Origin of the sequence: Acinetobacter sp. UC24323 (genome assembly GCF_024151445.1) — a bacterium.
Taxonomy (GTDB): Bacteria; Pseudomonadota; Gammaproteobacteria; order Pseudomonadales; family Moraxellaceae; genus Acinetobacter; species Acinetobacter baumannii.
In genome coordinates this window covers 57672-115342 of sequence record NZ_JAHIBY010000001.1, presented here as the reverse complement: position 1 = coordinate 115342, position 57671 = coordinate 57672, and the positions used below count along the sequence as shown (strand labels likewise).

Below are 57671 nucleotides of genomic sequence, written 5' to 3'. Positions count from 1 at the left end.
ACTTACTAAACATTAAGTAGTTACCAAGTAAGATGAGTAAAATTCCAAATACAGCATTTAAAGTCCACTCATATCCTTCAAAGAAAGTAGAAACTGTTAGAGCAACTAAAGGAAAGAGCAACGTGCTATAGGCTGCTTTGGCTGCGCCAATTCGTCCGACCAGAGAAAAATAAGCAGAGAACCCAATAACCGTGCCAAATACAGCTAAGTATAGTACCGAGCTTAAAAATGGGAAATTCATTGGCGGCATTAAATCTTGTCCTGTAAATAATGCCAGAATTAACATCACCAATGCACCATAAGTCATTGCATAACAGTTTGTTGAAAAGATATTTAGGCCACGTTTTTGGTGTCTAACACTAATCATGTTCCCTAACGAAAAACCGTAAGTGCCTATTGCACATAGCCCAATACCCATTAATAGCTGCGCATTAAACTGACTATTAATCAGGTCATGCCAAAACAGTAAAATAATACCACTTAGGCCCAAAAGTGCAGCTGGTGCAAAGTTTGGGGAAGGTTTCTGCTTAAAAAAGATAAGCGCATTAATGGCATTAAAGAAAACAGCCATGGAAAAAATGACAGACTCTAAACCGCTATTTACATATTTAACCGCAGTATAAAAACAAATAAAGTTTAGACCAAAAACGCAAAGGCCTTGCAGCATACAAAACAAGTGATCTTTTAAAGCAATTCTCTGTAATTTTTTTGAAAATAGTAAAACCACCCAAAGTAATAAGGCTGAAATGGCAAAACGCCATAAAATTGCGACAACGGGTGTTGCATAGTGGCTTTGAACGGCAATTCCAATCCATGTTGTTCCCCAAATCAACACCACCGCAACATAGAGTAAAATATTCATAACTTCATCCTCGATTACCAAGCTTAAGTATCTAGGAATGCTTCATTTTTCACGTATATATTCTTGTGTTGTACATGCAAGATCTTGCGTTTTTTATAGATCTAAACTAGCTGAACTTTGCTGAATATGGTTAACTTAAGCTCAATCATATTTGTTTTAATTTTGCATGGCTTATCAAACTTTAGAACAGCTGCAGCAGTCTAAAGCCAAGCTTCACGAAACTGTGGTGCTTGATGAAAATATGCAACTTGCATTTTGGTCTAATCAGCAAGATCGTGTAAGTGTCTGTAGCGATCACCACACTTTAAGTCTTTATATTCAAGATGGTTATGAAAGCTATCAAAAAACACCCGCGGGCTGGAAAAATGGCGGTGGACCAGGACGTTTTTGCCTATTGCCCGAGCATCAGGAGTCGACTTGGGACATACGTGGTGGGCTTAAATTTGTCCACTTGTACTACACTGACCAACATTTGCGTGATGTTGCTGAAAAAATATGGGACAAAGAGCCGAATCAAATTGAACTAAATGAAGTTGTCTTTAATGACGATGAACGGATTCGGGCGTTATATCAATTCTTCTTGTTAGATTGCGATTGGCAAGATTCTTCAAATCATTTGCAAATGAGTACAACGGCAAGTTTATTGTTGAATCACTTAATTCGAAAATATAGCAGTGTTCAATGGCAACAGCCTACTATCAAGGGCGGACTGGCACCCCATAAACTCAAATATATTCAGGAATGGATTGAAGATCATCTAGATCAGGCACTCACTTTGTCTGATTTGGCAAATGTTGTGAATTTAAGCGAATACCATTTTGCTCATATGTTTAAACAGTCCATGAATATGGCGCCTCACCAATATGTCATGCAAAGACGCTTAACCAAGGCCAAGGGGCTAATTCAGTCATCTCAGCTTTCTTTGCAAGATATTGCCTTAGTATGTGGGTTTAGTTCAGCAAGCCATTTAAGTCATCGCTTTAAACAATTTTATGGCATGAGTCCTTCGCAGTTACGTTAAGTGTCTAATGTAATTGGTTTCTCCTGAGCTGCATCAAATGCAGCTCTTGCCGCATCAATATCCGCAATATGCCGCTGAGCCCATTGGCCTAAAGCAATTACAGGCTCTGTAAGTGAATGGCCCAGTGGAGTTAATTCATATTCAACATGAGGTGGAACTACAGGATAAACCGTACGTTTAACCAACCCATCTCGTTCTAAACCACGCAAACATAAGGTAAGCATACGCTGCGATATTCCATTAATACGTCTCTTTATTTCAGAAAAGCGATGAGGATGTGATGCAAGTGTCATTACAATGAGTATACTCCATTTCTCTCCAACTCTAGCCAACACTTGACTGACTCTTTGGCAATCTGAACTCTGGATATCATGAGGTATGGTTACAGTCATATTACTTGGTTCCCTAAATGTGCCTTCTTGTACATAAGAATAATAGTAGTAACATAATTAGCTCAAGTAACAATTTTATACTGTAGGTATAAGCGATGAAACTACTTCAAATTGACACAAGTATTTTAGGTGAGCAATCTGTTAGCCGCCAACTCACCTCATCTGTTATTCGTCAGCTCAGCACAGCTTATCCAGATGCAGAAATTATTCATCACGATTTTGCTGTAGAGCCAATTCCTCATTTGTCTGATGCTGAATTTTTAGCATGGCAAGGTGTTGAACCTAATAATGAAACAGCGCAACAACGTGTTGCACGAAACACCCAATATTTGGATGAGTTCTTATCGTCAGATATCGTTGTAATTGGCGCACCTATGTATAACTTTAGCTTCCCATCACAGTTAAAAGCGTGGCTTGACCGTCTATCTGTTGCTGGTAAAACATTCCGTTACACGGAAAACGGTCCTCAAGGTTTAGTAGAGGGGAAACGTGTCATTATTGCTTCTTCGCGTGGTGGTGTGTATTCAGAAGGTTCACCAGCCGAAGCTTTAGACTATCAAGAAACTTATATCAAAGCGTTTTTCAATTTTATTGGGGTGACTGATATCACTTTTGTGCGCGCCGAAGGAATCGCTTTCGGACCAGAAGCACGTCAAGCTGCCTTAGATAATGCAGCAGCGCAAATTGCCCAGTTAGCGGGTTAAAAATATAAATAGCCGAACAGTAAAGGAACTGTTCGGCCTTATTGAGATTATGATTTTAAGAAATTAATTCAATCAGTAAATAACTAAAAGAAAGTGACTGCGAGCCCAACCAGTGCCGAAGCAAAAATGACATACAGCACGTTAATGCTAAATCGGAATAAAGCAATAAATGCAGCTACAGTAATGAGGGCCGCGACAATATCAAAATGGCCTGAAAAACCCTGTGGCCATAATACGTGATAACTAAAAAATAGTGCTAAATTTAAAATGACACCGACCACAGCCGCGGTAATTGCAGTGAGGGGGGCAGTAAATTTAATTTCGTTATGTGTAGATTCAATAATCGGTGCACCCGCAAAAATAAAGACAAATGAAAATAGAAAGGTAAACCAAGTCACAATGACTGCACCGAGTGCTCCAGCAAAAAATAAATGCTCAGAGCCAAGTAATGAATGATTAACGCCTCCTAAAAAACCAACAAAGGCAACGACCATAATTAGTGGACCAGGTGTAGTTTCACCAAGTGCCAATCCATCAATCATTTGTGTAGGTGAAAGCCATCCAAAATGATTGACAGCCCCTTGATAGACATAAGGTAAAACCGCGTAAGCGCCCCCAAACGTAAGCAGCGCAGCTTTAGTGAAAAACCAAGCCATTTGGGTATAGGAATGATGCCATCCAAAATATGCGCCTAAAGCTAAAATTGGCAATAGCCATAAAGCGATTGCCACAAAAATAAGTCTGGCTAACCGTGACCAATGGAATTTAGCGTGCTCTGGTGTCGGAGTATCATCATCAATATATGCCGGACCATAATCTTTTTGACTAGCTTTATGCCCACCCGCGGAGGAAAATAGTTCTGGGTACTTTTTACTCGCTAAATAGCCAGCAATACCTGCTGATAAAACGATAAGCGGGAAAGGAAGCTTTAAGACAAAAATGGCAAAAAACGCTGCAATTGCGACGACCCATAAAAACTTATTTTTAAGCGAACGACTGCCTATGCGGTAAGTTGCATGAAAGACAATTGCAGTGACGGCAGGCTTTATCCCGTAAAAGATACCTGCAATAACAGGCACATCTCCAAATTTTATATAAACCCAAGATAGTCCAATTAAAATAAATAAAGAGGGCAATACAAATAGAATACCTGCAACTAATCCTCCCGCAGTTCTATGCATAAGCCAACCAATGTAGGTTGCTAACTGCTGCGCTTCAGGTCCGGGTAACAACATGCAGTAGTTCAGTGCATGTAAAAATCTTTTTTCTGATATCCAGCGCTTTTGTTCAACCAGTTCCTGATGCATCACAGCGATTTGTCCAGCTGGCCCCCCAAAGCTAATAAAACCAAGCTTGAGCCAAAATAAGAAGGCTTGCCAGAAGGTGACTTGTTCCACTGAATCATCAGGGGTATTTAATTGTTTTTGTTGCATATTATCCCCTAAAAAATAATATTAATTTTTACGTTTATGGCATAACGGAGTATGTTTTATAGCATAACAAACACAAATGTATTTTTTATGATAACCATTCAACTTTTATAGATAACTATTTATTAATTTATTGATATTAAATGAAATTATTTTTTTAACTAAAGTTATCGCTTTAAATTATTTCCAAAGCTGAAACATTTTAAACATTATTTGCTCAAGTTGTTATAACAGGTTGTGAGCCGTGAGCCAGCTACCCCAAGATCCCAAAAATCACAAGCCTCTTTACGATCAATTAAGGGAACTCATCCTTAACAAAATTGTAAATGGTGAATATGCCGTACTGAGCCAAATTCCATCTGAAAACGAGTTTGCTGAACAATTTGGTGTAAGTCGAATTACAGTTCGCCAAGCGCTCAACCAATTACAGTTGGAAGGCTATATTTTTAAGGTGCCAGGTAAAGGGACCTTTGTAAGCAAGCCAAAAACGTTCCAGAACATCTCAAGTTTGCAAGGTTTTGCAGAAGCAATGTCATCTGCTGGTCACGAAATTTTAAACCGTGTCATCTCCGCCGAGCTTAAGCAGATCCCGATGCACGTTGTGCCCAAATTAAAGTTACCTGTTAAAGCCAATGTGTATGAAATTCAACGTGTCCGTTTACTCAACCGTCAGCCAGTGTCGTATGAGTTGACTTATTTGCCTGAACATATTGGTTTGAAGCTTAAAGAGAAAGCGATTGATTTACGTACAACCGATATTTTCAAGGCATTAGAACAAGAGTGCGATATTCCTTTGGGACATGCGGATTTAAGCATTGATGCCACGGTAGCGGATGAAGAATTAGCAGCTTTGTTGCAAGTCGAAATCGGAACTCCTGTATTACGCGTTGAACGTTTGACTCATGACGCAAATGGTCAACCGATTGACTATGAATATCTCTATTTCTCGGGCGATACCTTCCAGTACCGTTTACGTATTCATCGTTAATCACTCAAATAAAAATAAGGAATATTCAATGGAAAATAAATATCTTGAGTTCGATATTGTGGTGATTGGTGGTGGAACTGCAGGGCCAATGGCTGCGATTAAAGCCAAGCAAGAAAACCCGAATTTAAAAGTCTTGCTCATTGAAAAAGCGAATGTAAAACGTAGTGGGGCGATTTCAATGGGAATGGATGGGCTAAATAATGCTGTCATTCCGGGCTACGCAACACCTGAGCAGTACACTAAAGAAATTACGATTGCCAACGATGGGGTAGTTAACCAAACCACTGTATATGCATATGCGAAGCATAGTTTCACAACCATTCAACAGCTCGATCAATGGGGCATTAAGTTCGAAAAAGATGAGACGGGTGAATTTGCAGTAAAAAAAGTACATCACATGGGGGCATATGTTTTACCTATGCCTGAAGGTCATGACGTTAAAAAAGTTTTATACCGTCAATTAAAGCGTGCTCAAGTCAAAATTAATAATCGGATTGTCACCACAAAGCTTTTAAAAAATGAAGAAGGTGCAATCAATGGTGTACTCGGTTTTGACTGTCGTAGTGGTGACTTTTATGTCATTAAAACGAAAGCTGCCATTTTATGTTGTGGTGCCGCAGGGCGTTTAGGTTTGCCAGCTTCAGGCTACTTAATGGGTACTTATGAAAACCCAACCAATGCAGGCGATGGCTATGCAATGGCATACCATGCAGGTGCTGAACTTGCTAACTTAGAATGCTTCCAGATTAATCCATTGATTAAAGACTATAACGGTCCGGCTTGTGCCTATGTGACCGGACCTTTAGGAGGTTATACGGCCAATAGTAAAGGTGAACGTTTCATTGAATGTGACTACTGGAGTGGTCAAATGATGTGGGAGTTTTACCAAGAACTGGAAAGTGGTAATGGTCCTGTTTATTTAAAAGTAGATCATCTGGCCGAAGAAACGATTCAAACCATCGAAGAGATCTTGCATACCAATGAGCGCCCAAGCCGTGGACGTTTTCATGAGGGACGAGGAACCAATTACCGTCAAGATATGGTGGAAATGCATATTTCAGAAATTGGTTTCTGTAGCGGGCACAGCGCTTCTGGCGTATGGGTCAATGAAAAAGCTGAGACTTCGGTTAAGGGATTATACAGTGCTGGCGATATGGCGGCTGTACCTCATAACTATATGCTTGGTGCATTTACCTATGGTTGGTTTGCGGGTGTAAATGCCGCGCAATACGTGAATGCCGTTGAAGATAGTGAATTAAACCAAAGCGAAATAGAAGCAGAAAAAGCTCGAATATTTGCGCCACTAGATTGCTCAGAAGGTTTACCTCCAGAACAAGTGGAATATAAGCTGCGCCGTTTTGTAAATGACTATTTGCAACCGCCTAAAACTCGCCAAAAAATGGAAATTGGGCTCAAGCGTTTTGAAGAAATTAAACAGGATATTAAGCGAATTTCTGCCAGAAACCCACATGAGCTGATGCGTGTCGCTGAAGTTTCTTTTATTCGAGATTGTGCGGAAATGGCAGCTAGAGCTTCATTGTTTAGAGAAGAAAGCCGCTGGGGACTGTACCATTATAGAGCAGATTTCCCTCAAAAGAATAACTCGGATTGGTTCTGTCACGCGCATTTGAAAAAAGATGAACACGGCAACATGGTCAGTTTCAAAAAGCCAATCGAGCCTTATGTGGTTCCGATTAATCAAGATGAAGCTGTGTCGTATGACCGTTTACGTATTCAAAAAGATGTTGCTCTAGCAGACTAAATAAATCAGGAATTCAAATCATGGCTTTTATTTTTAAAGAAGTACAGCACCGTACTGTCGCACCCGTCATTATCGATGAAGATAAATGTATTGCTGATAAAGGATGCACTGTCTGTGTAGATGTTTGTCCAATGGACTTATTGGCAATCGATCCAACAACTCAAAAAGCTTTCATGCAGTTTGATGAATGTTGGTACTGCATGCCTTGTGAAAAGGACTGCCCAACAGATGCAGTCAAAGTAAATATCCCATACCTACTCAAATAATTAATTTGGAATACTCAACATGAGACAAAATAAATTGATCAATAAAAAACTATTACTCAGTAGCTTAATTGGTGCCATTGTACTTGGCACTTTGGGGTGCGGCAGTAAAACAGAAACTGTTCGTGTAGCGATTGGTACACAAGACACGACCATTAACTGTGCAACAGGTGGGTTGCTGATTCGTGAATTGAATTTATTACCAAAATATTTGCCTAAAGATGGTAAATACAAGAATGTTAAATATGACATTCAATGGAAAAACTTTACCTCTGGTGCACCACTTACCAGTGAGATGGTAGCTGGGCGTCTAGATTTGGGAGCAATGGCTGACTTTCCTGCAGTTAATAATTTAGCGGCATTTAAAAAAGCTGGGAAAGAAAGCATATTTTTAGCACCTTTGTCAGGCAGTATTAATGGTAGCGGCAATGCGATTGTTGTTCCAATTGACTCAAAAGTAACATCGCTCAAAGAACTAAAAGGACAAACCATTTCTGTACCTTTTGCCTCAACTGCTCATGGACTGTTGCTACGAGCGATTCAAGCTGAAGGCTGGCAACTTGATAAAGATATTAAAGTGATTGCTCAGGCGCCAGAGGTGGCAGGGCCTGCGTTAAAAAGTCATAAGATTGCTGCGCATGCTGACTTCGTACCATTTGGAGAGTTATTTGCTTACCAAGGTTTTGCTAAAAAAATCTATGATGGTTCACAAGCAAAATCACCAACATTTCATGGTTCACTTGCCAGCAAGGATTATGCACAGCAGCATCCAGAAGTTATAAAAGCTTATTTACAAGCAACTATTGAAGCAAATCGCCTGATTCGGGAACAACCAGAAAAATATAGTGAACTTATTGCTGAAAAAACAGGTATTCCTGCCGAAGTTGTTTATCTATTTCATGGCCCTTTAGGTCTGCAAACTCGTGACTTAACGTGGAAACCTGAATATCGAAAAGCGACTCAAATTGCGATAGATACCTTAAAAGTTTTAGGCAAAAACGACGGTACGCTTGATGTAAATAAATTTATTGATGACCAATATATTAAGGATGCATTTCAGGCATCTGGACTTAATTACAGCCAGCAACTTGCTGACTATGCAAAATCACCTTTGGTTGCCAATGACGCTTTAACGGACCAACCCATCAAAACATTTGATCGGGTGACTCAAATTTGGGTAAAGGGTGAAGAAAAAGTGCGTAGCTATGAAACGCCTGAGCATGCTTTTTCTGATTTAAAGAAAATACAAGCCGATGGAAAAACGGTGCGTGTGGTTTATAGCCAAGATCATCAGTCCGACATTAAGTTACTTGCCAATTTGGCATGGTATGCCACAGACAAAGCAGGACAAATTCAAGCCTTTTTATTAAAAGATGATGCTGAAAAATGGGCTAAACAACAGGGCGGAAAAGTATATGACTTTGAAGCTATTCAGCTTGTAACACAGAGCTGATGTGTTGTCTTACCTAATGATCAGGAGGTGACAAATGAGTAGTTTAGCCCAGACAAAACCTAAAAACCAAAGTACATTTTTGATTAAATTTTTCCAACAATTGACATTATATCGGGCGCATTTAAAAAGCTATGTCATTGCTTTCACATCTATAGCTTTTTGGATAGTCATTTGGCAAGGCCTAGCTCAGTTTAAAATAAATTTAGGTATTGTGAACTTTAGCAATGTCCCGACACCTTTAGATGTCATTCATGCGCTATGGGCTTTTTTTCAACTCAGCGCTGCATTTGAACATGTTGAATCTAGTGTGTTTCGTGTAGTGATTGGTTTTGTGCTTGCAGCTCTAATTGGTGTAGGTATTGGTTTGTTGGCAGGACGTTACCAAAAACTGGCTGCCTTTCTAATGCCACCATTAGAAGTATTACGTCCAATACCAGCAGTTGCATGGATTCCTTTAGCAATTCTGATTTTTCCATCCTCAGAAGCTTCCATGATTTTTATTACCTTTATTGGGGCTTTATTTCCAATTTTATTAAACACCGTACATGGCGTTGGTGCAGTTGACCCAAGGCTCGTTGCGTCAGCGAAAAGTCTGGGTGCTTCTGATCTTGCCATTATTCATGAAGTCATTATTCCGGGTGCATTACCGAACATTATTACGGGTTTATCTATTGGAATGGGCACTTGTTGGTTCTGTTTAGTGACTGCGGAAATGATTTCTGGACAACACGGAATTGGATATTTCACATGGGAGTCTTTCACCTTGCAAAACTATAGCAATATCGTGGTTGGCATGGTGCTAATAGGAGCGTTAGGTATGTTTAGCAGTACATTGGTGCGTGTGATTGGAAACCGATTTACTCCATGGTATCAACTAAGGAAGTCTTAAAATGTCAATTACACAAGGCCATGTACGTATTCAAAATCTATCTCTACATTTAGGGCAAGCTAAAAATCGTTTTCAGGCATTAGATCGGGTTAATTTCGAAATACAACCGGGCGAGTTTATATGTCTACTTGGCCCGTCGGGTTGCGGTAAATCAACATTATTAGGTGCTTTGGCAGGGCATTTACCGATTAGTTCTGGGTCTTTAACGGTCGATGATGAATCGATATTTGAACCGCATCCAGATAGAGGTTTGGTGTTTCAGCAACATACCTTATTCCCGTGGAAAAGCGTGCTCGAAAATATTGCCTTTGGTTTAAAAATGAAAGGCATCGCCAAGCAAAAGCGTATTGAACAAGCTCAGAAAATGATTGATCTGGTCGGACTTAAAGGTTTTGAACATAAATTTCCAACTGAACTTTCTGGTGGCATGCAGCAACGAGTTGAAATTGCGAGAGTACTGATTAATCAACCTCGCATTTTATTAATGGATGAGCCTTTTGGTGCGTTAGATGCTCAAACTCGTTTAAAAATGCAAATGCTATTACTCGAAATTTGGCAAGAAATTCAAACGTCGGTTTTATTTATTACCCACGATATTGATGAGGCACTTTTTTTAGCCGATCGAGTGTTGATTATGAGCCATCGACCAGGGCGAATTATTGAAGAAATTCCACTTAAGTTTGAACGTCCACGGGATGTTGAGCTTGTAACGAGTAGTGAATTTACAGCCATTAAAAAACATTGCATCCAGACTTTAAAAGAAGCCACTCAACAAGAAGAGTTAAGCCGTTTAAATCCATTAGGGCTTGGAAAGAAATCACAAATTAAGGAATACGAATGAGTTTTTATTATCAAGCTTTAGATGATATCGATGAATATAATCAGGAATTTCTTGCGCAGCTCAATCATGCAGATGAAAAGATCCGCTTTGTCGCTTTAATGAATATTGGTGATGAAGAAAATCCGGATTTACTTCCGTGGTTGCATGCAGCACTACAACACGACTCTTCAGCTTTAGTTCGTGAAGAAGCGGCAAAAAACTTAGAAAGCTGGGAAGACCCAACCAGTTTGCAAGTATTGGCGCAAGCCTTATTTGATGTTGATCTGAATGTGAGACAAGCTGCCAGCCAGAGTTTAAGTGAAGTCAAAAATGCGGCATCAGCCCAGATACTGGCACTGTATTTAAAGCATACGGATACTTTTGCTCTTAGTGCAATTCTGCGTGCTTTAAAACCTTTACGACCACAGCAATTATTTGAAGAGATATCCGCTTTAGTACATCATGAAGATGTACTTGTGCGCCGTGAGGCAGTCAGTGCATTAAGTTGGTTACAACAAGACCAAGCGATTACGATATTGGCAAAAATTGCCGAAACAGATGTAGATGATGAAGTTCGCCGTATTGCAACAGGTGGTTTGGCTTATAGTCAGAGTATATCCGCAGAGGTCATCCAAGCACTTCAACACTCTTTAACTTCGGAAAGTTGGCAACTAAGAGTGGAAGCTGCTCTTACGATTGGAAAATTACGTATTGTTCAGCTCGAAGCTCCTTTAATTCATGCTGTATCAGATTTGTATTGGCAAGTACGTATTGCAGCAGTACGGAGCTTGGGACTACTTAAATCACATCTGGCAGTTGCTCATTTGACTGATAACTTTAAGCATGAAATTAGTAACTTGCGTAAAGAAGTCGCTTTAGCACTCGGTGAAATTGGTACAGCAGAAGCTCAGAAGCTATTGGAACAACATCAAAATGATCCAGATCCTGAAGTACGAAAAGCGATTCGTATTGGATTAAATCAAATTGGTGAGGTGAAGTATGCAAACCAGACCTGATATCCGTGTCGACACTATAAATAAGCAGGTTCACTTTATATGGACCGATGGCTCAAGCGTATGTCTGAGTCATCAAAGTTTAAGGGAAATTTGCCCATGTGGCTTTTGTCGAGCGAAGCGGATTAAACAAATTAAAATAGAGTATCAAAATGTTGATGTGACAGCTATGTTTGATCAAGGTTATGGTGCCCAAATTTGCTTTAGTGATGGGCATGACAAAGGGATTTTTCCGTGGGCTTTTTTAAAAGAATTTGCTAAGAGCTAAAAGATGCCTTCTGCTTGGGACAGAAGGCATCTTATTTAATTAATGATCATGTTCTAAATAATCTGGTTTTTTAGGAAGCGCAAGGCTACATAAGAAACAGATAACCAGCATGACAATCACATATATAAAGAAGGTATTTTCAATTCCGGCAGCTTTAAACTGTAAGGCAACCGAAGGCGCAGAACCACCAAACAGCGCATTACCTACTGCATAAGAGAAACCTACACCTAAAGCTCGCACATGAGGTGGGAACATTTCAGCTTTTACCAAACCACTAATAGAAGTATAGAAGCTGAGTAACATCATCATAAAGATGAGTAGCAATGTAATGATGATCGGAGAATCTATATAGGCACGCATCCCGATTACCATGACGGGATAAATAAAAATGGCGGACAATAAGCTAAATGCCAACATTGAAGAGCGTCGCCCAATACGGTCCGAAATTGCACCAAATACAGGTTGAGCACACATATAAACAAATAGGGCGAAGGTCATGATATAACCAACTGTTTTTCCGTCCATCCCTAAGTTGGTTAAATAGGTTTTTGAATAAACGGTCTCTACATAAAACGTTAATGAACCAGCAGAAGTGTATCCAACCACTAATAAAAAGGTTTTCCAGTGCTTTTTAAAGAGTTCTCTTAAGCTACCAGACTCTTTTCGTTCGCTGTCTTGATGAGAAAGTGTTTCTTCTAAACGACTACGTGCAAGCAAAGATAAGATTGCTGCGATACCACCAATAACAAATGGAATACGCCAACCGCCATCATGTAATTGTTGTTCACTTAAGAACGTCAACAAAATAACGCCCAGTAAGCTTGCAAGCAATTGACCACCAGAGAGGGTGACATATTGGAAAGATGAGTAAAAACCACGCTGACCTTTTAAGCCTAATTCACTCATATAAGTGGCAACGGCGCCATATTCACCACCCACTGATAAGCCTTGAAGTAAACGAACAAGGAGTAACAGAAAAGGGGCAAATAAACCGACTTGATCATAAGTAGGCAAAGCTGCAAATAAAAAGGAGCTTAAAGCCATCAAACAGATTGATATGATCATCGACTTCTTTCGGCCATGTCGATCTGCAATACGACCAAATAGCCAGCTTCCAATCGGACGCATAAAGAAGCTTGCGGCAAACACCCCCCAAACATAAATAGACTTGGTTGTGCTATCCATATCTGGCGCGGTTAAAGCTTGAGTAAAGTAAGCAGCAAATACTGCATAAATATAAAAATCAAACCATTCGACTAAATTACCAGAGGCTGCGCCTACAATCCCACGTATCCTGCTACGTTTTTCTTCCTGAGTATATGTCATATTACTTCCATCACTTTGTAGACAAAAACTAGGAACTTTTTAGGTGGGCTAAACAGAAAATAGAATGAACTTTATAAAAATCACTCGACCCTGAGCACGTCCTTAGAATTCCTAACCATTCATTTTTTCTAATTTTAAAATTCGATTCTAGTGAGATTACGTCCTTTTGTTCGATTTAAAGAATTTTTTACCAATGATCGAACACTTCCTTTTATTTAACTGCATAATTAATTGTTTTTAAAATCAGTAAGCTAATTTAATACCAGTATTTTTCTATTCTGTTTCTCCTTTTAAGTGCCATTTTGAGCTTAAGTGTATTTTGAATATTTGATAATACTTAAAAAGTTATAGTATCAATTCCCAAGAAAATAAAGGAAATTCATAGAATGATAAGTTGAAAAAGTCGAACTAAATTCACTTAATCGAAAAAATACAGAATATGTTGTTTCTCAATATATGTAGCTGTATTCTTGCGTGGCTAAAAATCGGCTCAGCACTTATTTCTAGCACTTCAAATTATGCACGGTATGGCAGGTAGTTATTCAATGGAAAGACGTTCGTTAAATCTTCACTTTATGACATGCTCTAAAACAGCATTGGCTTCATCTATTGCACTCATAACATCTGTCGTCTATGCAAATGAAGCGGAGGTTTCGCAGCTCCCAACCATTACTGTGAACGCTACACAAAATAGTGATGCACTATACACATCAAAAAAAGTGAGTTTATCTGGTTTTCAAACTGGTGATGTAAAGAAAGTACCTGCATCTATTACCACCATTACATCTGAACGTATAGCAGATCAACACGCAAAAACACTGACCGATGTGATTAAAAATGATTCATCCTTAGGCGATGGTTATGCCGCTATTGGTTACTATCCAAACTTTGTAGCACGTGGTTTCGCACTCGATTTAGGCTCAAGCTATCTCATTAATGGTCATACCATACGTGGTGAGCAAAATGTAGCTTTAGAAAATAAAGAGCAAGTTGAAATCTTAAAAGGTATTTCTGCGATTCAAAGTGGAATGTCGACACCCGGTGGCGTGGTTAACTATGTCACCAAAAGACCTGCCGATGTTAAAAATATTACAGTCGATGCAAATTCAGAAGGTGGCTATACACTGGCAACAGATGTTGGCGGCTTTGTTAATGATAGTTTTGGTTATCGAATCAATTTAGCCCATGAAAGCATCCATCCAAATGTTGATCACGCAAATGGTAAGCGTGAGTTTGGTTCAGTAGCTTTAGACTGGAAAATTAATGAGCGTTCTAAATTATTGTTTGATATTGAAGCTCAGCATCAAAGTCAACGTTCAGTACCCGGTTATCAACTGCTTGATGGGCAAGAAGTACCAACAAATGTAGATCAAGACCGTTTATTGGGTTACCAGTCTTGGAGTAAACCTGTTGTAAATAACAGTCTAAATGCGAGTTTGAAATATCAATATGCATTTAACGATCAATGGAATGGTAGCTTAAGTGCGTCTCAAAGCCGTGTTGTGATTGATGATTACAGCGCTTTTCCATGGGCTTGTTATAGCGATGGAGTTTGCCAAAATAATACTTTTGATAAAGATGGTAATTACGGTATTTACGATTTCCGTAGTCCAGATGATACACGTATTACCAACCAGTTTTCTGCTGGGTTAAATGGTCAATTCAGCACTGGCATCATTCAGCATCAAATCGCTTTTGAAATACAACATACTTATAAAACATTGAAGCGCTACAACTCTAACTCAATGGAGCTTGACCCCATCGGTTTAGGTAATATCTATGAAGAAACAAAGGATTATGAACCAGCTCAGATTGAATTAAGAAATTACTATAAAGCCTTAGAAAGTGATCAGACTGCACTTACTGTATCTGACCGAGTTCAATTTAATGATCAATGGTCAACTCTACTCGGCGGAAAACTGATTCACCTTGATGAGCAAGCTTATAATTCAGGTGGGCAGCAAAGCCGAGACACAGATTTAAATAAGTTTTTACCGCAATTAGCGCTCATGTATAGCTCAACTGCTACGACTAATCTTTATGCTTCATATGCCAAAGGTTTATCGGATGGTGGCGAAGCTCCGTGGTATGCAGAAGCGAATGCTTATCAAGTCCTATCACCTAGAAATTCTGAACAATATGAACTTGGTGTCAAACAACAAATACGCAATTTCTTATTAACAGCAGCTATTTTTGATTTAAAGCAAGATAATCAATATACGACTGCAAACTCTGAAGGGAAGTTAGAGTTTGTGGAACAAGGCGAACAACATAATCAAGGTATTGAATTAGGTTTAACAGGTGCCTTAACCGATACACTTGACGTAAGCTCTGGCATTACCTATACCAAATCTCGTCTTGTTGATATTGATACTGACAGCTATAAAGGTCATCAAACTCAAAATGTGCCGAAAGTACGTGCCACAGCCCAGTTATCTTATAAAGTACCGTCAGTTGAAGGTTTAAGATTATTGAGTGGTATACAATACAGTAGCAGTAAATATGCAAATAAAGAGGGAACTGCAAAAGTAGGCGGATATAGTGTCTTTAATATTGGTGCTGCCTATAAAACAAATTTTGCTGGGCATGACACAACTTTTAGATTCAATATTGATAACTTATTTAATAAGAAATATTGGCGTGATGTAGGGGCATTTATGGGAGATGACTATCTGTTCTTAGGTAATCCTCGTACAGTTCAGTTCTCTACAACTTTTAGTTTTTAAAATATAAAACAAATAAAAAAGGAGCTTTATAAGCTCCTTTTTTATTTCAGGAATTAAGCCGACATTTTTGGTTTAACCATATTATTAATCGACAAGATATCATCAAGCACTTGTGCTGATAATAAACCTTCATTTTGAACTAAAGCCAATACGCTTTGCCCAGTTTCGTTTGCTGTTTTAGCAATACGAGTTGTAGTTTCATAACCTAGGTATGGGTTAAGTGCAGTCACAATACCAATTGAATTTTCAACCAAAGCTTTACAGTGTTCAGGGTTCGCCGTAATTGTATCAATACATTTGGTTTGGAACATTGCCATTGCTTTACCAAGCAAGTCCATCGATTCAAACAGTTTGAATGCAATAAGTGGTTCCATTGCATTTAACTGTAATTGACCAGCTTCAGCAGCTAAAGTTACAGCCAAATCATTTGCAATAATCTGGAAGCAAGCAAGGTTCATTGCTTCAGGAATAACTGGGTTTACTTTACCTGGCATGATCGAGCTACCAGGTTGACGTGCTTCTAAATTAATTTCATTAATGCCAGTACGTGGACCACTTGAAAGTAAACGCAAGTCATTGGCAATTTTTGAAAGTTTAGTTGCAGTACGTTTTAATAAACCAGATAAAAGAACAAAGTCACCCATATCAGAAGTGGCTTCAATCAAATCTGGAGCTGACTTAATTTTCTTACCAGAGATTTTTCCAAGTGCTTGAATCGCGAGTTCACGGTAACTATATTCAGTGGTAATTCCCGTACCAATCGCTGTACCGCCAAGATTCATATAAGCTAAAACATTTGGAATAAGCGTATTAATTTGCTCAAGGTCTTTTTGTAGAGTTACCGCAAAAGCACCAAACTCTTGACCTAATGTCATAGGCACAGCGTCTTGTAACTGAGTACGACCCATTTTTAAAATGTGTGCAAACTCTTGAGATTTATTCAAGAAGCTAAGAATCAAATTGTTAAATGGAAGATTTAACTCATCTAGGCTAAGTAATAAACCTAAACGAATTGCAGTAGGGTATACGTCATTTGTTGACTGCGACATATTAATGTCGTTATTTGGATGCAAGTATTGATATTGACCTTTAGAATGGCCCATATATTCTAAAGCAACGTTTGCCAATACTTCATTTGCATTCATATTGGTTGAAGTGCCAGCACCGCCTTGCATCATGTCGATTGGGAACTGGTCATGGAAATTACCACGAATAAGCTGATTACAGCTGTATTCAATCGCTTCAAATTTAGTTTGATCTAAGTTTTTAAGATTATAGTTTGCTTCAGCACAAGCTAGTTTAACCATAGCTAATGCTTTAATTAAATTAGGGAAATTTCCAACTTTGCTATTTGTTAAGTTGAAATTTTCTAAAGCACGTAATGTTTGAACTCCGTAATAATGGTCATTGTTGATTTCTCGATGACCAATAAGATCCTTCTCAATACGGGTAGTAATATCAGCGTTCATCATTAAACTTCGAATTAGTTAAGATGATTCATCTTAGAATTCGAAATGCTTCACTTCTAATGCATTTATTAAAGCAATTATGCATTTTTTGCATAACAAAAAAGAGGGTAGTCGAGAAATAATCGTTGGTATATGAGCGTATATAGAATAAATACTTGTTCTAAAGTTTAATATATTCAAATATTTATTTAATTTTATAGGTTGGTCAAAGGTGTGAAAATGTAAGTAAATCAAAATTTATACAGAAAACTAAGCAATCATTTCCGTGTATTAAAATCAAAAAAATATTTGATTTTTCATGTGAAAGTTAATTTATATAAGCAAATAATGAGTTTTGTTTAGTAAATTTTAATAAAATTGTGATGCATTTCACATAAAAATACTTATAATACAGAAAATTTTGATTTATTAAGTTTATGTTAAAAGTAACTGCTGCTTTATTAATATTGGGAAGTTTTGCTTGTTATCTCCTTTGGGGTAATGAAGAAAAAGCTGAAACTAAAAGTTCGCACATGCTTAAAGAAGCTGAGCAATCAATTAAGAATGCTGAGTTATCTATTCAAAAAGCTAAACAAAATATCCCTACTGCATCGTATCAATAATTTAGGCATTCAAGATTATTGTCTGTTAAATAATCTTTTGACTGAAATTTTATAAGGTGTAAGCACGCTGTAAAGAGACAAATGCATGAGAATGAAGTTTATTGCATATGACCCTAATTCTGGTGAGAAACTCAGCTTGAAAGAGCATATTCATCACATGGATAAATACACAACTTATGTTTTTTTTAGTGATGAAAAAGACAATATGGTTTTTAATCCACAGAAAAAACAGATATTTGAAATCAGTCAATATACTTCTAATATGATGGTTGAAATTTCAAGAAAGTTATACTACTTGATTGGTGAATATTAGGTCATTTTGATCAACCCGTCTGCGAAAATCGTCACCGCTTTTAAAGGGGACTCAATACGTTTGCGTACACTCAAATAGATACTTTAGTATAATAGTCGGGATTATCTTTTTATCTTATACTCTTTTCAAATATTGTATTTAAATACAATCAATTATTATGACTGCTTAAATCCTGAAATGAGGTAAGGTAATCATTTTCTTATCAATTATTACCTTACCAACCCATTGAGTGAGTAAAAAAAATTATTTTTCATATTTTTTGGGTTAGGCAAAGTAAAAAGGGTATGAAAATAGATTTTTTAACTACCTTTTATAGTGGAAAAGTATCTTAATTAAGATTCTGAAAAATTTAATCAATAACATAAGGATTGGTTATTGAAACAGTTTACAGTCCGCATTCTTCCCCAAGGTGCGGACTTTTTTTATCAATAAAATGTACAAATATAAGTTCGTGCTTATTTCTAAAAGTTATCTTTTCAAGATCTCTTATTTATTTTTATGATGGCTTTTTATTGTTTGATTTAAATAATTTTTTTAGCTGAATCGTACTTATGTTCATCTCTTGTCTCGTGAAAACAAAACCTATTATTTTCTTATCTTCTTTTCTATGTCAGAATTATTAAATACTTAATTTTATAGATTGGCTTTGTCCTTTCACTTCTCGCATTTTTGCAGGTACTCCCTATGTTTTATCATTCTTTCTCATCACTAAATTTATTTATGCTACTTCCCAAAAATATCAATTAATAAAATTACAAATCTAAAAGGGAATAGATAAGATGAATTTAGAAGTCCGTTGGGTAGAGGATCTCCTCACATTAGAACGTGAACGTTCAATCTCAAAAGCAGCAGAGAAAAGATTTATTAGCCAGTCTGCATTTACTCGAAGAATTCAACAAATTGAAGAAATGATTGGTGCTGAAGTCATTATTAGGAACAACAAAAACAACATCGAATTTACAGACATTGGTCGAATTTTATTAGTGATGTCTAAAAATATTGAAAAACAGGTAGAGGAGACCGCAAAACTAATTAAAAATATTAAAAATGAAACTGAATCGACCATTCGTTTCTGCGTTGTTCATTCTTTAGCCTCTGGATTTTTAACTACTTTTTTAAAGAAATTTCCTACACTTATTCGTGATTTAAAAATTGAAATTGTCGCAACGAATAGTGGAGAAGGCCTGTCTTTGTTAAAAGAAGGTGCTTGTGACTTTATGATTTGCTATGCAGATAAAAGCAATATTAGAAAAGTTGGGGATGATATTTTAAGTGGTATCAAAATTGCTGAAACGGTTATTGTACCGGTTTCTGCAACTGAACCTGACCACAGTCCTAAACATACAATACAAAGTAATTTTGCTCTGCTAGCGTATAGTAAACACGCGTACTTAAGAAAATTGGTAGATCAACTGATTGAAGGTAAGCTTGTATATAAAACGTTATATGAAACAGATAATGCCACCAATTTAAAAGAGCTGGTTTTACAAGGTTTAGGAGTTGCTTGGATTCCAAAAATTAATGTTGAAGAAGACCTTGCAGCCGGAAAATTAGTCATTTTAGACCAACAAGAATATTGCCTTGCTCAAGATATTTATATCTTCAAAAATAATTTGAGTGATAATAAGTCGGTACAGAAAATATGGAATGGTTTTAAAGGCCAGCAAGACCTATAACGTCTACTCATTTGAAATGATGAAGTACACGATATTTATATATAAATTAAGCAAATAAGTAGATTATGCTTTGGTCTTTACGATGAAAGGCAGTATAAAGCATTGCCCCTTGTCTAAATTCTTTGATAATTTAGAGTAAATTTCAATAAGTCAAAAGTAGAGTATAGGAGTATTTATCTCTTTCATACCTACTTTGAACTTATTTCAATGGATTATTGAGTCCAAGCGGAGACAATTTTGTTTGATCTAGACAGTAGATTATTAAATATTTTTTATCATATTTATCGGTTCAAAAGTGTTTCAATGGCTGCAGATGCCATTGGTTTGACACAGCCGAGCGTTAGTAATGGTCTAAACAAAATCCGCCAACATTTTAATGATCCTTTGTTTATTCGAGTCGGTAATGAAATGATTCCGACTGAACTGGCAAAGCAAATTTTTCCGCTCATTAGTGAAGTTATTGATAAGGTTGAAAGCATTAATAATTTTAATGTGAACTTTGATCCGTTGACCTCAGATCAGTTGTTTACGATTGCGATGACTGATGTATCTCATTTGGTTTTGTTGCCGCAATTAACCAATTATTTAAAAGAAAAAGCCCCTTTGATTCGTTTAAATATTAGGCCTATTACACCAGAAACTAGCTATCAAATGGCAAACGGCGAAATTGATCTAGCCATAGGTTTTTTACCGCAGTTAGAAGAAGGTTTTTATCAGCAGAAGTTTTTTCGGCAACACTATGTCGTAATTAGCTCAAAAAGCCATCCACGTTTAGACCCAAATAATTTCACTTTAGAGGATTATATGCGTGAATCTCACATCGATATTGATGCGGGTATTGGGCATTATCACATTAAAAATGAGCTGCAAAATAAAGGACTGGATCGAAATATTTTAATTCGCTTACCAAGTTATTTAGGGGTGGGATTGGTCGTTCAGGAAACAGATGCGATTGCCACTGTGCCATATTATTTAAGTCAGGTTTTATTGGTTAGAGAGAACTTACAGATTTTACCGGCACCGCTTGATTTTCCAACTTATGATGTTAAGCAACATTGGCATATGTCTTGTCACCACAAGAGTAGCCATAAATGGTTCCGTCAAACCTGTTATGAGCTATTTAAAACTGCTTAAGAGTTTTAATTATAAAAAAGAAGATGTAAGAAAATCCTTACGTCTTCTTTTAATTTTAAATTAAATTTCAATCGCAACGGCTGTTGCTTCACCACCACCAATACAAAGGGCAGCGACACCTTTCTTTTTACCTAAGCGTTTTAATGCATAAATAAGAGAAAGGATAATTCTTGAACCTGTAGCACCAATTGGATGGCCTAATGCACATGCACCACCATGGACGTTTACTTTTGCTTCATCAATTCCTAGCTCATGAATTGGTGCCATTGCCACCATTGCAAAAGCTTCATTAATTTCCCAAGCATCTACTTCATCAACAGACCAACCAGCACGCTCAAGTACTTTTTGAATTGCACTAATTGGAGCAATTGTGAATTCGCTTGGATGCTGAGAGTGAGTTGAAGTTGCCACAATTTTTGCTAAAGTATTTAAGCCATGGCTTTGAGCATATTCTTCAGTGGTAAGTACTAATGCAGCTGCGCCATCAGAAATAGAGCTTGAGTTAGCGGCTGTAATTGTGCCGTCCTTGCTAAAAGCAGGGCGTAAAGTCGGAATTTTCTCAAGATTTGCTTTTAATGGTTGCTCATCTTGATCAATAACTTCGACACCTTTACGGGTTTTTACTTCAACAGGAACAATCTCTTCTTTGAAATAACCTTCCGTAATCGCAGTTTGCGCTTTTTTAAGTGAAGAAATTGCAAAGTCATCCATTTGCTCACGGGTAAAGCCTTTGGTATTTGCCATGTCTTGAGCAAAAGAACCCATTAAACGACCTGTTTCTGCATCTTCGAGGCCATCTAAAAACATATGGTCCTTAATTTCGCCGTGTCCCATACGATAACCACCGCGAGCTTTAGGCAAAATATAAGGTGCATTCGTCATAGATTCCATGCCGCCAGCCACAATAATATTGGCACTGCCTGCTTTTAAGGTATCTGATGCCATTAACACCGCTTTCATTGCAGAGCCGCAAAGTTTATTAATGGTCACAGCTCCGACATGATCAGGCACGCCAGCTTTGCGCATGGCTTGACGAGCAGGGCCTTGACCAATACCTGCACTGAGTACGCAACCGAAAATCACTTCATCTACTTGTTCAGGTTTAACACCCGCACGTTGGATCGATTCACGGATGACAGCAGCGCCAAGTTCTGGAGCAGTTAGAGAAGATAAACTACCCTGAAAACCACCCATTGCAGTACGGCTACCTGAAACTATAACAATTGAACTCATCTTAATATCTCTTATTGGTGTATTTGCTAAATTTGCCTTTAGCCTAAACTAAAGGCGCCACTAAATTAAAAAGTTGGAGGGGTATAGCTGAGCGTTCTACCAAAGAACCACAGCAAGAATAAAACTAAAGGAAAATGCACAACGAGCTGAGTCACTGTAAAACCAATCACATCTTTTGCTTTTAGTTTTAAAATGCCTAACATTGGAAGCATAAAGAATGGATTGATTAAGTTTGGTAAAGCTTCGGCTGCATTATAAATTTGTACAGACCAGCCCAAATGAACCTTTAAATCATTTGCTGCTTGCATTACATATGGGGCTTCAATAATCCATTTTCCACCACCTGAAGGTACAAAAAATCCAAGTACCGCAGAGTAAATTCCCATCACAATTGCAAAGGTTTCTTTTGAAGCGATTGAAACGAAAAACTCGGCAATATAATGTGACAGCGATAAGTCTTGGCTATTTAAAGCTTGGGTCATAATAAAGGCGATACTTCCGTACAGTGGAAATTGAATTAAGATGCCCGATACTGCCGGAACTGCTTTTGCAACAGCATTTAAAAAGTTCCGTGGTGTGCCATGTAAAGCTAACCCAAGCATTAAAAACACGAAGTTGTAGGTGTTGAGACTTGAAATGGCAATGATGGGATTGCTTTTTGAAAATTCAAAAAACATCCAGATTAAGCCTAAAACCACCACAATAATCGTTAAGATAGGCGAATTTTCTAACCAGTCACCTGGACGAGTAGATTTTGCTTCATTTGTTTTTTCTTCTTCAAATTGCACATCAAAACTATCAATGGTTTTAACGCTATTGCCTTTTGGGGCAGACCAATATGCAATAGCGATTGAAACAATCACTAAAATAATGGTCATTGCAATTGATTGCCAAAGGAAAATCGTTTCGGTAAATGGAATAACACCAGTCAGATTATAAATTGACTCAGGTAAACTGGTTTTATTTGCCTGAAGCTGTGCTGCTGATGAACTAATTCCAAGAGCCCAAGTTGCTCCCATACCAATGATTGCGGCTGCCGCAGCAGCACGATAATCCATATTCAGCTCTTTACGTTTTGCTAATGCGATCACTAAAAGTGCAGTAAGAATCGTACTTATTGCCCAATTGACTAGTGAAATTAATAAACTAACGGTTGCCACCAAAACAATAGCACCACGTCCAGAACTTGGAATACGCGCCATTTTTTGGATCAGGAATTTTACGGGCTTAGATACAGAAACAACATAACCTACAATAATGAGCATAGTCATTTGTAGGGTAAAGGGAATAAGACTCCAGAAGCCATTACCAAATGAGGTCGCTACATCATGGATTGGAGCACCAATACCTAAAGCGGCAACAGAAACAATAATGACGCCAAGCAGAGCAAAAATATATGAATCAGGAAACCATTTTTCAGACCAGTCACTAATCCGAAGAGCAAATCTTTCAAAAATTCCTTGCCGTTTTTCCATAGCTGAAAAAATCCTTCTCATTCTTATTTATAGACAGCACATCCGGTGCTTGATAGGGCTAAGACTCAAGCTCACTTACTAACTTGAGTCTTGTACAGCTAACTAAGCCTTAGAATTTACGCGACTAAGGTTTTATAAAACTCAACACCTGTAGCAGCTTGAATTTGTTCGAGCGTTACGTCTTTAGCCAGTTCAATGAGCTCTACACCTTGTGGCGTAATATCCATTACGCCTAAGTCTGTAATTACGCGATGAACAACACCTTTACCTGTTAAAGGCAAACTACAGTTTTTCACGATTTTTGGTGTACCGTCTTTTGCGCAGTGTTCCATAAGAACAACAACTTTTTGAACACCAACAACCAAGTCCATTGCACCGCCCATACCTTTGACTTTTTTACCCGGAATCATCCAGTTCGCTAAGTCTCCTTTTTCAGAAACTTCCATTGCGCCTAAAATTGCAATGTTGACATGGCCACCACGAATCATGGCAAAAGATTCTGAGCTTGAGAAAAAGGCTGCACCAGGGCGAGCAGTAACCGTTTGTTTGCCGGCATTAATTAAATCGGCATCGACAGTTTCTTCAGTCGGGAATTCACCAATACCTAATAGGCCATTTTCAGATTGAAGCCAAACATTAATATTTTCAGGAATATAATTGGCAACAAGGGTAGGTAAGCCAATACCTAAATTGACATAAAAACCATCTTCAAGTTCTTTTGCAGCACGTTGTGCCATTTCATTACGTGACCAAGCCATTTTATACTGCCTCCGTGCTTAAAGTTTTATGCTCAATGCGTTTTTCAGGTGATGTATTTAATACAATGCGGTTCACATATATACCTGGTAAATGAATTTCATCCGGATCCAATTCACCAATTTCAACCACCTGTTCAACTTCTGCAATTGTAATTTTTCCAGCCATTGCGCATTCGGGATTAAAATTCTGAGCAGTTTTACGAAATACTAAATTACCTGCCTTATCTGCCTTATATGCTTTAACAAGAGCTACATCGGCCGTTAAAGATTCTTCTAAAATGTAATTTTTGCCGTTGAAAATACGTTCTTCTTTACCTTCAGCAATGAGTGTACCTACGCCAGTTTGTGTGTAAAATGCTGGAATTCCAGCACCTCCAGCACGTAACTTTTCAGCTAAGGTGCCTTGTGGGGTTAGTTCAACTTCTAATTCACCATTTAAATATTGGCGCTCGAATTCTTTATTTTCACCCACATAAGAAGAGATCATTTTTTTGATCTGTTTGGTTTGAAGCAATATACCTAAACCGAAATCATCTACACCTGCGTTATTCGAAATACATGTGAGACCAGTCACACCACTTTGCTTAACTGCAACAATTAGTTTTTCCGGAATTCCACACAAACCAAAACCACCAACAGCAAGTGTTTGATTGTCTGCAATTACATCTTTCAGTGCTGCCTCTGCGTTGGCATAAACTTTATTCATTCTGTTGTTTTCCTATATCCCTTAGTGTTTCTAGTTTTAGCATCACATTTTGTGTTATAGAAGTTAATTTTTTTAAATGATTAATAAGTATAATCAATGAATAATATCAAATTAAGTACAAAACTTAAGACGCATATAAGCTAAAAAATTTAAAAATTACTCTACAACATATTGAAACTTATAAAAATTAAAGAATTTAACTTATCCATAAGCTTAACTTATACTAAAAGACAATCTTTAATTTTTTAAAATTTATATTGAACGAGCGCCTCAATAAATTGAGCAGAAATATTTGAAATTTCAAAGTTCTTTTTATAAACAATTCCTACTGTTTTATGAATGGCTTCATCTTTTAAATCAATCAGAACGTTATGTTCTTTATCAATGTGTTTAGCAAAATGCCTTGGAATTGCACTTACCCCAATTCCATAAGCAACGAAACTTGAAAGAGATGAAATTTGGTGGCATTCAACTTTTAAATCGAGCGTTATATTATTTCTTAGACAGTTCTGTTCAACTAAATATCGAACAATTGAAGGTTTTTGCAAGGTTACAAATGGATTTGAACAAAGCTCATGCCATGTAATAGACGGTGATTGAGCAAGCGGGTGGGTCTTTGGCAATAGAGCTAAGAAGTCTTCTTCAAACAACGGTTTAAACTCTAAACCTTCGGTGAGATCAGGTTCAAAACAAATACCAAGCTCAAAAATACCATCTTGTACTTTTTCTATAATGGTCTCATTTGGAATATCGTGAATTGAAAAATTAAGATTGGGGTGGACGGCTAAAAATTGATAAATCACCTCTGGCAAAATTGCATGGGTCACAAAGGGCATTGAGGCAATACTTAATGTTCCGCGATTGAGTTTAAAGCGCTGTTTAACATCGTTTTCCATTTCATCCCAATTGGCAAGGAGTTTTTTTGCATATGGAATGAGCGATTTGCCTTCTTGGGTAAGTTCAACACGGCGTGTATTACGGTTAAACAGTTTACCGCCTAATTCTTCTTCTAAGCTTTTGATGGTAAGACTTAAAGCAGATTGGCTGAGATGTAACTCTGAAGAAGCATTGGCATAGTTGAGTGTACGCGCAAGGGCCAAAAAAGCTTTTAGTTGTTTAAGCGTCATTTCTTTCCTTTAAATTACTCAACTTACCTAGAAGAGTAATTTATACGAAAATTTGCCTAATATGATGTTTTTTGACAAAAAATTATGAAAAAGCAAGTAGAGCTCAATGTGCTGAATTACTTTAGTAAATTTTTCTAGCTGAATTAATCAGTGTTTTTAGCAAAGTATGTTGAAACGCAGGATCCAGCTGCTACTATTTGGAAATATCAGCTAAGGAAGGTTTAGGTTGCCAATTATTATTAATCTAATAAAATTTAGCTTTTTATTTTGTAATAATATTATGTCTTATACAACAGTACATATGCGTCATACGAGTAGTGGGTCAAGTAGTTCTAGAGATGCCAAAGATGTCTTTATATCTGGTTGCCGTAATGATTTTGATTTTAGTCAAATTACTCCTGAAAAAATCAGTAAATTAAGTAAAGAAAATCAAAATTATTTTCATAAATGTGATGATGCGATCAATAATAAATTGTCAGTAGATTCATTAGTTTATTACTCATCATTTATTTTACCTATTATTTGTATCCTTATTTTTATAAGAATAGGTAAAAAGCATTATCGAATTGCTGAAGAAAAAATTAAGAATGCAAAATACCCGGTAATTTTTGCTAGAAAACCAGAAAATAATCCCTCTAATTCAATGGAGATCGCACTAGTAATCGGTGGGGTACTGGCAGCGCTAATCTATATATTAATTTATATTGTTTATATTATTATAGTAGAAATTAAATATTAAAAGTACATAGTAGAAAATCTTTAGAGAGATAAAAAATTACCGCTATCTATTTTTTTTATTTCTTATAAAAAATTACTGATCTCAACTAATAAAATATTTATTAAATTAATTTAAAAAATATATTATTCAATTGGCTTTATTAAATAATATAGAAACATTAATCTAATTTACTCAATAATTAATAAGTTTTATAAAACAATAATATTTTTTTAATAATTAAATTTTACCAAGAGAGCCAAATAAGTTCTTGTATTTTATTGGTATTTAAAAATTTCAATAAATTACATTGTTTTTAAATATTTTAGTGATATTTTATTTTTAAGCTCATTTACCTATTACCATCCATAGATATTGTGATTTTTATCATTATAGGTTTGGGATAACCTAAATATCTTTTGGTAATTTTATTGAACCTAATATCTATTCTTTAGGGAGAAAGAATATATGTGGGAATTATTTGTAATTCTACTTTCGCTTGGGCTGTTGATGTATACAGCTTACAAGGGCTTTTCTGTCATTCTTATGGCACCAATTTGTGCCTTACTTGCAGTTTTACTCATTAACCCAGCCAATGTTTTGCCGTTTTATTCGGGTGTTTTTATGCCTAAAATGGTGAACTTTATTAAAGATTACTTTCTTGTGTTTTTGCTGGGGGCAATTTTCGGTAAAGTCGTTGAAATGTCAGGAATTGCTGAGTCTATTGCTCGAACCATTGTGAGATGGATTGGGGCAAAAAAAGCAATTTTAACGGTTGTATTACTAGGTGCAATTTTAACCTATAGCGGTGTTAGTTTATTTGTTGCTGTATTTGCAATTTATCCCTTTGCAAACCAACTATTTAGACAAGCGAATATTCCAAAACGTTTAATTCCAGGAACCATCGCGCTGGGTGCATTTACATTCACTATGGATGCATTGCCCGGTACACCACAAATTCAAAATGTAATTCCGACCACTTTCTTTGGCACCAATATTTATGCCGCGCCATTTCTAGGAATTATTGGTGCTATTTTTGTTCTATGCATGGGTTTGGCTTACTTAGAATGGCGTCGCCGAGCTGCTGCAAAAGCTGGCGAAGGATTCTCGGGTTTTGGCGTAGACAATACGCCATCTCAAGAAATTGAAGCCGATATGAACTTGCAAAATAATGTAAGTACGGCTCGTCAGTTTTTAGCATTTGTACCTCTCATTCTTGTTGCCGTAATGAACAAATATTTGTCTAAAGCAATCAAAGAGTGGTATCCAAATGGTTTTGATTTTGCCGCAGTTGGATTAGCGGATTACACCGTAGACGTCGCAAAAACTGGTGCGATCTGGGCAGTTGGTCTTGCGCTGATTGTCGGGATTATTTCCGCAATTTTATTTGATTACCAACGTGTAGTGACGAACTTTAAAGAAGGCATTAATGCCAGTATTGGTGGCTCACTTTTAGCAGTGATGAATACCGCATCTGAGTATGGTTTCGGTGCAATTATTGCGTCATTACCGGGCTTTGCCATGATTAGTCATGCAATGAGCAGTACTTTTACAAATCCACTAGTAAATGGGGCTGTGACGACAACTGTTCTAGCAGGTATTACCGGTTCAGCTTCTGGTGGTATGAGTATCGCTTTAAGTGCGATGGCTGAACAATATAACGCCGCGATTTTAGCTGCGGGTATTCCACCAGAAGTCATGCACCGTGTGGTTGCGATGGCGTCAGGCGGTATGGATACGCTTCCGCATAATGGTGCTGTTATCACTTTACTCGCTGTTACAGGTTTAACCCATAAACAATCGTATAAAGATATTTTTGCAGTCACAGTAATTAAGACATTAGCGGTATTTGTGGTGATTACGGTCTTTACCGTAACGGGTATTGTTTAAATCAGCACGTTATAAGTATTAAGGAGTAAATAAATGACAAAACTTTTAGACGGTAAAGTCGCTTTTATTACAGGTTCTGCAAGTGGTATCGGTCTAGAGATTGCTAAGAAATTTGCTCAAGAAGGTGCCAAAGTTGTTATATCTGATATGAATGCCGAAAAGTGCCAAGAAACGGCGAACTCACTTAAAGAGCAAGGTTTTGATGCCTTATCTGCACCATGTGATGTGACTGATGAAGATGCTTATAAACAAGCCATTGAGCTTACTCACAAGACCTTTGGTACGGTTGATATCTTAATTAATAATGCTGGTTTCCAACATGTTGCGCCTATTGAAGAATTTCCAACGGCTGTTTTTCAAAAGTTAGTTCAAGTCATGTTAACTGGGGCATTTATTGGTATTAAACATGTTTTTCCAATCATGAAAGCTCAAAAATATGGTCGTATTATTAATATGGCTTCAATTAATGGCTTGATTGGTTTCGCGGGAAAGGCAGGTTATAACAGCGCTAAACATGGCGTAATTGGTCTAACAAAAGTTGCCGCATTAGAATGTGCACGTGATGGTATTACGGTAAATGCTTTATGTCCGGGGTATGTAGATACACCATTGGTTCGTGGGCAAATTGCAGACTTGGCTAAAACCCGTAATGTAAGTTTAGACAGTGCACTTGAGGATGTAATTTTGGCAATGGTTCCTCAAAAGCGTTTACTCTCTGTTGAAGAAATCGCTGATTATGCAATTTTCCTTGCGAGTGAAAAAGCAGGTGGGGTAACAGGCCAAGCTGTCGTGATGGATGGCGGTTATACGGCCCAATAATTTAATTGTTTTATGAAAGCCGCTTATTTTATATAAGCGGTTTTTTTACTCGATAAAAATTTACGATCGTCTGCTGTTCAAAATAATGCTTTATCTCTACTATAAGTTGTTATAAAAAACTAAGAAAATAAGTTCGTTAGGGTATAAATTTATACTTTAAAGGTATTTAACTTATTTCCATTTTTAAAATTTAATAGAGTATGAGAAAGTAATATTTACGCTATTTCCTGATTAGATATTTTCAGGAAAACTCGTCAATTAAAGGATATTAATTGGCATACAAGTTGCTTTTTTAGCAATAAGTTTTAGCTAGGTGAAAAGGATATGATATCACTCAGCCAACAGATGGAACTCAATCATTATTCCCGCAAAGCTGAATTTGCGCAGAATCTGATGTCCACAATTTGTGGTGAACACCGTCTAGACACAATTTACAAAGATAATCTCGATTTCCACTATGACGGAATGCGTTTGCCCAATAAAAAAATGGCAATCGGCACAATCAGTTATGGTGCAAACGTCGCTATCAACATCTCAAATTTAAAAGCTTATAGCATTAGTTTACCTATACAGGGGCGACAAGCTCTCAACATTCGTGGTGCACATTATCAATCTGATGAAAACAGAGGCCTAATTGTTTCAAATAATGATCAACAAGATCTGATTATCGATAAAGACTGTAGAAAATTTCAGGTGGTTATTCCTGAGCGAAGTATGCAGATTGTCCTTGCAGATTTACTGAATAAACCTATAGAAACGCCTATCATTTTTAACCCTGAAATGCACTTAGACTCTGAGCAACTGATTGGAGCGTGGTGGAAGAATATTCAGAATTTTTTACAGCTAAAATCGCAATATAGCAATTTTTATGGTTTACAGATGTTATCTGAAGACTATGAAAATTTTGTAATTAAAGCCTTACTATTATCTCAAGAAAACAACTACTCTGAAGCTTTAAAGTCACTCTCACATCAAGATGAGCCAGCTTATATTCGAAAGGTTCGTAATTTTATTATTGAACATGCTCACGAAGAAATCTGTGCAGAAGACTTGCAGCGTTTGGCTGGGGTTTCAAAATCAAAATTGTATGATGAGTTTCAACAGTACTATGGCACCAGCCCAATGTCGTATTTGAAAAAATATCGTCTTCAACAAATTTACAAAATCTTGAGCACTACAGGAGCAGATAAAAAGGTTTCTATTTCAAAGCTTGCGTATGACTGGGGCTTTAACCATTTAAGCCGTTTTTCTCAAGAATATCGTGAAGAATTTGGAGAAAACCCAAGTGAGACCAAAGGCAAAATTTTCTGATATTTAATTTTCCAAATAAAAAAACTGATTTAGGCAACTTAATCAGTTTTTTATTTATCGATTAATATTTATAGACTTTCTTCGAGCTTTAACACTTGTTTGTGTTTAGATTTCTCATAAATTACTTTTAGGCTAAGTGCAATAAATGAGATGAAGGTTGGTATTGCTAGAATAAAGAAAATACCGCTTAAGCTTAGGTTGAAAGTGAAAATGAGCGAACCAAAGAAAGCGCCTAAAATTGCACCGATACGACCGATACCATGCATCCATGAAACACCAACCGCGCGGCATACTGCTGGATAGAACATAGCTGCAAGTGGCAGTAATGAAGACTGTGCACCAGCGAGTAAAGCACCAATTAAGAAAATAGTAAGACCCAATAAGAAAATATTTGAGCTCACCAAACCTGCAACAATGAATAGGACGAAAGCAATCAGATATGAATATTTAATCACTGTAGTTGGGTTCAGTTTATCCATGTACCATCCCATAATGGTTGCGCCAATTACACCACCAAAAGGGAAAATCGCGGCAATTAAACTAAACTGTTGGGTACTGAAACCTGCTGTTTTTAAAATCGTTGGCATCCAGCTTGTTAAAAGATAGAACACCAAAAGACTAGTAAAACAGCAGAGCCAAAGCATGCTTGAACCCCAAAGATATTTTCCTAAAACTACTTTAACCGGATTTTCATCCGATGCAGTTTCTGCTTGAGTTAAAACAAGTTTTACAGGCTCTTGAAAAGAATGACCTTGAATGTTTTCTAAGATACGCTGTGCTTTATCTTGTTGATGACGTGTAATTAAGTATTGCGTTGATTCAGGTAATTTAAGTAATAAAGCAACCACTAAAATTAGGGGAATGCTTCCGCCAATAATAATCACTTTGGCCCAGCCATAGCTTTCTAATAGATAAGCTGACAACACACCGCCACAAGAAATACCCAGCATAAATCCACAGCCAGCAAGACCTGTAAGAAATGCTTTACGTTTTACAGGCATATATTCTGAGACAATAGTACTGATGTTTGGCATGGCCGCGCCTAGACCTACACCTGTAATAAAGCGATAAATCATTAAGTCTTGAGTTGAATTGGCAAAGCCACACAAAATGGTAAAAATGGAAAACAAAAGGCTTGTAAAAACAATAACACCTTTACGGCCAAATTTATCGGCTAAGGGTCCCGAAATGATTGCACCAATTGACATGCCAACTAAGGCTGCACTTAAAACTGGTGCAAGTTGAGGCTTGGTAATTCCCCAGTCATCTAATAATGCCGGAGCAACAAAACCAATAATTCCCGTATCTAGACCATCACAGAAAAAGACAAAAAAGCCTAGGATAAAAACCACCCACTGTAAGGGAGACAGTTTTTCGCGATTGATAATCGTATTCGCATCTATCGTTTTCATATGTATTCCTTCTTGAAATTATTTAATTCCCTGAGTAATTCAATGTATTCGTTACAAAACCTGTATCTTTGATTGAACTATTTTTAGCCAGTCTTCACTATCCTATAAGTCCTAATCTTCATCCATTTTTTCCAAATTAGATAAAAAGCAGTAATTTAATTTTTTAATTTAAGTTTTTGAAATATAGATGTTTCTTTGTTTTTAATTTTTATCCAGTTTGATTGATTTTGATAATTGCGCAGAGATTGGATAATGCTTGCAGCTTTTGGACAGTCTAAAAAAAAATTCGGATAGAAGATAAAGCCATAACAATGTCAGGAGTTGACACTATGGCTGGTCAAACCATTCAAATTAAAACTGCATCTGGAAAGCAGTTCAGTGCATATCTAGCGACACCAGAAACAAGAAAAGGACCTGGTGTGGTGCTTTGTCAGGAAATCTTTGGGGTGAATGCAGCAATGCGGGAAAAGGCAGATTTTCTTGCAGAAGAAGGCTATACCGTTTTAGTTCCTGATCTATTTTGGCGTGTAGCACCTAATATTGAACTCGGTTATACACCAGATGATTTTCAAAAAGCTTTTGAACTTTATCAGCAATATGACGAAAACCTCGGTGTTGAAGATATTCAAGACAGCTTAGCTTTTTTAAAGACACGACCAGAATGTGATACCTCTACAGGTCTCGGCGTGGTTGGCTATTGTTTAGGTGGAAAGCTAGCTTATTTGGCAGGCTGTCGACTTTCGGAAGTGGCATGTGCCGTAGGTTATTACGGTGTAGGTATTGAAAAAGCCTTAGATGAGTTAGCTAACGTAAAAGGGTGTTTGGTTTTACATATTGCAGAACTGGACCAATTTACACCGCCAGATGCGAGACAAGCGATTGTCGATGCAGCTAATCAATATTCAAATGTGCAAGCTTATGTTTACGAAGGCGTTGATCATGCCTTTGCACGACCAAAAAGCAACCATTACCACAAACCTTCAGCACGCTTTGCTCACGAGCGTACAGTAACAGCTCTACATGAAACGATTGGACCGAAATATGACCTAGTCGCACTCTGGGAAGAGCATATCCGTCATGAGTTCGATACGCGTGACGTCCCCGCAACTATGGCAACAATGGTCGCAGAACCTTATGTCAACCATATTCCAACGTTAACTGGTGGGGTAGGCCAAAGCCAGCTTGCTCGTTTTTATCAGTATCACTTTGTTCATCAAAACCCGAAAGATATGAAGATCACTTCGATCTCTCGTACGGTTGGCTCAACGCAAGTGGTAGACGAGTTCATTATGAGCTTTACCCACGATGCTGAAATTGACTGGTTATTACCGGGTGTAAAACCGACTGGTAAATATGTCGAAATTCCAATGTTAGGTGTAATTCAGTTCAGAGGTTCAAAGCTGTGCCATGAGCATATTTACTGGGACCAAGCGTCTGTACTTGTTCAAATTGGTTTATTAGACCCAACAGGCTTACCAGTAGCAGGTGTCGAGACAGCGCGAAAACTTCTTGATGAAGACCTTCCTTCCAATACGTTGATGCCATCTTGGTCAAGTAGTGAAGGCAAGCCAGTTAGTTAAGGAGTATTTGCAATGAATATAGATTTAAAAGGAAAAGTTGCTGTGGTGAGCGGCGGTGCAACACTGATTGGTAAAGCTGTTGTGCAAGCCTTAGTCAGTGCAGGTGCTCATGTCGCTATTTTAGATATTGATGCAAAAGGTAAGGCGATTGCCGAAAGCTTTAACCATGATGTGATGTTTATTCAAACCGATTTAACCAGCGATGCGGCTATTCAACAAGCTGTGGCAGATATTCACCAACATTTAGGTGAAGTGAGTTACTTGGTGAATTTGGCATGTACCTACTTAGATGACGGTTTTAAATCTTCACGTCAGGAGTGGTTACAAGCACTCGATCTTAATTTGGTCTCTACCGTTGAGCTGAGCCGTGCTTTATACAATGACCTAAAAAAGCAGCAAGGTTCAATTGTTAACTTTACTTCCATTTCAGCCAAAGTGGCACAAACAGGGCGCTGGTTATATCCGGTTTCTAAGGCCGCGATACGTCAACTCACACAAAGCATGGCAATGGATTTTGCTGCCGATGGTATTCGCGTCAATTCGGTTTCTCCGGGTTGGACATGGTCTCGTGTCATTGCAGAAGTCAGCGGTAATAACCGTGAAAAAGCCGATAGCGTGGCAGCCGATTATCACTTACTAGGCCGATTGGGTCATCCCGAAGAAGTCGCCAATGTTGTTTTGTTTTTATTGTCATCCGCTGCGAGTTTTGTCACCGGAGCAGATTATGCGGTCGACGGTGGCTATTCAGTAATGGGCCCTGAAGGATCACAGCCCGCTATTCCACGTTTAGCCGAATAGCACAGCGTTTTAAAAGCACATTTAGAAAATTATGGAGAAGATTATGCGCCGTATTGCAATTGTTGGAGCAGGACAGTCTGGTTTACAGCTTGGTTTGGGGTTATTAGATACAGGTTACGAGGTAACCATGATTACCAACCGAACTGCCGATGAAATCCGTCAAGGTAAAGTCATGTCAAGCCAGTGTATGTTTCATACCGCTTTACAAACTGAACGTGACTTGGGACTAAATTTCTGGGAAGAACAATGTCCAGCCGTAGAAGGCATTGGGCTAGCTTTAGTTAATCCTGAAAATGGTGGTAAAGCATTTGAATGGAGCGCTCGTCTTGAGCGCTACGCTCAATCGGTCGATCAACGCGTCAAAATGCCATATTGGATGGAAGAATTTGAACGCCGTGGCGGTCGATTGGTGATTCAAGATGTAGGAATAGAAGAGTTAGAACAACTCGCAAACGACTACGAGCTTGTATTGCTCGCGGCTGGTAAAGGTGAAGTTGTTAAACAGTTTGAACGTGATAATGTACGAAGTGTTTTTGATAAACCGCAGCGCGCTTTGGCTTTGACCTACGTCAAAAACATGAAGCCAATTTCACCTTATTCACGTGTGACTTTTAACATTATTCCTGAAGTCGGGGAATACTTTTCATTTCCGGCACTAACCATCAATGGGTCTTGCGACATTATGGTGTTTGAAGGTATTCCAAACGGGCCAATGGACTGTTGGCAAGATGTGAAAACACCAGAACAGCACCTGCATTGTAGTCTGGACTTACTCAAGAAATTTGTGCCTTGGGAATATGAACGCTGCGCAAATGTTGAATTAACTGATGCTGGCGGTTATTTGGCAGGGCGTTTCCCGCCGACGGTACGTAAGCCCGTTTTAACCTTACCGTCTGGCAAAAAGATTTTTGGCATGGCAGATGCCTTAGTGGTCAATGATCCAATTACCGGTCAAGGCTCAAACAATGCGGCTAAGTGTAGCAAGATCTATTTTGATGCCATTTTAGCCAATGATAATCAAAGCTTTAGCGAACAATGGATGGTTCAAACTTTTGAACGCTATTGGGCTTATGCAGAAAAAGTCGTGGCTTGGACCAATAGCTTGTTATTACCACCAGAGCCTCATGTCGTTGAACTCCTAGCAGCTGCAAGCCAGAACCAGAGCATTGCTTCAATTATGGCCAATAACTTTGATGACCCGCGCGCCTTTGCTCCGTGGTGGTTTGATGCAAATCAGGCTCAAGCATTCTTAGCTTCAAGAAACACAGCAAAAGTGGCCTAAGGTCAAAATATCAAAGGGAGATTTAAAAATGGACACAATTGACACTTTAGCTTTACAAGCGATTAATGCCGAAAACCCAAGAGAAATTCGTAATTTGCTTGGTCAGTTTGCAACTGGCGTTACCGTGATTACCACTCGTGGTAAAGATGGCCGGAAAATAGGCATGACAGCCAATTCATTTTCATCTCTGTCGTTAGATCCGCCATTAATTTTGTGGAGCCTTTCAAAAACGGCGCCAAGTTTGCCTGATTTTGTAGAAGCTGAATATTTTGCTATTCACATGTTGGCACAAGAGCATCATCAGCTTTCGGGACATTTTGCTCGAGGTGCCGAAGACAAATTTGCAGGCATTGCTCATCAACAATGCAATGCTGGCGTGCCAATTTTAACTGATGCACTCGCAACCTTGGTTTGCCGCAATGTAAATCAGTATGAAGGCGGAGATCACCTGATTTTTATTGGTCAAATTGAACAATACCAACAACGCCAAGGTGAACCATTGGTATTTCACGCAGGAAAGTATCGGATTGCCGCTGAGCATCCAGAATTAGCACATTAATTCACCACAATCACGATCAATCCGGTCGTGATTTTTTTATAGGAAATAAGAAGATGAAAAGCACTTTAATTAAACATGGCTTTTTAGCAGGGACATTATTAGGTTTGCCGTGGGTTACATATGCCTATGATTTACCGACCGTAAATTTAGGCATGACTAGCTTTCTCGATGGTGGATTACCTGCAGGGCCCGGCTGGTATGCTCAAACCTATTTTCAAAATTACGATAGCAATAAACTGGTCGATGCCAATGGGCAAAAACTAGGTTTACCTAAAACAGATTTAAATTATCAAGTACTGGTTGAACAGATTAGTTATTTATCAAATGTTCGAGTAAAAGATAAAGCCAGTTTAGGCATGAATTTTTTAATTCCTTTTGTCAGCAAAATGGACATGGATGATGGCTTGAATAATGCTGCTATTAAGGCCCAAAGTGGCTTTGGGGATATTATGATCGGACCTTTTATTCAGTTCGATCCAGTCATGGGTGCGCAAGGGCCGAAGTTTGTACATCGTTTTGAGTTTCAGGTGAATTTACCTACTGGCGAATACGACCAGCAAAAAGATATTAACCCAAGTAATAACGCTGTTTCATTTGACCCGTATTGGGCTGCCACATATTGGTTTAATCCCAAATGGACTGCGTCAACACGTATCCATTATCTCTATAACTTTAAAAATGATGACCCAAGCTATGCGTTTGCAGGTGCAAATGATATGCAAGCTGGGCAAGCAATTCATGCAAACTTCGCAACAGACTATGCCATTACTGAACAGTTCCGCTTGGGACTAAATGGCTATTGGCTAAAACAAATCACTGACACTGAAGTGGATGGTGAAAAAGTTAAAGGTAGACGTGAGCAAGTCTGGGCAATTGGTCCGGGGGCGATGTATAGTTTTTCTAAAAATGATCACTTGGTTGCAAATGCTTATTTTGAGCAAGACGCTGAAAACCGCCCAGAAGGTACGCGACTACAAGTTCGTTATGTTCATCATTTCTAAGTCATAAAAAAAGCCTTTTATATCAAAAAATATAAAAGGCTTTTATCTATTTTTTAGTTTAAGAAAAAATTGAAGTAATTAAGCCTGAGCCTTCATTTTGACCAGATCGGCGAGTAGACGAAGGTAACTCACCATAACGGCGTTTGTACTCTTGTGAAAAACGGCCTAAATGGGTAAATCCCCATTTAAATGCAACGTCAGTGACAGATAGATTTTCATTGTGCATGAGCTCTAAATGGGCTTGTTCAAAACGTAATTCTTTTAAATAAGACATTGGGGTTGTCCCCAAATAATTTTTAAAACCAGTAAATAGGGTTCTTACGCTCACGCCTGCATGCTCGGCCAGAATTTCGACATTAAGCGGCTCATGCAAATGTTCTTTAATATAGGCTTCTGTACGCTTCACGAAATAAGGAGATACCGTTTTTTCTTTATAATGATCAAGCTTATGTAATGCATTGTTGGGTTGACCATAAATCAGTGCATTAAATAGATTTGACTCAAATTGTTTAAAGGCTAATGGATGATGGAGCGGGTGCTGATCACATGCTAAAGCATCCATCAATGTTCTAACGAGCTGTAAAAAATAGGCTCCACCTTGGGTAGAAAAATCTAATTTAGGGTCAAAAACGAGTAAGTTATTCTCTGAATCCGCAATGTGTTGACGGCAATGGTAAGTAAAATCATCCTTTGACACTTTTAGAATAAGCTGGGGTGAGTTCGCATGCCAGCACATACGTAAAGATTGCTGAGGTGAAATAAGAGAAGCAACTTGAGAATAAGAAATAAACTTTTGCGAACCAAACTCGATTTCTGCATAGCCTTGAGTTGGAATCTGAATTAAGTAAAAGTTATCAAGATGATCTGGTTCAATAATGACATCTGCGCCATATTCCAAGCGGCTAATAGACAATGCGCCTGTTTTAACATGGTGCATAGTTGCACTGAAATCTCGCTTCTGATGAGGGATTTTAAGATCATGCGGTTTAAAAATTTGGCCTACATTTCGGCAGGTTTCGCTTAAATCGTGGTGATCGAACACCAAATTATGATCAGTAAAGATCGGCTCATTTTGAAAATGACGTCCATTGAGTTCGTGGGAGTTGGCTTGGTTCATATTTATCCCTTTTGGCTCACTCCTGTATTTACCTATGTTGCAAAAGTTTTAAACTTTCACTGTGCAATAAGTAAATACGGCACTTAAAAATTAAGTTAAGCGTAAAATACAATGAGATATAAGCAAGATATAGACCAATCTAACCGCTAGTTATTGTGATTTTCTCAAACTTTTACGTCGGATTTTGTCCATCAATTTAATACATTCGAGAAATAGAATAGGGGGATATAAAAGGTGCTATAACTTAATCTCATCATGATCTTATTCCTTAAGATCTATCAAAATTTATAACAAATCCGTGCGAACTGGTCAATTTATTTTGTCGGAATTCATTATTTTATATTATTGATATATAAAAGCTTTTAATTTAAATGCAAAAATTCAATATACCCCTTATAAGAGTATATTGAATCATTTCAGGTTTAGTAGTTTTTAAGCTATTTATACTTTTAACGTGAGGTATTGCTCTGTAAAAATTTCTCGCTGTAGATACGGTAGTTTTGCAGAGCTTGCTCATCTAACCAATTTTTAACGGCTTCAATCATTGGCGGTGGGCCACATAAATACATATCAAAAGCTTGCTCGGCCAGTTGATCTTTATTTAAGTGCTCATGGATATAACCGGCTTTACCTTGCCAAGTTTCCGTTGCCTTAGTCACAATCGGGTGATAACTAAAGTTGGGTAGCTGTTCTGCATAGGCCTGTAAACGCTGTTGTTCACACAAGTCGGTTTCACTATTTACGCCGTAATACAACTGAATTGCAGGCGAGTTAGGCTGATCAACCAAGTTATCAAGCATTCCCAAGAAAGCTGATAAACCAGTTCCACCCGCCACAAAAACCAGCGGTCGCTCTACTTCACGTAAATAGAAACTACCAAGCGGTGCTTCAATAAGTAGGCTTTGTCCAACCTGACAACGGTCACGTAAGTAATTACTCATCACACCGTCTGGTAAGAGACGAATGAGAAATTGCAATTGATTGGTCGCATTTGGTCTATTTGCAAAAGAATAAGAACGCCAGTCTTCAGTATCTGGTATTTGCAAACGAGCGTATTGACCTGGCAAAAACTGAAGTTGTTCAGCATGACTGCTCGCATCAAGATGTAAAATTGCTGTTGTTTCTGAAACCAGCTCAACCGCAGTCACTTTGGTTTCAATTTTTAAGGTATCACCAGCATTGCAAATAGCAGAATCATGATCGAAATAAAAAGCTGCATCTGATTTTACACGCGTCTGGCAAGCTAACATTTTTCGCTCGGCCAAATCACGTTCACTTAATGCATCTTCATCAACATATTCTTGTTCATAAATGCCGGTTTCACACTGTCCCTGACAGGTACCACAAACACCTTCGCGGCAGTCTAACGGCAGGTTAATTCCTTGACGAACTGCTGCATCAAGCAACAATTCGTCGTTATTTACCGAAATGAAAAAGGTTTTGCCATCGGCAAAGTTAAGTGCAACTGAATGTCCCATTTTCATTCCCCTTAAACGTGATAGAAGTCTAAAACGGAATCAATTTTGTCATTCAGCAAAATGCTGTGCTGACGACGAATACGGAAACCATCTGCGGTTTGACGCAAAAGATAAGTAGCGTGTCCGTAAAAACAGCCTTCTAAACCTTGACGATTATAAAGCGTTTGCCATGCAACTTTTGCTTCGATAAGACCATCTTCCAGTGTTTTAACTCGGATGTTGTTTATGCTGTGCAAAGTACGTGGTAACGGAGTTGCAGATGCTGCTTTACCTGTACGAATACGGAATACACGGTCTTCAAGGCCTGTACGGTCCGCATAATAAATATAAGACAAGCCCTGATTTGGATCTTGAACATAATTATGGTCATCAATCCACTGTGGAATATGATATTCACTATCTTCATCGTAAAGCTCTAGGTAGGCATCCCAGTCATAAGCATCACAAAGCTCTGCCTTTTTGTACAAAAACTGAGATACAGCAAAATGTAGTTCTTGTGACATGGTTACACCTCATCCATTACGGCATTGTTTTCAAAAGTAATATCCTGCATTTTCAATGCTTTTTTATTTAAGCCATCGAGCATGAGACGTTGCCAGTGTCCATGTTGATTTACATAGAGTCCTTCATGGGTAAACTCTCGGCCAGTAATAACGGGTTGAATGCCTAAATCTTGTGAGTTTTTGGTCGCGCCATATTCCCAAGACTGACAACCACGCGAAATATCGCTCCAACGTTCCAGCCGTGCCTGAAAACCTTTTTGTTGCTCACGGAATTCAACTAGATCATCTGGTGTACCAAGGCCCGACACATTAAAGAAATCTTCAAACTGGCGAATACGGTTACGGCGTGCTTCAGCAGATTCGCCTTTAACCCCTATGCATTGGCTGATGACTTCGGTTTTATTCCATGCCACAGGGCGAACAATACGAAGCTGTGAGCTAATTTGATCCATAAAAAATAGGCTAGGGTACAAGTTCAAATTTCTTAAGCGATGCATTGCCCATTCAGCATATTTTTCGCCATATTTTTCAACCATATATGGCATAACTGTGCTGTAGCCTGGACGAACTGTCGGATTTGGCATGTCACTGAATAAAACACTGTGGCCATTCTTAAAACTAAACCAGCCATCGTCAGTTTCTGAGTCACCTGCACCTAATTTGCTGTAGTCGAGCGTGTCGAGTTCGGCACCTTTTGATGCATTGACTTGCTGACGGTGTTGAACTGTAGAGACATAGTTATAGTGAACGGTACTTACATGATAACCATCTAGACCATTTTCATTTTGTAGCTTCCAGTTACCTGCAAAGGTATAAGATGACTTACCTTGTAATACTTCGAGCTCACCTGTTGGCGACTGGTTAACCATTAAATCAAGGAACAGTTTTGCATCGCCCAAAAAGTCTTCTAGTGAATCTGTTGCTTGAGTATCAAGGCTTACAAATACAAATCCACGATAGCTGGCAATACGGCCTTGTTTTAAACCACGGCTTGATTTATCAAAATCTTCACAATATTCGCTAGGCGCTTTGACTTTAACCAAACGGCCATCTGATTTATAACACCAAGCATGAAACGGGCAGGTAAATGTAGATTGATTGCCTTTAGCAACGCGTGTTAAGGTCGCACCGCGGTGTTCACAAGCATTGACCATCGCGTGTAATTCGCCTTTACCATCACGGCTTACAATAATCGGTTGGCGGCCAATTTGAACGGTTAGGAAATCATGATTGTTTGGAATTTCACTTTCGTGACATGCGTAAATCCAAACCTTTTCAAAAATAAATTCCATTTCCAAGTCAAATAGTTCTGGCTCGGTAAACATGTCGCGTGCAATACGGAACACGCCATCGTTAGGACGGAAGTCGATACATCCATCTATAAAATCATTCCATTGTTTTAAATTAGATGAGGTCATTTACTCAATCCTCCAATCAATCAGCTTTTAACTGATTGAACCGCGATTAAGCATTGCTCTCTATCCGTTTTTTCCAGATCTTTATCCACTTTGTGCAGTTTTGATTTTTTAATTGAACTCTTTTGAAGAAAGAGTAGAGATTTAAATTTGTATGTGTTTTAAGCTATTAAAGTTTCCTATAATGTTAAGCAGCATAAAAATGAAACTTTGTGAACTAAGTCTATGAAAGAACAAAACTTAAAATTACAAATTAGAATTCTTTTAGAGCAAAATATTGCATTTGGTCCGGGTAAGGCGGATTTACTTGAAGCAATTGCGAGAACTGGTTCAATCTCACAAGCTGCAAAATCTATGAATATGAGCTATCGCCGTGCATGGCAGTTAGTCGACACCATGAATCAATGCTTTGAAACAGCTTTAGTGGAAACACAAACGGGGGGAACACATGGTGGTGGGGCAGCTGTTACAGCTTTAGGCCAGAAAGTCTTACAGCATTACCGTCAAATGGAAAACAATGCCCGACAAGCTTTAGAGCATGATTACCAAATCATGAGTAGTTATTTAAAAGGTTAAGATAAAAGATTGCATAACGATGAAATCTTTTAATTTGGTATAGCTTTTGCTTAATATCAAGTACACGCCGAAAAAGCACTGCTGCATTCCAGTCATCTATATTTAATGAATTATGCTTTTCATAATCTTCGTGTAGCGCTATATTCTTGGGTATATATCGCTGCAAAAAAACACAAAAAAGGTAAACATAATGGTAAGTGATACGAAGATAAAAAATTTGTCTTTCGCCTGTTCAGTCCTCAGCATCGGATTGGTCTTTAATGTTCCAACCAAGGCTGAATCAGTTACTGTTTATGCAGCAGCAAGCTTAACGAATGCAATTAACGATTTAGAAAAAATTTATAAAAAACAGAATAATATAGAAGTTAAAACTTCATATGCGGGTTCATCAACCTTAGCTAAACAAATTGAAGCAGGTGCGCCGGCAGATATTTTTATTTCAGCAGATACACAGTGGATGGATTATCTGCAAAATAAAAAATTAGTTGCAGCAAATGACCGTATAAATTTATTAGGCAACCGTCTGGTTCTAATTACCCCTAAAGGGCAATCATTAAACATAAAACTAGATAAAACGACCGATCCCAATAGAGTGTTTACAGGAAAGATTTGTACAGGAGATACCAAAAGTGTGCCTATAGGCAAATATGCTAAACAAGCTTTTACTAATTTAGGTTGGTGGAATCGTATTGAGCCAAAGTTAGTTGAAACAGAAGATGTTCGAGCTGCTTTAAACTTTGTTGCGCGTGGTGAATGTCAGGTCGGTATTGTCTATGCAACCGATGCTGCAATTAGCAAAGACGTGAATGTAGCTGGCATATTTCCAGAAAATACGCATTCACCAATTATTTATCCTGTAGGGATAATTAAAAAGAACTCAAACTCAGCAAAGTTCTATCAATTTTTACAAAGCAACCAAGCTAAAGCTGTCTTTAAAAAATATGGCTTTAGTGTGTTGGCTCCAGTCAAGCCATGATGTTTTCTTTAACCCCAGAAGAGCTCAGTGTACTGCAACTTTCTTGTAAGGTGGCAGCAAGTTGTCTTGTGGTCAGTATTATTCCTGCAATTTGTGTGGGATGGTTTTTGGCACGTAAAGACTTTTGGGGTAAGTCATTCATTGAAACATTGGTATTTTTACCTTTAGTGCTACCGCCAGTGGTTCCTGGTTATTTGCTTTTACAAGTTTTTGGGAGCCGCGGCATTATTGGGCAATATTTGGCGCCACTCGGAATTAATTTTGCATTTAACTGGAAAGGCGCCGTTCTTGCTTCGGCAGTGATGGGTTTTCCACTATTGGTGCAATCTATTCGTCTAGCGATTGAACTGGTCGATCAGCGTTTAGAAATGGCAGCAAAGACATTAGGAGCTTCATCTTTAGGGGCATTTTTTCATGTTACTTTGCCTCTTGCCAGCAGTGGCATTTTAATTGGTGCTATTTTATGTTTTTGTCGCAGTTTAGGAGAGTTTGGGGCCACCATTACTTTTGTGGGGAATATTTCAAATGAAACACGGACTTTGCCTCTAGCCATGTATAGCTTAATGCAACAACCCGATACAGAAGCTGCTATTCAAAGGCTTATTGTTTTATCGTTAAGTGTAGCTTTTCTGGCATTATGGTTTGCCCAGTGGTTTCATCGTTATCAAAAGAAGCGTTTAGGGCGGTAAAATTATGTTGATTGATTGCCGTTTTGAGCTACAAATGGGTCAGTTTCATAGTGAACCTAATTTCCAGTCAGATGCTTCTGTTATTGGGCTATTTGGAGCCTCTGGGTCAGGTAAAACGTCCATTTTACATGCCATTGCAGGGCTGAACACACCGCATAGTGGACTCATTAAGATACAGGGCCAAACATGGTTTGATTCAGATCAAAAAATTAATTTGAGTACACAAAAGCGGCATGTTGGATTGGTTTTTCAAGATGCTCAGCTTTTTCCGCATAAAACAGTCAAGCAAAATTTATTATTTGGTCTTAAGCGTCTATCCCAACAAGAACGTCACTTTGAAGCAGATTACATTATTGAATTATTAAAGTTAGAGCATTTATTACAACGTATGCCTATCAAACTTTCTGGTGGAGAAAAGCAGCGCGTGGCACTAGGTCGAGCATTGTTATATTCACCTAAACTGTTACTGCTTGATGAACCTTTATCAGCATTAGATGCGAATCATAAAGCTGAAATTATTCCTTTTTTTCAGAAAGTAAAAGAGGAAATTAAAATTCCGATGATTTATGTAAGTCATGATATTCAAGAGATTAAACAACTGACCGAAACAATGTGGGTTTTATAATTTTTCATTTTTTATACGCATTTCCAAACTTACGAGAGTCGGAGTTATAGAGAACTCATTCTGAGCCTGCGGGAAATTGAACCCTAAAAAGTTACTAGGTTTGACAAACCATAAATCTGATTTTAGTCGAATAAATCAAAACCTGTCTTATTGAAAATGATTATTAATAACAAAATATTCTTGACCTTTAAATTTTATAAACTACTTATAAAACAATGTTTTAGGTTGTAATTTTAAGCTGTAACTCATTTGTATCAGATCATAATTTGAACTTTTATATCCATTTACTATTGATAATAATGATAATTATTTGCAATTATATTTATAGATTTCTTTATAATATAAATTGGAGTATTCACATGCGCTCTACCATCGTGGTCACAGGTGCTGCAAGAGGGATAGGAGCGGCTATCGCCAAGCAACTACTAGATCAGGGGTATCATGTTATTGGTATTGACTGTCAAAAAAATCCTGAACAATGGGATATCAGTAAAACAATGACGTCAGATCAATCTTCACAATGGCAAGGCATCTCACAAGACATTACCCATCAACAAGAAACACAAACTTTAATTTCAGAGCTGTTAGAAAAATACGAAATTACGGGGTTAGTAAATGCAGCAGGAGTATTAATTATGCGCTCCATGCTTGAAGCAAAAACGGAAGATTGGGAAACACTTTTTGCGGTCAATGTCATGGCGCCTATCGCGATCAGCCAACAAGTTGCTAAACATTTTTGTGCAAAAAGGCGGGGTAGCATTGTCACTATTAGTTCAAATAGTGCGCGTATGCCACGTATGCAACTTGGTATGTACGCCACCACTAAGGCTGCACTAAGTCATTTTTGTCGCAATCTGGCACTTGAAATCGCCCCTTATCAAGTCAGGCTGAATATCGTTTCACCTGGATCTACTCTCACTCAAATGCAGCAACAACTCTGGACAGATAATGCACCTCCACCTGCAGTAATTGATGGTGATTTAAGCCAGTACCGAACAGGTATTCCCTTACGGAAACTCGCGCAACCAGATGATATTGCCAATACCGTGAGCTTTTTACTTTCGGACCGAGCGGCCCAAATTACAATGCAAGAAATAGTGGTAGATGGAGGAGCTACACTTGGGGTTTAAAGCTTACTTCAGCACAACAATACACTGAAATTAAAGAACAAATATTTTTAAAGATAGAAAAGGAAAATACCAATGAGTATTCCAAAGATTGCAAGTTACAGCATGCCCCAAGCGCACGAATTTACTCCAAACAAAACAAATTGGCCATTGCATACCAATCGTGCTGCTTTATTGGTTCATGATATGCAGCAATATTTTTTAGATTTCTATGATCTAACCCAAGAACCTATTCCAGAACTAATTCAAAACACTAAGGCATTAATTGATGCTGCTCGCCAGTCTAATATTCCCGTTGTTTATACAGCACAACCTGGCAACCAGTCACCTGAATATCGGCAGTTATTAACCGACTTTTGGGGGTCTGGTTTAAAGGATGAGCCAAGCATCACACAGATTTTTCCGAAAATTTCACCTCAAAAAAATGATACGGTGCTTACTAAGTGGAGATATAGTGTTTTTAAATTTTCTCCGCTCGAACAACTCATGCGAGACTCTGGTCGCGATCAACTCATTATCTGTGGTGTATATGCACATATTGGTTGTCTAATGAGTGCTGCGGAAGCATTTATGCTAAACATACAGCCATTTTTATGTGGTGATGCGCTGGCTGACTTTAGCAGAGAAGAGCACGATATGGCATTAAAATATGCCAGTACACGATGTGCTCAAGTTATGACAACACAACAAGTAATCCAAGCATGGATACAAGAATAAGATGCACTACCTCTAGAATAAAAATCATTTAACTTTCTGTATTTAAGATATAAAGAGCAGGTCATTGATCTGCTTTTTATATGGGTCGAAATGAATACTTATAATAGAGGATGGATGCAATTCATCATTATTTAATCAATACAATATAATGGTTATCATTATGTATTTGATAATTACTTAATATTGAATATTAAAACTTATGTGTATATGATACACCGTTAAATACAAATGATAATAATTATCATATGTTAACCATTATATAAAATAATGTTGAAGAGTGACATTAATGAAGAGGGTCGCCATATGGTTCAGTTCAAGAATGCATCTATTCGCAAAGTGCGTACATGTAGAAAGCAAAGAGAGGGATAATATGAGAGTTATTTTAAAACGTAATAATTAGCTCGGAGCTTATTTATAGGGTAGTAAGTTCTAATTTATAGATCAAATCATTTCCATAATTTTCAGGTAAATATAGTCAAAATAATTTTAAAAAATTCCTATATTTCTAGACATTAAGGTTAAGTAAGATGACGACAATATCAAAATCATTATTAAATGGATTACCGATAAAAAAATCGAGGGTACAAGTTTTTGAGATTTTAAATCAGAACCCACAAGGCTTAAGCGCGGTAAGTATCTATGCGCAAATTAAAAATGAACATAAAATTACGTTAGGTACCATTTATCGAATTTTATCTGAGTTTGAAAACCGTAAAATCATCAAAAGGGTGTTTTTAGGAAAAAGTAAAAGTATTTATAAGCTTAGAAAAGACAAGATGAGCTGTAACCTCATTTCGCTCAAAACCTCTGAAGCCTTGAACTTTGAAAATGAGAAAGTTAAAGAATTACTTCATGAGGTTACGGATATTATTTTTGCAAACACCGGAGTCGACATTAGTAGTGTTGAACTCAATCTTTATACCGAATAAAAATCTTTTAAACTGTTATAAAAATAAAGGACAGCATCATACTGTCCTTTATGCATTCTTAAATGAGTTATTTAATGACTTTAATACGAGTCGTAGCCGGAATAATTAACGGTGAATCTTTAGAGTTTTGTGCAACATAGTTTTCAAGCGCATCAATATCTTGACCACCACCGACACGGTTTTGGCCTTCTTTTAATACCGTAAAGTTGTCACCACCATCTGCCAAGAAACTATTTACCGTCACACGGTATACTTTAGTGTCAACTAATGGTGAACCAGCAACCATGATGTTACTTGCTCGTGGTGAAACAGATGTATTTGCCGCATATTGATAACTCAACTCTTTAGACGGCTGTAAAATTCTAGGTGAATTTGCATTTGCACCAGACCATTGCTGTTCAAGCACATCTCTAATCTGTTTACCGGTTAAGCTCAAAGTCACAATCGAGTTACCGAAAGGTTGAACTGCAAAAATATCACCAAACGTAATCTGGTTATTGCTGTTAATTAGTAGATCAGCACGTACACCACCCGGGTTCATTAACGTAAAATCCGAGCCTTGATTACTTGCTTGAAGAGCAGCGGCTTGCTGTGCATCGGCAATCATATCACCTAGTGGGCTTTCACCACTTTCGACTTGTGTACGGCTCACAACGGCAGTAGAAGTTCCAACAACACGTCCAGAAATTGTGGTTACTGCTTGACGGTATTTATCTAAAATCGCTTCGATACTTGGTGTCTTACTAAATTTTTGATAGAGGTCTGTCAGACTTACAGTGGTTGTACCCGAAGTATAGGCCTCACTTTGAACCGGAATTTGTTTAGCATCTTTTTTAATGATATCGCCAGTTTTACCATCCAACTCCACCTTAATATCGGTAATAAGCGTGCCGTATTGGCCAGCTGAGGTTAGTAAAAACGGTTTAGTCGGATTCTTGGTTGCATAATCACAAATATAAGACTGATGTGTATGCCCCGAAACAACAATATCAACTGCCGGATTTAACCGATCTAAAATACCTAAAATTGGCCCACTTAAGCCATCACATGTTTTTTGATTGAGTTTCGTACTTGGCGCTACACCTTCATGGACAACGACGACAATGGCTTCAATACCTTGTTTTTGGAGTTCAGGAATTAACGCATTTACCGTATCCGCTTCATCACGGAATTCAACATCCTTAATACCCGCCGCTGAAACAATACTTGGAGTCGCTTTAAGTGTTAAACCAATAAAAGCTACAGGAATCCCGCCATAAGTTTTGACTTTATAGGCAGGAAAAATCGTTTTACTTGTATCATTTTTCATTGCCACGTTAGCTGCAAGGAAATTGAATTTTGCGCCGCTAAAGTTTTTATTAATTTGGCATGGGGCAGTGCTGGTATATTGTTGACAACCGCCATTTTGTAAACGACGCAATTCATCTGTACCACGGTCAAACTCATGATTTCCAACCGCATTAAAGTCAATTTGAATATCATTCATGACTTCAATAGTAGGCTCATCTAGAAATAACGAAGAAGTGAGCGGGGAAGCACTAATTAAGTCACCTGCTGACACAACAGCATTATTGGGATTTTGAGCTTTAAGTTTCTTAATTGCATCTGCAAAGTAACTCACACCACCGACAGGAATACGTACAGTTTGAGATGCATCATTTGGATTCGCTGCTTCAACGTAACGTTTAGGTGGTTCTAAATTTCCATGAAAGTCATTGAAAGCTAAAATATTTACGGTTTGGTTACTTCGCGGTGCTGGTGTGCTTGAATCATTGTCATCGTTATCATTACAGCCTACCAATAAGGCCATTGCCAGACATAAAGATGTTGTCTTAAATAGTATGTTTAAAGTCGTCATTTTTTTATCAATTGATGAATTAAGATGCATAAAAAATACGCATAGAGTATGAATATTTGATGAAAATTGAAACTGAATCGAAATAGAATGATCTTTAAAAAATTAATGTTAAGATGATGGTAGATATGGATGACTAGAAGGAAGTAAATAAGGCAAAAATAAATATTAATTTTAAGGTTTTCATAAAAAATTCATGAATTTGCAATAAAGCAGTTACAAAATGTCCGGTGGATAAAATCGGTTATACATTCATAAATTAATCTTTTTTATTCATTTTAACTTTTTTACCCAGTATAAGAGTCAAGAATGACATCATTGCCCACTTTAGCTAGCTCAAACCAGCACAATTTAGAAACGTATATTAATAGAGAACTCTCTTTATTAGAGTTTCATAAACGGGTGCTTGCTCAAGCCAAAGATATTGAACACCCATTACTGGAACGTTTGAATTTTTTAATTATTTTTTCGCGTAATCTGGATGAGTTTTTTGAAATTCGTGTGGCAAGTTTGATCCAGAAAATTAGCTTGATGAGTCAGGCAACCGGACCAGAAGGTTTACCGTTAGTAGAAGTATTAAAGCAAATTTCAAAAAATGCTCATGAGGCGGTTGAAGAGCAATATAAAATCTTAAACTATACTTTGTTACCGCAACTCCAAGGCTATGGCGTTCATTTTATTCAGCACGGCGATATATTAGAAAAGCATAAAGAATGGATTAAAGAGTATTTTTTTAAAGAAGTACAACCTGTAGTTACGCCAATCAGTCTAGACCCAGCACATCCATTTCCAAGGCTGGTCAATAAAAGTCTAAACTTCATTGTAACTTTAGAAGGTAAAGACGCTTTTGGACGTCAAATTGATTTAGCTATTGTGCCGGCACCGCGTTCGTTACCAAGGCTTGTTAAAATTCCAGAACATATTTCTGGCGGCGCAGAGCATTACATTCTGCTCTCGGCCATTATCCATCAGCACATTTCAGATTTATTTCCGGGTATGAAAGCGACGGGCTGTCATCAATTTCGTGTAACTCGAAATGCCGATTTAACCGTTTCTGAAGATGTAGAAGACTTGGCTGCTGCTTTAAAAGGTGAGTTATCTTCACGCCGTTTTGGCCAAGCAGTTCGTTTGGAAGTAGCAAAAAAATGTCCTGAAGAAATTGCTAACTATTTATTAGAGCAATTCGATTTAGATGCAGAACATCTTTACTACGTCGATGGCCCCGTTAATTTGGCCCGTTTTATTTCAAACTTTGATTTACCAGAGTTGCGCTATAAACCATATCAACAAGTTTTGCCTCAGCTTTTGTACACGAAAAAACCGATTTTTGATGTGTTAAAAGCAGGAGATGTTCTACTTCATCATCCATTTGATTCTTTTGCACCTGTTATCAAGTTCCTTCGGGAAGCTGCACAAGATCCAAATGTCTTGGCAATTAAACAAACCTTGTATCGTAGTGGTGCCAACTCGGAAATCGTACAGCTACTTGCAGAAGCTGCGCGTAATGGTAAAGAAGTAACCGCGGTTATTGAGTTGCGGGCACGTTTTGATGAAGAATCAAATATTGAAGTCGCAAACGTTTTACAAGAAGCTGGCGCAGTCGTGGTGTATGGCATTGTTGGCTATAAAACTCACGCTAAAATGATTTTAGTGGTCCGCCGTGAACAAGACAAAATCAAAAGATATGTGCATTTAGGTACAGGCAACTATCATGCAGTGAATGCCAAAATCTATACCGATTTTGGTTTGCTGACCAATGATGCGGAAATTTGTGAAGACGTCCATAAAATTTTCCAAGAACTGACCGGTATGGGCAAAATGGCAAAGCTTAAAAAGCTTTTTCATGCGCCATTTACCTTACATTCTCAGTTGTTAGAACTTATTGAACAAGAAATTAAAAATAGCCTTGCTGGTAAAAAAGCACACATCATCATTAAAGTGAATGCGCTTACTGAACCACAACTCATCAGCGCGCTTTATAAAGCATCACAAGCTGGTGTAAAAATTGATTTAATTATTCGTTCAATTTGCTGCCTGAGACCACAAGTTGCAGGACTTTCAGAGAATATTCGAGTACGTTCAATCGTTGGTCGTTATTTGGAGCATACGCGGGTTTATTATTTTTATAATGATGGCGATACAAAAGTTTATTGTGCAAGTGCAGACTGGATGGAACGTAATTTGTTCTCTCGTATTGAAACCTGCTTCCCAATTGAAAATAAAAAATTAAAGAAACAAGTCATTGAAGATGGCCTAAACAACTATTTGAAAGACAATCGTCAAGCATGGGAATTACGAGCTGATGGAACTTGGGTGCAATGTCATCCTAAGCCGGAAGAAGAACTTTATATTGCACAGCAACACTTGATGAACTTAGCTGGGTAAGGCATAAGTCATAACAGAACATTGACCTGTTATGACTTTTCAAATGCTTTTGAAAGATCAGGATTTATTAAAATTTGGACAAAAAACACAATTATCGAACAATATCTTGTTCCGAGCTTATCTACAAACGTGGCATTTTTAATTAGAATAAATTTTTAATTGCCTTATGTGATTTAATCAAGTGATTCATTTCACGAGATTAATACTGACTGGAGTAAAATTTATGCAATGGACAAAACCAGCTTTCACTGATTTACGTATTGGTTTTGAAGTAACAATGTACTTTGAAGCACGTTAATCATTTCTATTCAAATCTGTCATAAGCCCTAGTCTTGTTCTAGGGCTTATGTCTTTCTAATAAGATATTAATTTTATGCATATTTATATTTTAGGTTCAGCAGCTGGAGGCGGTTTCCCTCAGTGGAACTGTAATTGTCCTAATTGCCATGGTGTTCGTACAGGTACGATTAATGCCAAAGTGCGTACTCAATCTTCAATTGCAATTTCAGAAAACGGCGTAGACTGGATTTTATTAAACGCATCACCAGATATCCGTCAACAATTATTTGATTTTAAAGCGGCTCAACCAGCGCGAAAATTACGTGATACTGGTATTACCAATGTTATTTTAATGGATAGCCAACTTGACCATACCACTGGACTTTTAACTTTACGTGAAGGCTGCCCAATGAATGTGTGGTGTACTGAAATGGTCTATCAAGATCTCACCACGGGTTTTCCGGTATTCAATATGCTGAAACACTGGAATGGTGGTCTTCAATATCACCAAATTGATCCTAAACAAGCTTTTAAAATTGATGGTTTCGAAAATTTAGAATTTTTACCCTTAATTATTCAAAGCGCGGCACCCCCATATTCTCCACATCGCCATGACCCGCATGAGGGCGATAATATTGCCTTGATTATTAAAGATCATAAAACACACAAGCAGTTGTTCTATGCGCCAGGTTTGGGAAAGATTGACGATCAAATCATGCAGATTATGCAAGATTCTGACTGCGTCATGATTGATGGCACATTATGGACAGATGATGAAATGCAGCAAACTGGTGTAGGAAAAAAAACTGGCCGTGAAATGGGGCATTTATATATTAGTGGTGAAGGCGGTTCGTTATCTTACTTAAACCAACTCAATACACCAAAGAAAGTGCTAATTCATATTAACAATACCAATCCGATTTTAAATGAAGACTCTGCTCAATTTGCTGAACTAAAAGCAAATGGTGTAGAAGTTGCCTTTGATGGCATGCAAATTGAACTCTAAGGTGAAACATGACTCAAACACCTGAAGCTTTAACGACCGAACAATTTAAACAGGCCATTATTGATAAAGGTCAGTATTATCATATCTATCATCCATTTCATGTGATGATGTATGAAGGTAAAGCCACTCAACAACAAATTCAGGCTTGGGTTGCAAACCGCTACTACTATCAAATCAATATTCCGCTCAAAGATGCCGCGATCATGGCAAATTGTCCTGATCAACGTGTGCGTCAAGAATGGATTCAACGCATGATTGACCAAGATGGCGAATATCCTGATGGCGGTGGACGAGAAGCATGGTTACGGTTAGCCGAAGCTGTAGGCTTGAGTCGTGAGCAAGTGATTTCCGAAGAATTGGTTTTGCCGGGTGTACGATTTGCTGTAGATGCCTATGTAAATTTTGCACGCCGTGCGTCATGGCGTGAGGCAGCAAGCAGTTCTTTAACTGAGCTATTTGCGCCTCAAATTCATCAGTCTCGACTTGAATCATGGCCACAGCATTACCCTTGGATTGATGACAAGGGCTATGAATATTTCCGCTCTCGTTTAAGTCAAGCACGCCGTGATGTTGAACATGGTTTAACAATCACGCTTGATTCATTTACTACTCATGAACAACAACAAAGAATGCTGGAAATATTACAGTTTAAACTGGATATTTTATGGAGCATTTTGGATGCTTTAACACTGGCATATGTACACAATGAAGCACCGTATCATAGCGTGACTCAAGAACGGGTATGGCACAAAGGACTATTTAAATGAATAAAGAACAATTTGATGTAAATCTTGTGCCTACTTGGCGCCAAGGTTATCGCTTTCAATTTGAGCCTGCTCAAAATGGCTTTGTCATTTTATATCCTGAAGGCATGATCAAATTAAATGAAAGTGCAGGGGCCATTGGACAGTATATTGATGGGACAAATAATGTTTCTGCAATTATTGCCCAGCTCAAGCAACAATTTGGTGATATAGCTGAAATTGACAACGATGTTATTGATTACATGTTAGTTGCCCAGCAACAACACTGGATTGATTTAGTATGACAGAAGGTGTTGGCCTACCTTTATGGTTATTAGCGGAGTTAACTTATCGTTGCCCGCTACAATGTCCATATTGCTCAAACCCTTTAGACTACGCACAGCATAAAAATGAACTGACCACACAAGAGTGGTTTGATGTTTTTGATCAAGCGCGTCAAATGGGAGCTGTACAACTCGGTTTTTCCGGTGGTGAACCTTTGGTGCGTCAAGATCTGGAACAGCTTGTGGCGCATGCACACCAACTAGGCTTCTACACCAACCTGATTACCTCAGGCATGGGACTTACCGAACAGCGTATTTCGCATTTAAAGCAAGCTGGCCTAGACCATATTCAAATTAGCTTTCAAGCGAGTGATCCGGTCGTTAATGATGCTTTAGCAGGGTCGAAACATGCTTTTGAACAAAAGTATGAAATGTGCCGACTTGTTAAGAAATATGATTATCCGATGGTCCTCAATTTTGTAATTCATCGGCATAACATTGACCAGATCGATAAAATTATTGAGCTTTGCCTAGAACTTGATGCAGATACAGTCGAACTAGCAATTTGTCAGTTTTATGGTTGGGCGTTTTTAAATCGTCAGGGTTTATTACCGACACAAGAACAACTCATACGTGCCGAACGTATTACCAATGAATATCGGGAAAAGTTAAAAGCGCAAAATCATCCTTGCAAACTTATTTTTGTAGTGCCTGATTATTACGAAGAAAGGCCAAAAGCCTGTATGAGTGGCTGGGGTAAAATTTTCTTTACAGTTGCTCCAGATGGTATGGCACTGCCTTGTCACGCAGCAAGACAATTACCGATTTCTTTCCCAAATGTTCGTGAACAAAGCCTATCAAAAATCTGGTATGAGTCTACCGGTTTTAACCACTTCCGTGGTGATGCATGGATGCCAGAAGGATGTCGTAGTTGCCCAGATAAAGACCGCGACTTTGGTGGCTGTCGTTGTCAAGCTTATATGCTAACAGGCGACGCAAGTAACGCAGACCCTGTTTGTGGTAAATCGCCGTATCATCAACTCATTGAACAGGCACGTGCCGAGAGCGAAATTGATTCCTCTCTGGAAAAATTGGTATTCCGTAATAGCCGAAATTCAAAGCAATTCACGGTTAAACAAAACATTCCGGTTCAAAATATTGTAGATGATTAGCTATGAGAAAACCGATATGAACCATGGCACATTTCCTGTTTTTGATGGCCATAATGATGTACTAACCCGATTGTGGTTAAGTGATTATAACAATCCTGCTCAAGCTTTTATTCAAGAAGGTTTAGCCGGACATCTCGATTTAAAACGTTGCCAACAAGCCGGTTTTGTTGGCGGTATGTTTGCTATTTTCTTGCCGCCTTTTCATTATGTTAAGCAGCATCATCCCAACAAACTATTTGACCAAGACGCATCTGACTTCACGCAACAGCAAATTGAACACATTTGTTTGGCACAGCTCGATTTAGCAAAACAACTTGCCGAGTACTCTAACGACATTCAAATTTGCACAACTGTTCAGGATATCCAGCACTGCCTAACACAGCAAAAGTTAGCCATTGTATTGCATATGGAAGGTGCTGAAGCATTACAACATAATCCAGATTTACTCGATGTATTTTATGATGCTGGGCTTCGTAGCATCGGTCCACTTTGGAATAGACCAAGTCGTTTTGGACATGGTTTAAATGCCAAGTTTCCGCATTCACCTGATACCGGAGCAGGGCTTACAAACGAAGGTAAAGCATTTATAAAGCGCTGTGCTGATAAAAAAATGGTGATTGATGTTTCCCATATGAATGAACGAGCTTTTTGGGATACAGCTAACATTCTTCAGCAGCCAATTGTCGCAACTCACTCAAATGTTCATGCTTTATGTCCACAAGCCAGAAACTTAACAGATAACCAACTTAAAGCAATTAAGGACTCTAAAGGCATAGTCGGGTTAAATTTTGATGTCGCATTTTTGCGTAAAGACGGGCAGCGTGATGCAAACACATCCATTGAGGTAATTTTAGAACATCTTGAATATTTAATAGATCAAATGGGAGAAAATCATGTCGGTTTTGGTTCTGACTTTGATGGAGCACTGATTAGTCATGAAATTGAAGATGTAAGGGGACTACACCTACTGATTGAAGCAATGCAAAAGCGACATTATTCGAATGAGATTATAGAAAAAATTTGTTTTTCTAACTGGCTAACCGTGCTCAATCGCATCCTAAGTAAATAATTTATTGCTAAATATATTAAAAATAGCGAATTATTTTACATTTTTTATTGGCCGAAATGACTAAAAAAAGTACAACTAGTTTAATTGTCAACCAATTGCTAAGTTAATTAGAATCAACATTACTAAATGTAAGAACATTTGGTATTTCAGGTCTTTAGTGGTTTTCACTTACGCTCATTTCTTTTTGAGAAGTAGAAATGGGCGTTTTCTTTTGCTTAATTACAAAATGAGAACCTCATCACAAGAATAGCCAATTAATTGCAAATCATCGCTTTCCTATCTTGACTAAAAGTTCAGCATTAAATACATTGGAATTGTATTTAAACATAAATAAGATTGCTTAAAGCAATTAATAATACTGCTTAATCCTGAAATACAGTAGAAAGCCTATTCTGTTTTGAGAATAGGCTTTTTGCTCTGTATCAAAATTTATTTTCTCAAAATATTATACTTTTTAATTAACATAAAAATTAAATACCTTACAAAAGCGGCTCAAATGAAAGCCCTTAAATAACAAAGAATATGCTATTAATTTAAGTTGATTTCTCAGAAGTTTCTCCGTCAATTGAAGAGGTGCAAAATGTTAAAGTCAATTTTAGTATTAGGAACAGGTATTGCGATTGGCATGTGTATGTACAAGAAAAAGCAAAAGAACAGTAAGAGCTTCTCTACTGATAGTGATACCGACTCATTGATTAGTAAGGATAATAATAAGAGTAAAGATGACAATTCACTCGATAATGCTGTCCAGGTTTAAAGTTAAATGCAAGGGTTCATACGTGGGCCCTTTAAATATTATTTTTTATAAAATTAATTTTACTTAAAATAAAGATAGCTTTAATAAGTTAATTTAATAATAAAACTTATTTTTAAAGATATTCCACTATTCATTTAATTATTAAATAAATATGTTTAAAACAAAAAAAACACTTCAAATGTTAAATTTTAC

General features: G+C 37.8%; 54 protein-coding genes (1 of these 54 only partly in view). 38 read left to right on the top strand and 16 right to left on the bottom strand.

Going from position 1 to position 57671, the window contains the following annotated elements; translation table 11 throughout:
* Positions 1-862 carry the 5' portion of a DMT family transporter gene (locus KNQ97_RS00525; protein WP_071225910.1) on the bottom strand. 56 nt of this gene lie to the left of the window's left edge, so 862 of the gene's 918 nt are visible here — the first part of the coding sequence; its start codon is at positions 860-862; the stop codon falls past the left edge of the window.
* Between the two features lie 166 nt (positions 863-1028).
* On the opposite strand from KNQ97_RS00525, the gene KNQ97_RS00520 reads away from it, so the two are divergent.
* Complete coding sequence (locus tag KNQ97_RS00520; RefSeq protein ID WP_000331400.1) at positions 1029-1883, top strand: helix-turn-helix domain-containing protein; 855 nt, start codon at positions 1029-1031, stop codon at positions 1881-1883.
* On the opposite strand, the gene KNQ97_RS00515 is transcribed toward KNQ97_RS00520, so the two are convergent.
* Positions 1880-2275: a helix-turn-helix domain-containing protein gene (locus KNQ97_RS00515; RefSeq protein WP_079281616.1), complete on the bottom strand. Its 396-nt coding sequence runs from the start codon at positions 2273-2275 to the stop codon at positions 1880-1882. The two genes, KNQ97_RS00520 and KNQ97_RS00515, sit on opposite strands and share 4 nt — an antisense overlap.
* A 95-nt stretch (positions 2276-2370) precedes the next feature.
* Between KNQ97_RS00515 and KNQ97_RS00510 the strand changes: the two genes are divergently transcribed.
* A complete protein-coding gene (locus tag KNQ97_RS00510) occupies positions 2371-2979 on the top strand; it encodes an FMN-dependent NADH-azoreductase (protein WP_016685828.1) in 609 nt (202 codons plus the stop codon).
* 83 nt (positions 2980-3062) lie between these two features.
* Here KNQ97_RS00510 and chrA read toward each other — a convergent pair whose 3' ends face one another.
* On the bottom strand, positions 3063-4412 hold the full coding sequence (chrA, locus tag KNQ97_RS00505; RefSeq protein WP_031965346.1) for a chromate efflux transporter: 1350 nt from the start codon (positions 4410-4412) through the stop codon (positions 3063-3065).
* Positions 4413-4653: 241 nt separating this feature from the next.
* Here chrA and KNQ97_RS00500 point away from each other — a divergent pair, with 241 nt between their 5' ends.
* Genes KNQ97_RS00500 through KNQ97_RS00465 form a run of 8 tightly spaced genes read left to right on the top strand, consistent with a single transcriptional unit; the run spans position 4654 to position 11865 of the window.
* On the top strand, positions 4654-5397 hold the full coding sequence (locus KNQ97_RS00500) for a GntR family transcriptional regulator (RefSeq protein ID WP_000080816.1): 744 nt from the start codon (positions 4654-4656) through the stop codon (positions 5395-5397).
* A gap of 28 nt (positions 5398-5425) precedes the next feature.
* On the top strand, positions 5426-7159 hold the full coding sequence (locus KNQ97_RS00495) for a fumarate reductase/succinate dehydrogenase flavoprotein subunit (RefSeq protein WP_253611656.1): 1734 nt from the start codon (positions 5426-5428) through the stop codon (positions 7157-7159).
* Between the two features lie 20 nt (positions 7160-7179).
* Complete coding sequence (locus tag KNQ97_RS00490) at positions 7180-7425, top strand: ferredoxin family protein (RefSeq protein WP_000864073.1); 246 nt, start codon at positions 7180-7182, stop codon at positions 7423-7425.
* A gap of 19 nt (positions 7426-7444) precedes the next feature.
* Entirely contained in the window at positions 7445-8875 is a 1431-nt protein-coding gene (locus KNQ97_RS00485; protein WP_253611655.1) for an ABC transporter substrate-binding protein, read from the top strand.
* A gap of 34 nt (positions 8876-8909) precedes the next feature.
* Positions 8910-9764, top strand: coding sequence for an ABC transporter permease (locus KNQ97_RS00480; protein ID WP_253611654.1), 855 nt, complete (start codon positions 8910-8912; stop codon positions 9762-9764).
* Position 9765: 1 nt separating this feature from the next.
* The gene (locus KNQ97_RS00475) at positions 9766-10605 is read left to right on the top strand and encodes an ABC transporter ATP-binding protein (RefSeq protein WP_253611653.1); all 840 of its coding nucleotides are present in this window, start codon (positions 9766-9768) and stop codon (positions 10603-10605) included.
* Positions 10602-11600: a HEAT repeat domain-containing protein gene (locus KNQ97_RS00470; protein ID WP_253611652.1), complete on the top strand. Its 999-nt coding sequence runs from the start codon at positions 10602-10604 to the stop codon at positions 11598-11600. Before KNQ97_RS00475 ends, KNQ97_RS00470 begins: the two co-directional genes overlap by 4 nt.
* Positions 11584-11865 (top strand): gamma-butyrobetaine hydroxylase-like domain-containing protein, encoded by a 282-nt coding sequence (locus KNQ97_RS00465; protein ID WP_002068401.1) that lies wholly within the window; start codon positions 11584-11586, stop codon positions 11863-11865. Before KNQ97_RS00470 ends, KNQ97_RS00465 begins: the two co-directional genes overlap by 17 nt.
* Before the next feature lie 39 nt (positions 11866-11904).
* On the opposite strand, the gene KNQ97_RS00460 is transcribed toward KNQ97_RS00465, so the two are convergent.
* On the bottom strand, positions 11905-13191 hold the full coding sequence (locus tag KNQ97_RS00460; protein ID WP_000222733.1) for an MFS transporter: 1287 nt from the start codon (positions 13189-13191) through the stop codon (positions 11905-11907).
* Positions 13192-13709: 518 nt separating this feature from the next.
* On the opposite strand from KNQ97_RS00460, the gene KNQ97_RS00455 reads away from it, so the two are divergent.
* Positions 13710-15917: a TonB-dependent siderophore receptor gene (locus tag KNQ97_RS00455; RefSeq protein ID WP_253611651.1), complete on the top strand. Its 2208-nt coding sequence runs from the start codon at positions 13710-13712 to the stop codon at positions 15915-15917.
* 53 nt (positions 15918-15970) lie between these two features.
* Here the strand turns inward: KNQ97_RS00455 and KNQ97_RS00450 are convergent, their stop codons facing one another.
* The gene (locus KNQ97_RS00450) at positions 15971-17389 is read right to left on the bottom strand and encodes an aspartate ammonia-lyase (protein WP_000980437.1); all 1419 of its coding nucleotides are present in this window, start codon (positions 17387-17389) and stop codon (positions 15971-15973) included.
* Between the two features lie 413 nt (positions 17390-17802).
* Here KNQ97_RS00450 and KNQ97_RS00445 point away from each other — a divergent pair, with 413 nt between their 5' ends.
* From KNQ97_RS00445 to KNQ97_RS00430, 4 genes are all read left to right on the top strand, one after another.
* Positions 17803-17988: a hypothetical protein gene (locus tag KNQ97_RS00445; protein WP_000922092.1), complete on the top strand. Its 186-nt coding sequence runs from the start codon at positions 17803-17805 to the stop codon at positions 17986-17988.
* A 91-nt stretch (positions 17989-18079) separates the two neighbouring features.
* Positions 18080-18301, top strand: coding sequence for a hypothetical protein (locus KNQ97_RS00440; protein WP_000668585.1), 222 nt, complete (start codon positions 18080-18082; stop codon positions 18299-18301).
* A 779-nt stretch (positions 18302-19080) separates the two neighbouring features.
* Positions 19081-19977, top strand: coding sequence for a LysR substrate-binding domain-containing protein (locus KNQ97_RS00435; protein ID WP_001047847.1), 897 nt, complete (start codon positions 19081-19083; stop codon positions 19975-19977).
* Between the two features lie 237 nt (positions 19978-20214).
* A complete protein-coding gene (locus KNQ97_RS00430) occupies positions 20215-21111 on the top strand; it encodes a LysR family transcriptional regulator (protein ID WP_001983834.1) in 897 nt (298 codons plus the stop codon).
* Positions 21112-21171: 60 nt separating this feature from the next.
* Here the strand turns inward: KNQ97_RS00430 and KNQ97_RS00425 are convergent, their stop codons facing one another.
* The 5 genes from KNQ97_RS00425 to KNQ97_RS00405 form a co-directional block, all read right to left on the bottom strand.
* Entirely contained in the window at positions 21172-22344 is a 1173-nt protein-coding gene (locus KNQ97_RS00425) for a thiolase family protein (protein WP_000095308.1), read from the bottom strand.
* A 65-nt stretch (positions 22345-22409) separates the two neighbouring features.
* A complete protein-coding gene (locus tag KNQ97_RS00420; protein ID WP_253611650.1) occupies positions 22410-23819 on the bottom strand; it encodes a short-chain fatty acid transporter in 1410 nt (469 codons plus the stop codon).
* 116 nt (positions 23820-23935) lie between these two features.
* Positions 23936-24577 carry a 3-oxoacid CoA-transferase subunit B gene (locus tag KNQ97_RS00415; protein ID WP_000312583.1) on the bottom strand — a complete coding sequence of 214 codons (642 nt, stop codon included), beginning with the start codon at positions 24575-24577 and terminating at the stop codon, positions 23936-23938.
* A gap of 1 nt (position 24578) precedes the next feature.
* Complete coding sequence (locus KNQ97_RS00410; protein WP_001045564.1) at positions 24579-25283, bottom strand: CoA transferase subunit A; 705 nt, start codon at positions 25281-25283, stop codon at positions 24579-24581.
* A 245-nt stretch (positions 25284-25528) separates the two neighbouring features.
* Positions 25529-26410 carry a LysR family transcriptional regulator gene (locus KNQ97_RS00405; protein ID WP_098732148.1) on the bottom strand — a complete coding sequence of 294 codons (882 nt, stop codon included), beginning with the start codon at positions 26408-26410 and terminating at the stop codon, positions 25529-25531.
* A gap of 226 nt (positions 26411-26636) precedes the next feature.
* Here KNQ97_RS00405 and KNQ97_RS00400 point away from each other — a divergent pair, with 226 nt between their 5' ends.
* From KNQ97_RS00400 to KNQ97_RS00385, 4 genes are all read left to right on the top strand, one after another.
* Positions 26637-27149 carry a hypothetical protein gene (locus KNQ97_RS00400; RefSeq protein WP_001121559.1) on the top strand — a complete coding sequence of 171 codons (513 nt, stop codon included), beginning with the start codon at positions 26637-26639 and terminating at the stop codon, positions 27147-27149.
* 444 nt (positions 27150-27593) lie between these two features.
* On the top strand, positions 27594-29015 hold the full coding sequence (locus KNQ97_RS00395) for a GntP family permease (RefSeq protein WP_253611649.1): 1422 nt from the start codon (positions 27594-27596) through the stop codon (positions 29013-29015).
* Positions 29016-29048: 33 nt separating this feature from the next.
* A complete protein-coding gene (locus tag KNQ97_RS00390) occupies positions 29049-29834 on the top strand; it encodes a 3-hydroxybutyrate dehydrogenase (protein ID WP_103236540.1) in 786 nt (261 codons plus the stop codon).
* Between the two features lie 324 nt (positions 29835-30158).
* Positions 30159-31145 carry an AraC family transcriptional regulator gene (locus KNQ97_RS00385; RefSeq protein WP_001987950.1) on the top strand — a complete coding sequence of 329 codons (987 nt, stop codon included), beginning with the start codon at positions 30159-30161 and terminating at the stop codon, positions 31143-31145.
* A gap of 68 nt (positions 31146-31213) precedes the next feature.
* Here KNQ97_RS00385 and KNQ97_RS00380 read toward each other — a convergent pair whose 3' ends face one another.
* Positions 31214-32557 (bottom strand): MFS transporter, encoded by a 1344-nt coding sequence (locus KNQ97_RS00380; protein ID WP_000848262.1) that lies wholly within the window; start codon positions 32555-32557, stop codon positions 31214-31216.
* 329 nt (positions 32558-32886) lie between these two features.
* On the opposite strand from KNQ97_RS00380, the gene KNQ97_RS00375 reads away from it, so the two are divergent.
* From KNQ97_RS00375 to KNQ97_RS00355, 5 genes are read left to right on the top strand one after another with little or no spacing between them, the layout of a single operon-like run.
* Complete coding sequence (locus KNQ97_RS00375) at positions 32887-34137, top strand: dienelactone hydrolase family protein (protein WP_253611648.1); 1251 nt, start codon at positions 32887-32889, stop codon at positions 34135-34137.
* A gap of 12 nt (positions 34138-34149) precedes the next feature.
* Entirely contained in the window at positions 34150-34935 is a 786-nt protein-coding gene (locus KNQ97_RS00370; RefSeq protein ID WP_253611647.1) for an SDR family oxidoreductase, read from the top strand.
* A 43-nt stretch (positions 34936-34978) separates the two neighbouring features.
* Entirely contained in the window at positions 34979-36217 is a 1239-nt protein-coding gene (locus KNQ97_RS00365; RefSeq protein WP_253611646.1) for a styrene monooxygenase/indole monooxygenase family protein, read from the top strand.
* A gap of 28 nt (positions 36218-36245) precedes the next feature.
* A complete protein-coding gene (locus KNQ97_RS00360) occupies positions 36246-36776 on the top strand; it encodes a flavin reductase family protein (protein WP_000379602.1) in 531 nt (176 codons plus the stop codon).
* Between the two features lie 53 nt (positions 36777-36829).
* Positions 36830-37777, top strand: a complete 948-nt coding sequence (locus KNQ97_RS00355; RefSeq protein WP_021510765.1) for a transporter — start codon at positions 36830-36832, stop codon at positions 37775-37777.
* Between the two features lie 58 nt (positions 37778-37835).
* Here KNQ97_RS00355 and KNQ97_RS00350 read toward each other — a convergent pair whose 3' ends face one another.
* The 4 genes from KNQ97_RS00350 to antA form a co-directional block, all read right to left on the bottom strand.
* Positions 37836-38894, bottom strand: coding sequence for an AraC family transcriptional regulator (locus tag KNQ97_RS00350; protein WP_253611645.1), 1059 nt, complete (start codon positions 38892-38894; stop codon positions 37836-37838).
* A gap of 449 nt (positions 38895-39343) precedes the next feature.
* Entirely contained in the window at positions 39344-40378 is a 1035-nt protein-coding gene (gene antC, locus KNQ97_RS00345) for an anthranilate 1,2-dioxygenase electron transfer component AntC (RefSeq protein ID WP_086222291.1), read from the bottom strand.
* Between the two features lie 5 nt (positions 40379-40383).
* Positions 40384-40875: an anthranilate 1,2-dioxygenase small subunit gene (gene antB / locus KNQ97_RS00340; RefSeq protein WP_000076813.1), complete on the bottom strand. Its 492-nt coding sequence runs from the start codon at positions 40873-40875 to the stop codon at positions 40384-40386.
* A 2-nt stretch (positions 40876-40877) separates the two neighbouring features.
* Complete coding sequence (antA, locus tag KNQ97_RS00335; protein ID WP_000204400.1) at positions 40878-42293, bottom strand: anthranilate 1,2-dioxygenase large subunit; 1416 nt, start codon at positions 42291-42293, stop codon at positions 40878-40880.
* Between the two features lie 222 nt (positions 42294-42515).
* Between antA and KNQ97_RS00330 the strand changes: the two genes are divergently transcribed.
* The 7 genes from KNQ97_RS00330 to KNQ97_RS00300 all read left to right on the top strand — a co-directional run bounded on the left by KNQ97_RS00330 (position 42516) and on the right by KNQ97_RS00300 (position 47929).
* Positions 42516-42866 (top strand): winged helix-turn-helix domain-containing protein, encoded by a 351-nt coding sequence (locus tag KNQ97_RS00330; protein WP_031965311.1) that lies wholly within the window; start codon positions 42516-42518, stop codon positions 42864-42866.
* 190 nt (positions 42867-43056) lie between these two features.
* The gene (gene modA, locus KNQ97_RS00325; RefSeq protein ID WP_253611644.1) at positions 43057-43842 is read left to right on the top strand and encodes a molybdate ABC transporter substrate-binding protein; all 786 of its coding nucleotides are present in this window, start codon (positions 43057-43059) and stop codon (positions 43840-43842) included.
* A complete protein-coding gene (gene modB / locus KNQ97_RS00320) occupies positions 43839-44531 on the top strand; it encodes a molybdate ABC transporter permease subunit (protein WP_000971579.1) in 693 nt (230 codons plus the stop codon). Before modA ends, modB begins: the two co-directional genes overlap by 4 nt.
* A 4-nt stretch (positions 44532-44535) precedes the next feature.
* On the top strand, positions 44536-45156 hold the full coding sequence (locus KNQ97_RS00315) for an ATP-binding cassette domain-containing protein (protein ID WP_253611643.1): 621 nt from the start codon (positions 44536-44538) through the stop codon (positions 45154-45156).
* Between the two features lie 359 nt (positions 45157-45515).
* Positions 45516-46286, top strand: a complete 771-nt coding sequence (locus tag KNQ97_RS00310) for an SDR family oxidoreductase (RefSeq protein WP_001257949.1) — start codon at positions 45516-45518, stop codon at positions 46284-46286.
* Between the two features lie 72 nt (positions 46287-46358).
* The gene (locus KNQ97_RS00305) at positions 46359-47000 is read left to right on the top strand and encodes an isochorismatase family protein (RefSeq protein ID WP_253611642.1); all 642 of its coding nucleotides are present in this window, start codon (positions 46359-46361) and stop codon (positions 46998-47000) included.
* A 527-nt stretch (positions 47001-47527) separates the two neighbouring features.
* Positions 47528-47929 (top strand): transcriptional repressor, encoded by a 402-nt coding sequence (locus KNQ97_RS00300; protein ID WP_000207886.1) that lies wholly within the window; start codon positions 47528-47530, stop codon positions 47927-47929.
* A 67-nt stretch (positions 47930-47996) separates the two neighbouring features.
* Here KNQ97_RS00300 and KNQ97_RS00295 read toward each other — a convergent pair whose 3' ends face one another.
* Positions 47997-49787, bottom strand: a complete 1791-nt coding sequence (locus tag KNQ97_RS00295; protein ID WP_253611641.1) for a bifunctional UDP-sugar hydrolase/5'-nucleotidase — start codon at positions 49785-49787, stop codon at positions 47997-47999.
* Between the two features lie 306 nt (positions 49788-50093).
* On the opposite strand from KNQ97_RS00295, the gene ppk1 reads away from it, so the two are divergent.
* The 7 genes from ppk1 to KNQ97_RS00260 all read left to right on the top strand — a co-directional run bounded on the left by ppk1 (position 50094) and on the right by KNQ97_RS00260 (position 56722).
* Positions 50094-52169 carry a polyphosphate kinase 1 gene (gene ppk1 / locus KNQ97_RS00290; protein WP_032068504.1) on the top strand — a complete coding sequence of 692 codons (2076 nt, stop codon included), beginning with the start codon at positions 50094-50096 and terminating at the stop codon, positions 52167-52169.
* A 223-nt stretch (positions 52170-52392) separates the two neighbouring features.
* Entirely contained in the window at positions 52393-52467 is a 75-nt protein-coding gene (gene pqqA, locus KNQ97_RS00285) for a pyrroloquinoline quinone precursor peptide PqqA (RefSeq protein ID WP_001982218.1), read from the top strand.
* A gap of 75 nt (positions 52468-52542) precedes the next feature.
* Complete coding sequence (gene pqqB, locus KNQ97_RS00280) at positions 52543-53454, top strand: pyrroloquinoline quinone biosynthesis protein PqqB (protein WP_253611640.1); 912 nt, start codon at positions 52543-52545, stop codon at positions 53452-53454.
* Between the two features lie 8 nt (positions 53455-53462).
* Positions 53463-54221: a pyrroloquinoline-quinone synthase PqqC gene (pqqC, locus tag KNQ97_RS00275; protein ID WP_000195110.1), complete on the top strand. Its 759-nt coding sequence runs from the start codon at positions 53463-53465 to the stop codon at positions 54219-54221.
* Complete coding sequence (gene pqqD, locus KNQ97_RS00270) at positions 54218-54502, top strand: pyrroloquinoline quinone biosynthesis peptide chaperone PqqD (protein ID WP_001031362.1); 285 nt, start codon at positions 54218-54220, stop codon at positions 54500-54502. Before pqqC ends, pqqD begins: the two co-directional genes overlap by 4 nt.
* Entirely contained in the window at positions 54499-55653 is a 1155-nt protein-coding gene (gene pqqE, locus KNQ97_RS00265) for a pyrroloquinoline quinone biosynthesis protein PqqE (protein ID WP_031976740.1), read from the top strand. The genes pqqD and pqqE overlap by 4 nt, the downstream gene beginning before the upstream one ends.
* 16 nt (positions 55654-55669) lie before the next feature.
* Positions 55670-56722 (top strand): dipeptidase, encoded by a 1053-nt coding sequence (locus tag KNQ97_RS00260; RefSeq protein WP_001015457.1) that lies wholly within the window; start codon positions 55670-55672, stop codon positions 56720-56722.
* The last annotated feature ends 949 nt before the right edge of the window (positions 56723-57671 follow it).

Coding starts and splice junctions, on each gene's coding strand:
- KNQ97_RS00520 (WP_000331400.1), top strand. CDS start 1,029: ATGGCTTATCAAACTTTAGAACAGCTGCAGCAGTCTAAAGCCAAGCTT.
- KNQ97_RS00515 (WP_079281616.1), bottom strand. CDS start 2,275: ATGACTGTAACCATACCTCATGATATCCAGAGTTCAGATTGCCAAAGA.
- KNQ97_RS00510 (WP_016685828.1), top strand. CDS start 2,371: ATGAAACTACTTCAAATTGACACAAGTATTTTAGGTGAGCAATCTGTT.
- chrA (WP_031965346.1), bottom strand. CDS start 4,412: ATGCAACAAAAACAATTAAATACCCCTGATGATTCAGTGGAACAAGTC.
- KNQ97_RS00495 (WP_253611656.1), top strand. CDS start 5,426: ATGGAAAATAAATATCTTGAGTTCGATATTGTGGTGATTGGTGGTGGA.
- KNQ97_RS00490 (WP_000864073.1), top strand. CDS start 7,180: ATGGCTTTTATTTTTAAAGAAGTACAGCACCGTACTGTCGCACCCGTC.
- KNQ97_RS00485 (WP_253611655.1), top strand. CDS start 7,445: ATGAGACAAAATAAATTGATCAATAAAAAACTATTACTCAGTAGCTTA.
- KNQ97_RS00480 (WP_253611654.1), top strand. CDS start 8,910: ATGAGTAGTTTAGCCCAGACAAAACCTAAAAACCAAAGTACATTTTTG.
- KNQ97_RS00475 (WP_253611653.1), top strand. CDS start 9,766: ATGTCAATTACACAAGGCCATGTACGTATTCAAAATCTATCTCTACAT.
- KNQ97_RS00470 (WP_253611652.1), top strand. CDS start 10,602: ATGAGTTTTTATTATCAAGCTTTAGATGATATCGATGAATATAATCAG.
- KNQ97_RS00465 (WP_002068401.1), top strand. CDS start 11,584: ATGCAAACCAGACCTGATATCCGTGTCGACACTATAAATAAGCAGGTT.
- KNQ97_RS00460 (WP_000222733.1), bottom strand. CDS start 13,191: ATGACATATACTCAGGAAGAAAAACGTAGCAGGATACGTGGGATTGTA.
- KNQ97_RS00455 (WP_253611651.1), top strand. CDS start 13,710: ATGCACGGTATGGCAGGTAGTTATTCAATGGAAAGACGTTCGTTAAAT.
- KNQ97_RS00450 (WP_000980437.1), bottom strand. CDS start 17,389: ATGATGAACGCTGATATTACTACCCGTATTGAGAAGGATCTTATTGGT.
- KNQ97_RS00445 (WP_000922092.1), top strand. CDS start 17,803: ATGTTAAAAGTAACTGCTGCTTTATTAATATTGGGAAGTTTTGCTTGT.
- KNQ97_RS00440 (WP_000668585.1), top strand. CDS start 18,080: ATGAAGTTTATTGCATATGACCCTAATTCTGGTGAGAAACTCAGCTTG.
- KNQ97_RS00435 (WP_001047847.1), top strand. CDS start 19,081: ATGAATTTAGAAGTCCGTTGGGTAGAGGATCTCCTCACATTAGAACGT.
- KNQ97_RS00425 (WP_000095308.1), bottom strand. CDS start 22,344: ATGAGTTCAATTGTTATAGTTTCAGGTAGCCGTACTGCAATGGGTGGT.
- KNQ97_RS00420 (WP_253611650.1), bottom strand. CDS start 23,819: ATGGAAAAACGGCAAGGAATTTTTGAAAGATTTGCTCTTCGGATTAGT.
- KNQ97_RS00415 (WP_000312583.1), bottom strand. CDS start 24,577: ATGGCTTGGTCACGTAATGAAATGGCACAACGTGCTGCAAAAGAACTT.
- KNQ97_RS00410 (WP_001045564.1), bottom strand. CDS start 25,283: ATGAATAAAGTTTATGCCAACGCAGAGGCAGCACTGAAAGATGTAATT.
- KNQ97_RS00405 (WP_098732148.1), bottom strand. CDS start 26,410: ATGACGCTTAAACAACTAAAAGCTTTTTTGGCCCTTGCGCGTACACTC.
- KNQ97_RS00395 (WP_253611649.1), top strand. CDS start 27,594: ATGTGGGAATTATTTGTAATTCTACTTTCGCTTGGGCTGTTGATGTAT.
- KNQ97_RS00390 (WP_103236540.1), top strand. CDS start 29,049: ATGACAAAACTTTTAGACGGTAAAGTCGCTTTTATTACAGGTTCTGCA.
- KNQ97_RS00385 (WP_001987950.1), top strand. CDS start 30,159: ATGATATCACTCAGCCAACAGATGGAACTCAATCATTATTCCCGCAAA.
- KNQ97_RS00380 (WP_000848262.1), bottom strand. CDS start 32,557: ATGAAAACGATAGATGCGAATACGATTATCAATCGCGAAAAACTGTCT.
- KNQ97_RS00375 (WP_253611648.1), top strand. CDS start 32,887: ATGGCTGGTCAAACCATTCAAATTAAAACTGCATCTGGAAAGCAGTTC.
- KNQ97_RS00370 (WP_253611647.1), top strand. CDS start 34,150: ATGAATATAGATTTAAAAGGAAAAGTTGCTGTGGTGAGCGGCGGTGCA.
- KNQ97_RS00365 (WP_253611646.1), top strand. CDS start 34,979: ATGCGCCGTATTGCAATTGTTGGAGCAGGACAGTCTGGTTTACAGCTT.
- KNQ97_RS00360 (WP_000379602.1), top strand. CDS start 36,246: ATGGACACAATTGACACTTTAGCTTTACAAGCGATTAATGCCGAAAAC.
- KNQ97_RS00355 (WP_021510765.1), top strand. CDS start 36,830: ATGAAAAGCACTTTAATTAAACATGGCTTTTTAGCAGGGACATTATTA.
- KNQ97_RS00350 (WP_253611645.1), bottom strand. CDS start 38,894: ATGAACCAAGCCAACTCCCACGAACTCAATGGACGTCATTTTCAAAAT.
- antC (WP_086222291.1), bottom strand. CDS start 40,378: ATGAAAATGGGACATTCAGTTGCACTTAACTTTGCCGATGGCAAAACC.
- antB (WP_000076813.1), bottom strand. CDS start 40,875: ATGTCACAAGAACTACATTTTGCTGTATCTCAGTTTTTGTACAAAAAG.
- antA (WP_000204400.1), bottom strand. CDS start 42,293: ATGACCTCATCTAATTTAAAACAATGGAATGATTTTATAGATGGATGT.
- KNQ97_RS00330 (WP_031965311.1), top strand. CDS start 42,516: ATGAAAGAACAAAACTTAAAATTACAAATTAGAATTCTTTTAGAGCAA.
- modA (WP_253611644.1), top strand. CDS start 43,057: ATGGTAAGTGATACGAAGATAAAAAATTTGTCTTTCGCCTGTTCAGTC.
- modB (WP_000971579.1), top strand. CDS start 43,839: ATGATGTTTTCTTTAACCCCAGAAGAGCTCAGTGTACTGCAACTTTCT.
- KNQ97_RS00315 (WP_253611643.1), top strand. CDS start 44,536: ATGTTGATTGATTGCCGTTTTGAGCTACAAATGGGTCAGTTTCATAGT.
- KNQ97_RS00310 (WP_001257949.1), top strand. CDS start 45,516: ATGCGCTCTACCATCGTGGTCACAGGTGCTGCAAGAGGGATAGGAGCG.
- KNQ97_RS00305 (WP_253611642.1), top strand. CDS start 46,359: ATGAGTATTCCAAAGATTGCAAGTTACAGCATGCCCCAAGCGCACGAA.
- KNQ97_RS00300 (WP_000207886.1), top strand. CDS start 47,528: ATGACGACAATATCAAAATCATTATTAAATGGATTACCGATAAAAAAA.
- KNQ97_RS00295 (WP_253611641.1), bottom strand. CDS start 49,787: ATGACGACTTTAAACATACTATTTAAGACAACATCTTTATGTCTGGCA.
- ppk1 (WP_032068504.1), top strand. CDS start 50,094: ATGACATCATTGCCCACTTTAGCTAGCTCAAACCAGCACAATTTAGAA.
- pqqB (WP_253611640.1), top strand. CDS start 52,543: ATGCATATTTATATTTTAGGTTCAGCAGCTGGAGGCGGTTTCCCTCAG.
- pqqC (WP_000195110.1), top strand. CDS start 53,463: ATGACTCAAACACCTGAAGCTTTAACGACCGAACAATTTAAACAGGCC.
- pqqD (WP_001031362.1), top strand. CDS start 54,218: ATGAATAAAGAACAATTTGATGTAAATCTTGTGCCTACTTGGCGCCAA.
- pqqE (WP_031976740.1), top strand. CDS start 54,499: ATGACAGAAGGTGTTGGCCTACCTTTATGGTTATTAGCGGAGTTAACT.
- KNQ97_RS00260 (WP_001015457.1), top strand. CDS start 55,670: ATGAACCATGGCACATTTCCTGTTTTTGATGGCCATAATGATGTACTA.